The 57671-nt window shown below is 42.9% G+C and carries 44 protein-coding genes (1 of these 44 running past the window's edge); 26 read left to right on the top strand and 18 right to left on the bottom strand.

From position 1 onward, the window contains the following. On the top strand, positions 1-45 hold the 3' portion of the coding sequence (locus FHW89_RS21820) for an efflux RND transporter permease subunit (protein WP_172337177.1). Its footprint begins 3117 nt before the window's first position; only the last 45 of its 3162 coding nucleotides appear in the window; its start codon lies off the left edge, out of view; the stop codon is at positions 43-45. Positions 46-410: 365 nt separating this feature from the next. Here FHW89_RS21820 and FHW89_RS21815 read toward each other — a convergent pair whose 3' ends face one another. The 5 genes from FHW89_RS21815 to FHW89_RS21795 form a co-directional block, all read right to left on the bottom strand. After that, on the bottom strand, positions 411-2456 hold the full coding sequence (locus FHW89_RS21815) for a DNRLRE domain-containing protein (protein ID WP_172337176.1): 2046 nt from the start codon (positions 2454-2456) through the stop codon (positions 411-413). Between the two features lie 363 nt (positions 2457-2819). Beyond that, complete coding sequence (locus FHW89_RS21810; RefSeq protein WP_172337175.1) at positions 2820-3512, bottom strand: DUF2461 domain-containing protein; 693 nt, start codon at positions 3510-3512, stop codon at positions 2820-2822. Positions 3513-3635: 123 nt separating this feature from the next. Then, complete coding sequence (locus FHW89_RS21805) at positions 3636-4580, bottom strand: DUF4397 domain-containing protein (protein WP_172337174.1); 945 nt, start codon at positions 4578-4580, stop codon at positions 3636-3638. A 10-nt stretch (positions 4581-4590) separates the two neighbouring features. Further along, positions 4591-6180 carry a SusD/RagB family nutrient-binding outer membrane lipoprotein gene (locus FHW89_RS21800; RefSeq protein WP_172337173.1) on the bottom strand — a complete coding sequence of 530 codons (1590 nt, stop codon included), beginning with the start codon at positions 6178-6180 and terminating at the stop codon, positions 4591-4593. 12 nt (positions 6181-6192) lie between these two features. Further along, complete coding sequence (locus tag FHW89_RS21795) at positions 6193-9318, bottom strand: SusC/RagA family TonB-linked outer membrane protein (RefSeq protein ID WP_172337172.1); 3126 nt, start codon at positions 9316-9318, stop codon at positions 6193-6195. 259 nt (positions 9319-9577) lie between these two features. On the opposite strand from FHW89_RS21795, the gene FHW89_RS21790 reads away from it, so the two are divergent. Beyond that, on the top strand, positions 9578-10324 hold the full coding sequence (locus FHW89_RS21790; RefSeq protein WP_172337171.1) for a DeoR/GlpR family DNA-binding transcription regulator: 747 nt from the start codon (positions 9578-9580) through the stop codon (positions 10322-10324). Positions 10325-10526: 202 nt separating this feature from the next. Here FHW89_RS21790 and FHW89_RS21785 read toward each other — a convergent pair whose 3' ends face one another. Next, positions 10527-11429 carry an AraC family transcriptional regulator gene (locus FHW89_RS21785; RefSeq protein WP_172337170.1) on the bottom strand — a complete coding sequence of 301 codons (903 nt, stop codon included), beginning with the start codon at positions 11427-11429 and terminating at the stop codon, positions 10527-10529. Between the two features lie 140 nt (positions 11430-11569). After that, complete coding sequence (locus FHW89_RS21780; protein WP_172337169.1) at positions 11570-12382, bottom strand: SDR family oxidoreductase; 813 nt, start codon at positions 12380-12382, stop codon at positions 11570-11572. A gap of 313 nt (positions 12383-12695) precedes the next feature. Between FHW89_RS21780 and FHW89_RS21775 the strand changes: the two genes are divergently transcribed. From FHW89_RS21775 to FHW89_RS21730, 10 genes are all read left to right on the top strand, one after another. Next, positions 12696-12878: a hypothetical protein gene (locus tag FHW89_RS21775; RefSeq protein WP_172337168.1), complete on the top strand. Its 183-nt coding sequence runs from the start codon at positions 12696-12698 to the stop codon at positions 12876-12878. Between the two features lie 211 nt (positions 12879-13089). Next, positions 13090-13635, top strand: a complete 546-nt coding sequence (locus FHW89_RS21770; protein WP_172337167.1) for a GNAT family N-acetyltransferase — start codon at positions 13090-13092, stop codon at positions 13633-13635. Positions 13636-13641: 6 nt separating this feature from the next. Beyond that, on the top strand, positions 13642-14820 hold the full coding sequence (locus tag FHW89_RS21765) for a M20 family metallo-hydrolase (protein WP_371742472.1): 1179 nt from the start codon (positions 13642-13644) through the stop codon (positions 14818-14820). Continuing rightward, complete coding sequence (locus FHW89_RS21760) at positions 14795-16135, top strand: sigma-54 dependent transcriptional regulator (RefSeq protein WP_172337166.1); 1341 nt, start codon at positions 14795-14797, stop codon at positions 16133-16135. The genes FHW89_RS21765 and FHW89_RS21760 overlap by 26 nt, the downstream gene beginning before the upstream one ends. Positions 16136-16363: 228 nt before the next feature. Beyond that, positions 16364-17764: an outer membrane beta-barrel protein gene (locus tag FHW89_RS21755; RefSeq protein ID WP_172337165.1), complete on the top strand. Its 1401-nt coding sequence runs from the start codon at positions 16364-16366 to the stop codon at positions 17762-17764. 173 nt (positions 17765-17937) lie between these two features. Beyond that, positions 17938-18516: a hypothetical protein gene (locus FHW89_RS21750; RefSeq protein ID WP_172337164.1), complete on the top strand. Its 579-nt coding sequence runs from the start codon at positions 17938-17940 to the stop codon at positions 18514-18516. Between the two features lie 268 nt (positions 18517-18784). Continuing rightward, entirely contained in the window at positions 18785-19072 is a 288-nt protein-coding gene (locus FHW89_RS21745) for an RNA-binding protein (protein WP_172337163.1), read from the top strand. A 39-nt stretch (positions 19073-19111) separates the two neighbouring features. Next, positions 19112-19402, top strand: coding sequence for a hypothetical protein (locus FHW89_RS21740; RefSeq protein WP_172337162.1), 291 nt, complete (start codon positions 19112-19114; stop codon positions 19400-19402). Positions 19403-19557: 155 nt separating this feature from the next. After that, entirely contained in the window at positions 19558-19956 is a 399-nt protein-coding gene (locus FHW89_RS21735; RefSeq protein ID WP_172337161.1) for a DoxX family protein, read from the top strand. 3 nt (positions 19957-19959) lie between these two features. After that, entirely contained in the window at positions 19960-20904 is a 945-nt protein-coding gene (locus tag FHW89_RS21730) for a polysaccharide deacetylase family protein (RefSeq protein ID WP_172337160.1), read from the top strand. A gap of 72 nt (positions 20905-20976) precedes the next feature. Here FHW89_RS21730 and FHW89_RS21725 read toward each other — a convergent pair whose 3' ends face one another. Then, the gene (locus tag FHW89_RS21725; RefSeq protein WP_172337159.1) at positions 20977-21741 is read right to left on the bottom strand and encodes a DeoR/GlpR family DNA-binding transcription regulator; all 765 of its coding nucleotides are present in this window, start codon (positions 21739-21741) and stop codon (positions 20977-20979) included. Between the two features lie 262 nt (positions 21742-22003). On the opposite strand from FHW89_RS21725, the gene FHW89_RS21720 reads away from it, so the two are divergent. The 9 genes from FHW89_RS21720 (at position 22004) to FHW89_RS21680 (ending at position 36641) form a co-directional block, all read left to right on the top strand. Beyond that, positions 22004-22582 (top strand): RNA polymerase sigma-70 factor, encoded by a 579-nt coding sequence (locus FHW89_RS21720; protein WP_172337158.1) that lies wholly within the window; start codon positions 22004-22006, stop codon positions 22580-22582. Positions 22583-22670: 88 nt separating this feature from the next. Next, on the top strand, positions 22671-23882 hold the full coding sequence (locus tag FHW89_RS21715) for a FecR family protein (protein WP_172337157.1): 1212 nt from the start codon (positions 22671-22673) through the stop codon (positions 23880-23882). Positions 23883-24100: 218 nt separating this feature from the next. Next, positions 24101-27625, top strand: a complete 3525-nt coding sequence (locus FHW89_RS21710; RefSeq protein WP_253952288.1) for a TonB-dependent receptor — start codon at positions 24101-24103, stop codon at positions 27623-27625. A 15-nt stretch (positions 27626-27640) separates the two neighbouring features. Further along, the gene (locus tag FHW89_RS21705) at positions 27641-29482 is read left to right on the top strand and encodes a RagB/SusD family nutrient uptake outer membrane protein (RefSeq protein WP_253952287.1); all 1842 of its coding nucleotides are present in this window, start codon (positions 27641-27643) and stop codon (positions 29480-29482) included. Between the two features lie 32 nt (positions 29483-29514). After that, positions 29515-32367: a SusC/RagA family TonB-linked outer membrane protein gene (locus FHW89_RS21700; RefSeq protein ID WP_172337155.1), complete on the top strand. Its 2853-nt coding sequence runs from the start codon at positions 29515-29517 to the stop codon at positions 32365-32367. 25 nt (positions 32368-32392) lie between these two features. After that, positions 32393-34081: a RagB/SusD family nutrient uptake outer membrane protein gene (locus FHW89_RS21695; RefSeq protein ID WP_172337154.1), complete on the top strand. Its 1689-nt coding sequence runs from the start codon at positions 32393-32395 to the stop codon at positions 34079-34081. A 71-nt stretch (positions 34082-34152) separates the two neighbouring features. Further along, entirely contained in the window at positions 34153-35190 is a 1038-nt protein-coding gene (locus FHW89_RS21690) for a DUF1735 domain-containing protein (RefSeq protein ID WP_172337153.1), read from the top strand. A 183-nt stretch (positions 35191-35373) separates the two neighbouring features. Further along, positions 35374-36276 carry a DMT family transporter gene (locus tag FHW89_RS21685; RefSeq protein ID WP_172337152.1) on the top strand — a complete coding sequence of 301 codons (903 nt, stop codon included), beginning with the start codon at positions 35374-35376 and terminating at the stop codon, positions 36274-36276. A gap of 14 nt (positions 36277-36290) precedes the next feature. Then, on the top strand, positions 36291-36641 hold the full coding sequence (locus FHW89_RS21680) for a VOC family protein (RefSeq protein ID WP_172337151.1): 351 nt from the start codon (positions 36291-36293) through the stop codon (positions 36639-36641). A 13-nt stretch (positions 36642-36654) separates the two neighbouring features. On the opposite strand, the gene FHW89_RS21675 is transcribed toward FHW89_RS21680, so the two are convergent. Further along, positions 36655-39090: a gliding motility-associated C-terminal domain-containing protein gene (locus FHW89_RS21675; RefSeq protein ID WP_172337150.1), complete on the bottom strand. Its 2436-nt coding sequence runs from the start codon at positions 39088-39090 to the stop codon at positions 36655-36657. Between the two features lie 374 nt (positions 39091-39464). On the opposite strand from FHW89_RS21675, the gene FHW89_RS21670 reads away from it, so the two are divergent. Together FHW89_RS21670 and FHW89_RS21665 are read left to right on the top strand one after the other, a co-directional pair. Next, entirely contained in the window at positions 39465-40238 is a 774-nt protein-coding gene (locus FHW89_RS21670) for a helix-turn-helix domain-containing protein (RefSeq protein ID WP_172337149.1), read from the top strand. Positions 40239-40312: 74 nt separating this feature from the next. Further along, positions 40313-40627, top strand: coding sequence for a hypothetical protein (locus tag FHW89_RS21665; RefSeq protein WP_172337148.1), 315 nt, complete (start codon positions 40313-40315; stop codon positions 40625-40627). Positions 40628-40682: 55 nt separating this feature from the next. Here the strand turns inward: FHW89_RS21665 and FHW89_RS21660 are convergent, their stop codons facing one another. From FHW89_RS21660 to FHW89_RS21640, 6 genes are all read right to left on the bottom strand, one after another. Further along, on the bottom strand, positions 40683-41777 hold the full coding sequence (locus FHW89_RS21660) for an SDR family oxidoreductase (RefSeq protein ID WP_253952286.1): 1095 nt from the start codon (positions 41775-41777) through the stop codon (positions 40683-40685). Between the two features lie 130 nt (positions 41778-41907). Then, a complete protein-coding gene (locus tag FHW89_RS21655) occupies positions 41908-43254 on the bottom strand; it encodes a sigma-54 dependent transcriptional regulator (protein WP_172337147.1) in 1347 nt (448 codons plus the stop codon). A gap of 120 nt (positions 43255-43374) precedes the next feature. Then, positions 43375-43578: a YqaE/Pmp3 family membrane protein gene (locus FHW89_RS21650; RefSeq protein WP_172337146.1), complete on the bottom strand. Its 204-nt coding sequence runs from the start codon at positions 43576-43578 to the stop codon at positions 43375-43377. A gap of 78 nt (positions 43579-43656) precedes the next feature. Further along, complete coding sequence (locus FHW89_RS21645; RefSeq protein WP_172337145.1) at positions 43657-44196, bottom strand: acyl-CoA thioesterase; 540 nt, start codon at positions 44194-44196, stop codon at positions 43657-43659. A 72-nt stretch (positions 44197-44268) separates the two neighbouring features. Continuing rightward, complete coding sequence (locus FHW89_RS29015) at positions 44269-44403, bottom strand: hypothetical protein (RefSeq protein WP_256367811.1); 135 nt, start codon at positions 44401-44403, stop codon at positions 44269-44271. 46 nt (positions 44404-44449) lie between these two features. Beyond that, positions 44450-45706, bottom strand: a complete 1257-nt coding sequence (locus FHW89_RS21640) for a DUF5103 domain-containing protein (RefSeq protein ID WP_172337144.1) — start codon at positions 45704-45706, stop codon at positions 44450-44452. Between the two features lie 1148 nt (positions 45707-46854). Between FHW89_RS21640 and FHW89_RS21635 the strand changes: the two genes are divergently transcribed. The 3 genes from FHW89_RS21635 (at position 46855) to FHW89_RS21625 (ending at position 53219) form a co-directional block, all read left to right on the top strand. Continuing rightward, positions 46855-49998 (top strand): TonB-dependent receptor, encoded by a 3144-nt coding sequence (locus FHW89_RS21635; RefSeq protein ID WP_172337143.1) that lies wholly within the window; start codon positions 46855-46857, stop codon positions 49996-49998. 28 nt (positions 49999-50026) lie between these two features. Next, positions 50027-51529: a RagB/SusD family nutrient uptake outer membrane protein gene (locus FHW89_RS21630; protein ID WP_172337142.1), complete on the top strand. Its 1503-nt coding sequence runs from the start codon at positions 50027-50029 to the stop codon at positions 51527-51529. A 235-nt stretch (positions 51530-51764) separates the two neighbouring features. Beyond that, on the top strand, positions 51765-53219 hold the full coding sequence (locus FHW89_RS21625) for an alpha-L-fucosidase (RefSeq protein WP_172337141.1): 1455 nt from the start codon (positions 51765-51767) through the stop codon (positions 53217-53219). Between the two features lie 203 nt (positions 53220-53422). Here the strand turns inward: FHW89_RS21625 and FHW89_RS21620 are convergent, their stop codons facing one another. The 3 genes from FHW89_RS21620 to FHW89_RS21610 all read right to left on the bottom strand — a co-directional run bounded on the left by FHW89_RS21620 (position 53423) and on the right by FHW89_RS21610 (position 57449). Beyond that, positions 53423-55345 carry an ABC-F family ATP-binding cassette domain-containing protein gene (locus FHW89_RS21620; RefSeq protein ID WP_172337140.1) on the bottom strand — a complete coding sequence of 641 codons (1923 nt, stop codon included), beginning with the start codon at positions 55343-55345 and terminating at the stop codon, positions 53423-53425. Positions 55346-55518: 173 nt separating this feature from the next. After that, complete coding sequence (map, locus tag FHW89_RS21615; RefSeq protein WP_172337139.1) at positions 55519-56283, bottom strand: type I methionyl aminopeptidase; 765 nt, start codon at positions 56281-56283, stop codon at positions 55519-55521. A 380-nt stretch (positions 56284-56663) separates the two neighbouring features. After that, entirely contained in the window at positions 56664-57449 is a 786-nt protein-coding gene (locus FHW89_RS21610; protein WP_172337138.1) for an SGNH/GDSL hydrolase family protein, read from the bottom strand. Between the last annotated feature and the right edge of the window lie 222 nt (positions 57450-57671).

Below are 57671 nucleotides of genomic sequence, written 5' to 3'. Positions count from 1 at the left end.
TGGGCATACCGCAAAGTTGATGCGTCTACCAAGAATGTGAGATAGGAAACGGAATGGATTAAATTCGATTAATGTAAACGCATTACATAATAATCATCTATAGAGCTTCTGAAAAGGCAGGGCTGTCACTCTGAGCATCGTCGCAGAGTCGAGCGCAGAGGCCTGCCCACCATGCTTCGACGGAGCTCAGCATGACAGCCTTTTTATGTAAATGTTTAATCATGGGTTTTTACCATCAAAAGTGGGTTTACACTGTAAACCCACTTTTGATGGTAAAATAAATTTAATTAATTGAAAGTCAAATAATTAAATAAATGTAAACCGTAAAAAGTGTAAACCATGTAAACCCACTTTTTATGAAAAAAATCCCGGGTAAAAGCCCGGGATTTTTTCTTTGAATGCCTCTTGCATTAATAGGTAACAGTCAAAGTCGGCTGGTTACCAGATGCCTCCCGGCTGTTGAGGGTGATATCATTGGTTGAACTATTGGCCCCATTGTTTTTTAATAAGAACGAGACGATGCGGTCCGGGTTTCCCAATTGCGTGTTGATGGCGTTCTTAACATCCAGGGCATAAGTACCAACACCGGTTACTACTATCTGGCCTATATAAGTAGTGTCTGTTGGGGCATTGTTCCAGTTGATGGATGTTTCGCCCCAGTTTTCGGTTTGGGTAGTATATACCGAAATGGTACGCGTAGGGGCCGTATTGACGCCATTAACATATAAGCTCAATGTAGCCGTCTGCACGCTTGATGCCGATATGGAACTAAGATCAAATTTCTCATAAGCCCTCCGGGCGTAGCCTACCGCGTCTGCTTTAACAACTGTATAAGTTAGCGTACCAAAGTTGGTTGTGGCATAGCTTCCATCACGTACATAGGCATCGGCGGTGGCATTCAGGGTGTTTGTTGTGCCTGTGGATGGGTGCTGATAAAAGCCTATATCCGGCGCTCCTGCAGGTAAAGTAGTACCATAATAATCAATACCGCCATTGCTGCCCATAACTACTCCCATGTTTAAACAAGGCGAAGTTGATTGCAGTTTAAAATTGGTGGTAGCGCCCGAAGCGGCACTCACAAATTTGGGATCTGAATAAACACTACCCGTCATGGTTCCTGTTGCCGGGCCGTTAACCGAAGTCATGGATTGCGGATAAAAACAATTGTTGCGGAAAAGGCAGTTAGCGCTTGTTCCGTTTTGTGAAAACTTGGCTACCGTACCGGTACAATAAACAATGTTGTTGCTGAACTCGGTGGTATTGCTGGTGTTGTTAAAATCGTTATAAAATAGCTGCGCCACATTGCCGGTTATAAAAAATGTGTTGTTGTAAATTTTAATATTGGTATGGCTTCCGGGGTCGTAGAAAAATAATCTAACTCCGTCTCCAATGTCATTTACACTGATATTATAACGTACGGTTACATTACTGATGCCGTGCATAAAGAGCATAAAGCCCCTTTTATTATCGTGTGTATAATTGTATTCAAAAATATCCCCGTTCACACCCAGATCCGCGTCAAAAGGCTCACCATCATTGACACCACCGCCTGTGATTCCTGATATTTCGTTGTAGGCTACTAAGGTGCCCACGCTGTTGGATGTCCACATACCCGCGTAGTTGTAGGTATTGGTATTATAGCATAAATTGCGGCCAATGTTCCTGGTAATAGCCGAATTGGTATTGACCCCGTTTAATACAATGCCATCGCCATAAACATTCTCTATCAAATTACTATCAATCAGGATGTGAGAGCAGGTTCCACCCGTATTCCGGATACCCTCTACAGTTACATCTTTTACGTGGCAGCCTTTGATGAGCACCTCGCTGTTATTCCCGCCAACTATTATTCCTCCGGTTCCTTTGTTAAACAGGGTTGTGTTTGATTCGGTGGTATAAGAATTAACGTCATGCACAAAACAATTCAGAATTTGCACATTGGTAAAAGCGGTGGAAGTTGCGGTTTTGATATGAATGCCATATAACCTGGATGTACCACCTGCAGCCTGCTTGTTGGTAACCTCTAAATTTTTTATTTGCCAGTAAGATTGACCGATCAATTTTACCGCCCCGGTTGTATCTGCCCCCGAACCGTTAATCACAGGTTTGCTACCTGTTCCGTACATATCAATAATAATAGGACTCCCGGTACTGCCAGATCCTTTTGGCAAAAGCTGTCCGCTCCAGGTACCTCCGGCTTTAAACAGGATCTGGTCGCCGGGTAAAAAGGTTTGGGCGTTTACTTTACCGATGCTTTGCCAGGCGGTAGTGGTACTTTGGCCGTTGTTGCTGTCACTACCAGCCGGGTCGACATAATAAGTTGTGCCGACGGAGTGGGTGCCCTTTGCCAGGTTTTTTGAAGCACCTGTATTTACTGGCATTCGGTTGATGGATTTGTTGCAGGATGCAAATAGTGCAATTGCCAGTATAGGCAATAGGGTGAATGTTTTTCTCATTTTGATGGTTTTGGTTAAATAATTGGTTACGGGCAGTTAGGCGCACTGACCATAACAAAGCTCGGCGCTTTGAGAAAAAACAAGGGGTAAAATCCTGAAGTAATAGGGGGAGTATTATAAAGGCGATAAATCCTTGTGAATTATGAATTTAGGAGAGAAGATTAAAAAGGAATATCCATAAGTGAAGGAAGGCTACTCCGTAGGAGTAAAAGCTTTGTAGCAAATGATGGAAAAATATTAGCATGCCGTAGGTATGCTACCCGAGTACAGTACCTACGGCACTGAAATTAAGGTTAGCTTTTTTCTACAAAGCTTGAACCCCGATGGGGGTTACTTAGGCCGAAAGATTATATCTGATTTGAATTACCCAAGCAACGATCCATTCACATCGGTAGAAAGTACCTCGCTCATATAATCCAGAAATGGGCGCATCGCTTTAAACGTGCTGTTTGCCTGGTCAACAAAATGTGGGTCTAAAACCTCGGCATCTGTAAAGCGTTTGATCAGCAGGAATTGTTTGTATCGTAACAGGTCAATAGCCTCATGATCTGCATCAAAACCTTTTGGAGTTGTTTTCAACTGCTCACCTTTCAGGGTTTCAAAGGTTGCAATAAAAGCAGGGTCATTCAATATGGCTCTGAGCGGTGCAGGGTCAAAAGCGATATCTTCTCTGATCAGTTTCAGATCCTGCGGATTGGGCCCAAAGAAGCCACCGCCAACAAAATTATTACCCTGCTCTAAATGAAAATAGTATCCTCCCCGGCGAAATTTGGTGGCACGTTTAAAACTACCCGACCAGTGTATTTTGTAAGGAGTTTTATCGGTGGAAAAGCGGGTATCCCTGTAAATGCGGTAAAGGCTCTTTTTGCCGGAAATGGTTTCTATCACATCATGCGTGTTCATTTGCTGCAATAAGGCCTCGGCAAAAATCTGCAGATGGGCTTGCTCTTTTTCAAAGCCGGCTTTATGCAGGTTGAACCACTCCCGGTTGTTGTTCAGTTTCAACGCGTTTAAAAAATCAAAGCTCGATTGCGGTATCTGCGGTAGTTGTTTCATAGGATATTAAGGCGTCTGAAAATTAAGGAACCAAGTGCAAATATACCAGGCTTAAAAAAAGCCGTGTCATCCCAATAACAAAAAAGCCCCGAAATATCCGGGGCTTTTGATAAACCTGTAAGCTTATTTGGTGGTGAAATAACTGATGCCCGGCGGGTTAAAATATATTTCGGGTAACAGGCTGTTAGGATCAGTTGGTTTGGTTGGCCTGGCAGTGGCTTTTAAAGTAATACCGGTTGTGCCAACCACATAATCTGCATACAAGCCATTAGCCATAATGGTATAGTATCTGCCCGGTGCCATGTTAATGGCTTTGGTAATTGCCCCCACTTTGGTAGTTGAGCCGGCAAGGTACAATTGAAAGGTGTAGCCTGTAGTGCCTATGGCATTAGCATCTATCGGTATAAAATTGGTTAGTGTGTTGGCCGCGATACCGGCAAACGGCGTTAATGTAGTCGCTGCGCTTGCCCCTGAGGCTGTATAAACACCCGTAACATCCAGCGGAGGACTGTTGGGTATAAAGTTACCGAACCTTACGTAGATCTTGGTCATATCGGCTGAAGGGAATTTGTCCTCAACGAACAACGCAGTGGGCTTATCTGGGTACCCTATGGTGAAAAGCGAATAAGTACCTCTTTCAGCAAGCGATTGCGTTACGCTGGCAACCGTAGTATTGGGCGCTGCGGTTTGTGGGCTCACCAGTGTCGGCACTGGGGTTGAAGTTGCAATTTTAATAGTTGCATTGCCGGTAGCCACCAATGCGTAATTAACAGATGTACCACCCGGGTAAAGACTACCGAATTGAACTGCCGTGTTAAAAGCCGATGGATAAGTGATACCCGTGATAACCGAGGTAGGTTTCAAATTATCTGTCAAGCCCACGTTTTGCTGTGGGTTTATCTTTTTGTCGTTCACATACTCGTCAACGGCAGGCAAACCGGGGATGGCTTGCACGTATTTGAGTTGTGCACCCGTTGCCGGTTGGGATATCTGGGTGATGGTATTTTTTTTACAACCTGTTATTATGATCAAAAACAGGCATGTAATGATATAAAAGTTCCTTTTCATAATGTTTTAATTAGGGTAAAATAAACCATGGTTTCTTGGTGTGATAATCGGGGTCAAGGGCACCGAACGTCTTGAGCGCCGGTACATTCCAGATATACTCTGAATTATAACGCGGCCTTACCACGTAAACCTGCTTGCCCGCGTTATCGGGGTAAAGCGTGCCCGGTTTGCTAAAGCCCTGGAAAATATTGGTATCATAATTATAACGGCGCTCATCGGCCCAGGCTTCTAATGCACCCCATACATACAACGAGATAAATTTTTGCTGCATGATATCGGCCAGGGTTAAGGTACCCGCGCTTTGTTTAACGCATGGCCCGCTCATGTAGGCAGCGATGTCGTTAGCGGATATGGCTTGCTTGTTCCCGGTGAGTGAAGTTGCCTGCGGCGGATTACTTACAAAGTCCAGACTGGCCTTTACCCCATTAATATAAGCGGAATACGCACCTGAAAGATCGCCCTTTTTAAATAAAGCTTCAGCTTTGAAAAACTGTACCTCACCATAGGTCATCAAAACACCGCGTGAATTATCATTATAAATGTATCGTTGCGAATTTGGTGCGGCGGTAGGGCTAGCTGTTACGCTGGCATTGGCAAAAAGATTAGGTATTCCTGTATTGGCATCGGTTGCATTAGGGTCGCCATTGGTGCCTATAACGCCGCGGTATACTTTATCCTTGCTTTGCGATATCAGTTGTTTAATACGCGGATCTAAAGTAGTATCCTGGGTTGCGGAGCCAGTAAAAATGCGGCCATCCAGCAGGCGTACAATAAAATCAGATTGCCTGAATGATCCTAAATTGCTCCTTGTTGGCCCCCAAAAATTGGAATCACCAGATTGCGAACCTTTGCACTCCACACTGGCATTGTCTGCATTGCTCACGAACGAACTATCAGCGTATTTTTTTACGTTATCGGCATTAAAGGTGGCTTTATTGCTTTGGTGCAGTGCGTTCTGGGCCAGTATGGCATAAATAAATTTGATCCATTTGTTGCGGTCACCATAGTACATATAATCGCCTTTGGCCAGTATAGGCGATATGGCCTGGTTATCGGTTTTAATGGCCAGGTTCATGTAATTTAAAGCCAGCTGGCAATTCTTCACTACTTCGGCGTAAACAACGGATCCATCATCATAATCAAAGGTAAGGCGTGTAGGGTCGAAAGCTTCTTTTACGATCATGTGGTCATACAAGTCGCCGCCGGTTTGCCATCCCCAGGCACGTAGTGCGTAGCCAACTGCCACATAATCCCATTTCTTTTTAGGGATAGCATCCTGCCATAACAGGGTGATGTTTTGGCCCAGGCTAAAATAAACCGTGCGCCACATCTCGCCGTTGGAGTCAGACGCGGGCAGATAGCCTTCTTCGTCCCAAACATTGTTGGCCGTGGCCGAGCCCCATATCTGGGCATATTGGCCTATGTAGCGGCTATCATACCAAACACCGCGTGCCATACCCGCTTGTATGGGCGGCAACAAGGCCGAAGCATCCGCAGAAACCGGCGCGTTGGGGTTGGTATTTACATCAATATATTTTTTACAACTGCTTGCCGAAAACAGCACAAGCATTGTCAATATGGAATATTTAAAACTTTTCATGTTGTCTTCTTTTTATAACTTCACTCTTAAACCTAAAGAAATTACCCTTGGCGTTGGTACAGTACCGTAATCAAAGCCGGCGGCTCCTGTTCCTAAAGTAGAGGAGTTGGTACCGTTTACGTCAGGGTCGGCCCCGGAATAATTGGTGATCATAAATACATCGGTGGCGGTTACAAACACACTGGCCGATTTAAATACGTTTTGGCGTTTTAATAATGATTGGGGTAATTTGTAGCTTAACGTGATGTCCTTTAATCTTACCCAGTTAATATTGTGTTCAATAAAATCGGCATCAATAGCATTGGCATAATAGTTATTCTGGGTGTTGGGGGTAACCTGGATGTTGTTAGTTGTTGGGTTAGCTGAATTCTCGTTGCCATCTTTTAAAACACCAGGGATAACGATCGGGGTCATCCGGTTCAGAGTACGCACGCTTAAGCCATAGCGGGTCATGAAAAGCTCGTTGCCGTTGAACACATCCCCGCCCTTGCGTATATCAAACAGGAAGTTCAGGTCAAAATCTTTAAATGTAAAATGGTTACCCAGGCCTATGCTAAATTTTGGCTGCCTGTCGCCGGCAACCCCAAAAGTAACGTTGCTGATAGGTAATCCGCTGCTAGGGTCGATCAGGATCTTGCCGGCGTTATTGCGGGCATAACCAAAAGCGGCAATATTGGTGGTGCTGCTGCCGGGGAAAATGCTCGAACGAACGTTAGAGTAGATCCAGGTATCGGAGTTATAATATTCCGGCAGGCCACCCAGGCTAACTACTTTGCCCCGCGCTGCGGTAAAGTTTAATAATATATCCCAGTTAAAGTTTTTCGACTTAACAGGTGCTCCGGTTAAAGATACCTCAAAGCCATGGTTTTTTACCTCACCACCATTGAGGTATTCCAGTACGTATCCCGATGCGTAGCTGATGCGGGGGTTAAAGATCTGGTTGGTGGCCTTTACTTCGTAGTAGCTGATATCGGCGCCTAACCTGCCATTAAAAAACTGAAACTCGGCACCCAGGTCAAGCTCTTTATCGCGCTCGGGTCGGAGGTTGGGGTTATTGCCGGTAACATCGTAGGCAAAACCGCCACCTGTGGTGGTTTGTTGTAACAGGGTCGATCGTATTTTATAAGGAGCGGCAGGGTCTTTACCCACTTCGGCGTAAGATGCCCGTATTTTACCGTATGATAATACAGGGTTATCCTTTAAGCCCGGCAGCTCGGTAAATATAAAACCCAGACCTACCGATGGATAAAAATAATGATCCTGCCTGGTGCCCGATAGTTTGGACGAATACTCTTCACGCGCGGTGGCATTCAGGGTAAGTATCTCCTTATATACTAAACCCAGCCTGGCAATACCCGAAAGGTAGCGCACTTTTTTGATATAGTCTGATGAGCGCTGGGTAGTAGGTGTTGTGTTGTTGATATTGTTAAAATCGGGCTGGATGAATTTTTCGCCATAATAACCATTGATCTCGTCGTTATTGGAAATGGCTTCGGCACCAACGGCCAGCGTGGTTTTAAAATCGCCAAATTGCTTTTTGCCGGTAGCGAAGAACGATCCGTTGATCTGCAGGTTACCATCATTATAATTATCAATGATACCACCTGTTGCGATACCATTGGTAGCTGCAAAGCTGTTCAGTGGCGAATTCTGATAAGATGAACTGTACTGGCTCACAAAATTGTTACCTGCGGTTGATGCATAATCAACACCGGCCAGCGCCCTGAAGTTAAGCCAGGAGGTAGCATCAAATGACAGATCGATGTTGCCAATCATGCGATTGGTTTTATCCCGGCTGATATTATTATGGGCATCCCATAGCGGGTTGTCAAAATCAATACTGGCATCAGAGGTTATATTGGCCGCACTTGCCGGTAGTATCAAACGTCGGGTACCATCGGGGTTCAGGTAATTGCGCACATCATCATTAGTGGGCCAGGCCAGTGCATCAATGTAAGTACCGGAGTTGCCTTTGTTCAACTTGCGGTTATCGATATTAAAATAGTTGAACGAAGCACTGCTGGTTAATTTAGAGGAGATCTTTGAAGTACCTGAAAAACGCAGGGAGATCTTATCGTTATACGCTACGGGGAGCACACCGGTTGTATTGCGGATAGAGGCCGAAAGCCGGTAAGTGGTAATCTCGTTACCACCTTCAAAGGCAAGGTTGTTGATGGTGGTATGGCCGGTTTGCATAACATCTTTCAGGTTATTATAGGTTTGTGTTCCCGGGGCATAGGCAGGGCCAAATAAGGTACGTACCGTACCGCTGCTGCTACCGTTTTGACCTACACCAAAAACAGTTTGAATTTTTGGGAAACGATAAGCTGTGGCAAAGCCAAAGTCGTTATCATAAGTAACCGTACCAGGGCCGGCATGGCCTTTTCGGGTGGTGATCACAATGGCCCCACCCGAAGCTGATGAACCATATACAGCTGCCGCATCCGCACCTTTTAGTACGGTAACGGTTTCAATATCATCGGGGTTGATGTCGGCAATACGGTTGGTGAAATCCTCACGGCGGTTATCGCCGTTGGATGCCAGTGAGCTTTGGTCAACCGCATCGTTACTTACCCGGATACCATCGATCACAAACAGGGGGCTGTTTGAACCGCCAATGGAGTTTAATCCACGTAATACAATGGATGACGATGCACCAGGGTTACCGCCGGTGGGTGTAACTGTAGCCCCAGCCACACGGCCTTGCAGGGCATTGATAAAGTTTTCGCGCTGGGTTTGCTGGATGGCTTCGCCTTTAACGGTTTGCACCGGCGAGGTAGAATAGCGCTTATCGGCCTTTACACCAAAACCTATGGTAATAGGTACTTCCTTTAACATGGTGGCATCTGATTGGAGCGCGATGTTGATTACTGTAGCGGTACCAACGGTTTTTTCCTGGGCTTTCATACCTATAAAAGAAAATACCATGATCTGGCCAGGCGAGGCGTTAATAGAGTAAACACCTTTTGAATCGGACTGGGTACCGGTGTTGGTGCCTTTAATTTTTACGGATACCCCGGGCAGGGGGCTTCCATCATCTGCGGTGGTTATTTTCCCGGTAATGGTTTGCACTTGAGCCATAGTTTGTAAGGCACAACAACATAGTACCAGGAAAAAAAAGAGTAAACTTTTTTTCATACTTAAAATGGGTTAATTATATAGTGTTTGTTAGTTGCAAATTCCCGGGCGAAAACCGTTAAGATCATTTTTGCCGGTACCAGGCGGTAAATCCTGCATAAAACCGCATAGTAATAAAGTATGTGCTAAATATATGTATAATTTATTTTTAATTATGCGCTATTTATCTGATTTTATTTTATAAGTTGCAAATAACCGCATGTTTGGAGCGCTATAAATACCGCCATTTTAGGATTGACGCAAAAAACTACATTTGTATATGCTAAAAAAGGAACGCCACGCATTTATTATCAAACAAATAAACCTGCACAACAAAGTATTGTCGGCCGATCTGGCCACGGCCCTTAACGTATCTGAAGATACCATACGTCGCGATCTGATGGAGCTGGATGATTCCCGGCAGATTGTAAAAGTGCATGGCGGCGCCCTGTCCAAATCATTCCATTACCCTTTTCAACATACCGACATTTATGCGGTTGATGCTAAAAAAGCCATTGCCCGTAAAGCCATAGGCCTTATTAAAAGCGGTATGATGGTGCTGACCGGCGGAGGAACCACCGTACTGGAGATGATGCAGGCTCTGCCCCAAAACCTGGCGGTTACCATATTTACCATTAGTCCGCTGGTGGCCCTGCAATTGGCCGATCATCCTTTGGTTACCGTGATATTGATAGGTGGGGAGTTCTCCAAAGACTCACAGGTTTGCGTAGGTTCACAGGTGGTGAACTATCTGCATGAAATCAAATTTGATATTTGCTTTTTAGGCACCAACGGTATTTCGATAGCCGATGGGGTAACGGACTCCGATCTGAATATCGTACACCTGAAAAAGGCGATGATCAACGCCTCCCATCGCCTGGTGGTTATGTGCATTTCTGAAAAATTAAACTCCGTGCAACGGATGAATGTTTGTCCACTATCTAAAGTTGATTACCTGATCACCGATCTTGATCCGGATAGCGCTGTACTGGATGATTACCGGGAGAAAGGGATACAGCTTTATTGAGAAGGGATTTTATAGCCGAGCGACGGCGGGGTCCACAACAGAGAATTTCACATCTTAACATGGGTTTACATGTAAACCGTGTTTTTGGGGTGTATTTTCATTTAATTAATTGATTATGAGTTAAATAATTTCGCGTAAACCCTGAAAAGTGTAAACCCATGTTAACCCACTTTTTTAATAAAATGGCTCGTCTTGTCAACCACTAATTCATCAACCGGTATTCACTGGGCGATTTACCTGTTTTTGTTTTAAAGATCTTGGTGAAGTGCGATGGATGCTCAAAGCCAAGCCCATAGGCAATTTCGCTGATAGACTGATTGGTGCCCCAGAGCATGGTTTTTGCTTTATCTATCAGTTCCAGGTGAATATGTTCCTGTGTGGTTTTGCCGGTGAATTTGCCCAGCAGATCTGACAGGTAGTTGGGCGACAAATTGAGCCGGGAGGCAAAATAACCCACGTTGGGCAAGCCGGTTTCAATGAGGGTGCTTTGTGCAAAATAATCTTTTAATAGTTTCTCGAACTGTTGCACTACGTCTGAATTAACTTTGGCCCGGGTGTAAAACTGCCGGTCATAAAAGCGGTTGCAGTAATTTAGCAACAACTCGATATTGCTTACGATGAGGCCCTGCGAGTGCTTATCGATATTTTGGGCATACTCTTTTTCAATCTTCGTCACACAATCTTTAATGATCAGTTTCTCCTCCTCCGAGATATGCAGCGCCTCGTTTATCTCGTAATTAAAAAACGAGTATTGATGGATCTTTTTGCCCAGATCAGTGCCATGGATCAGATCGGGGTGTATGAACAGCGCCCAGCCTTCTTCTACAAAAACATCCGGCCCTGGAGCAACCACCTGACCGGGGGCAGTGAACATCAGGGAGCCCTCATTAAAGTCATAATAGCCCCTGCCGTATTTTAATACCCCTTCGAACTTTTTGCAGGATATAGTATAAAATCCGAACCGGTAAAATGCATCTACCTTGGGCCGCCGGGCATAAAAGTCGGCATGATCAATTACACTCACCAGCGGGTGCCTGGGAGGCGTGTAATGCACCATCCGGTGCAGATCACTGATGGATTCCAGTTCAATATATTTCTCGGTCATGATCAGATAAAGTTACTATAAAAAAAGAAAGGCTGTTTAGATTAGGAGAGTAAGGATTTTTGGAGCAAGGAATAAAGTCTTTGTTTGCTTTATCTTTGCTCCTTGTTCCAAAAATCCTGGTTCTAAACAATCAATAATATTTAAATGCCAAGCCTGCCCACTATCATATTTTTGAAATCTATATCTTCCATTTGATGCCTTGCATCAATTATTGGCCCGGCATCATGGCCCACAGGGTAGCGTAATTTCTCGGTGCCATCCGTAGCAGCTTCATAAATAACTTCGGCTACTTCATTGAGGTTTTCAGACATCGGCCATTGTTCTATCGAACTAATAAATCTATCAAACGGTGCCTGGTAATCACCTGATTCACCTACGCCGAAAATGGCCATTGAACGCCCGGCAAACTCGGTTTTGTAGCCACCTGGTTCAACAATTTTTAAATGGATGCCCAGGGGGTTTAATTCGTATTGTATAGACTCTGTTAAACCTTCTAAAGCGAACTTAGTGGCATGGTAAAGAGACGAGAACGGGAAAGTAACCTTGCCCCCAATAGAAGAAACGTTGATGATAATGCCCGATCTTTGTTTGCGCATCAGGGGCAACAAGGCTTTGGTTACATCGATCAATCCAAAGAAATTAACATCGAATTGTTTTTTGATCTCTGCTTCACTGGCGGCCTCCAGTGCGCCAAACGCGCCGTAACCCGCATTGTTCACCAGTACATCAATCCGGCCGAATTTTTCGACGCCGGCGTTTACCGCGCTTTGTATGCTGGCTTTGTCGGTTACATCTAATTGGGTTAACAAAACCTCGTCAAGGGTGGATAGTTCTGTTTCTTTTTCTGGAGAACGCATGGTAGCTATCACGTTCCAGTTGTTTTTATGAAATAATTTAACGGCCTCTTTACCAAATCCGGATGAAGCGCCGGTGATCAATACTGTCTTTTTCATTGCTTTTATATTTAATTGCTGAAGCAAAGTTGGGGCGAAAGCCGTTGGCTGGTTTATACTTTTCAACTGATCACTTATACATTTGGGGGGTGATGAATGAATGCCTTGCAAAAATGACCGTGTGGTATGTAATCGACTAAATTTTATATCATTTTGATAATTCTGCCCTCCCAAAATGATAGTTGAAATTCTTTCCTGTTTTTTACAATATGGTTGTTTTATAGCTCTATTCCATTTTAAGCCTGATCTGTAGCGACAGATATTTTATGGCATGTGATTGGTTTCGGGCTTGCCTGTTTATTAATACAATATCATGACATCAATTTATATTATACTTAAAATGGTGGCTTTATTAGCTGCTATCATTATTCCGTTAGGTGGCCCCAAAAGAAAAAAATCTGCAAGCGCAACAAGCCTAAGCACATTTGCAGTGAACGAAGAAGGTTACCTGGAGCATTACACCATTGATCCTGTTCAGGCCCATCCTGTACAATGATTTTCAAAATCGCTTAAATTGAAAAAAAAGCCTTTCATTTTGATAGGCTTTTTTATTTCCTGGCATGTGCTTATAAAATAAAAACTGCATTTAAATGAGCTAAACCTATAAATAAGCATCAACCCGTACAATGGGCATTCTTTTGGCAATAGGGTATGTACAGTTATAAAAACAATCCATGCTTGTAACTGAAATAAACTAAAAAAGAGAAATGGAAGATGAACGAATTATTATAAGGTCAGCTATTCCGTCTGACGTGGTCTTTGCCGACCAGATAATCCATGAAATGGAAAGTTCCGCAATAGCAAGGGGCTCGGGAATATCCAAAAGATCTGCAGCCTCTGTAATAGAAAAAATTGATGAGGGCAAAGCGATAGTGGCTGTAACAGAAAATGGCGAGTGGGTTGGTTTCTCCTATATAGAAACCTGGGACAATGAAAAATTTGTTTCCAACAGTGGTCTTATCGTATCGCCAAAACACCGTAATCAGGGTGTGGCCTCCCAAATTAAAACACAAATATTTGAATTATCCCGAACCAAATATCCGGCTGCAAAAGTATTCAGCATCACATCAGGTTTGGCCATTATGAAAATGAATTCCAAACTGGGTTTCGAGCCGGTGACCTATAGTGAAGTTGCGCAGGAATCAAAGTTTTGGGATGCTTGTAAAAGCTGTATTAATTACAATGTACTGCAAAGTAAAAACAGGTGCAATTGTTTGTGCACCGCTATGTTGTTTGATCCACAGTTAAACTAATTATTTATGGTTATGATAAAAGATTTGAATGAGCGGACAGATGTTTCTCCATTATGGACAGGCCTGCCTATGAACAACCTGCTTTTTAGTGAGTCGGTAAGTTTACTGCAACAATTAATAAAAACCCCTTCATTTAGTGGCAACGAAGGAGCAGTAGCTGATATTGTACAGCGATATCTGGCTGGTTACTCTATCAAAGTAAAAAGAAAAGGGAATAACCTTTGGTGCTATAATAAATACTATGATAGTACTAAACCCACCATTTTGCTCAATTCTCATTTAGATACAGTTAAGCCCAATGACGGTTATACCAATGATCCCTTTTGCCCGGAAATAACTTCAGGAAAATTATATGGTCTGGGTAGTAATGATGCCGGGGGATGCCTGGTGTCGCTCATAGCTACTTTCCTGCATTTTTATTGTTATCAGGGATTGGGGTTTAACTTATGCCTGGCAACAACTGCCGAGGAAGAAAATTCCGGCCAAAATGGAATCAAATCAATTTTGCCTTTGCTGGGTAAACTGGAGCTGGCCATAGTTGGCGAGCCTACCCTGTTGCAAATGGCTGTTGCCGAAAAAGGAAACCTGGTGCTGGATTGTATCAGCAACGGTCGTTCGGGGCATGCGGCGAGGGAAGAGGGAGATAACGCTATTCACAAATGTTTAAAAGACCTAGACTGGTTCAGAAATTATCAGTTTCCGCAGCAGCTTACAGGCTTGCCGCCGGTAAAAATGACCATCACCATTATCAAATCGGGTCTGCAGCATAATATTGTGCCATCTTTATGTGAATTTACGGTCGACATCCGGAATGATGATACCTATACCCAACAGGAGATTCTGGACACTATCAAAAAGAATGTATCATGCCAGATAATGGTACGTCCGGGATCATTAGGGGCATCTTCGGTTCCCATTGATCATCCTATCGTGAAGGCTGGTATAGCTATAGGATGCAAAACCTACAGTTCGCCTACCACTTCTGATCAGGCCTGGTTAACCATTCCATCGGTAAAAATAGGTCCTGGTGATTCTGCCAGGTCCCATTCTTCGGATGAGTTTATTTATCTGGAAGAGATCAAAAAAGGGATCAACACTTATGTGCGGTTATTGGAAACCCTGCCGCTGATGTTGATCAACAATCCAAACAAGTACAGAAATGAAATCAAACATATTAATAATTGACGACGAGGTTAAGCTCAGCGAATTATTGGCCCGTATACTTACCCTGGAAGGGTATCATGTGGTACAGGCCGCAAATGCCAAAGCAGGCATACGCATTGTTGAGCGTGAGGAAATTATGGTTGTGCTGAGCGATGTGAAGCTGCCCGACGCCAATGGGGTAGATTTGGTCAATAAGATCAAACAGATCAAGCCTTATATAGAAGTGATCAATCTTACAGCCTTTGGATCCATCAGCGATGGAGTTTTAGCCATCAAGAACGGAGCTTTTGATTATCTCACCAAGGGCGATGATAATGATAAGATCATCCCTATGGTAAGTAAAGCTATACAAAAGGCTAATTTACAATATCAGGTAAGTGAACAACAGGATCAGGTGGAGGCCCAGCACGGGTTCCCTATTGTTTTAGGTCGATCGCCCGCCATTTTAGAGGCTGTTGACCTGGCCAGAAAAGTAGCGAGAACGGATGCCACTGTTTTATTGCTTGGTGAAACAGGTACAGGTAAAGAAGTGTTTGCCGAAGCCATACATTACGAAAGCTTAAGAAAGGATAAACCTTTTGTAGCGGTTAACTGCAGTGCTTTTAGTAAAGAATTATTGGAAAGCGAGCTGTTTGGTTATAAGGCCGGGGCTTTTACCGGAGCCGTTAAAGATAAAAAAGGCTTATTTGAAGAAGCCAGTGGTGGAACCATTTTTTTAGATGAATTAGGAGAAATGAGTCATGACTTGCAAGCTAAATTACTGCGCGTACTGGAAAATGGTACTTTTATTAAAATTGGCGAAACCAAAACAACCAAAATAAATGTACGGTTGATAGCAGCTACCAACCGCGATCTGCAAAAGGAATCTGAGGAAGGGCATTTCCGGCTCGATCTGTTTTACCGTTTATCCGGGTTTTCTATTATGTTACCTCCTCTGCGTGAGCGGATAGGAGACATAGAAGTGTTGGCCCGGCATTTTATCAAAGTTTATTCGGGTAAGGTTAAAAAGAAAATGCCGGATGTGGATGCTACTTTTTTTAAGCTACTGAATCAACACAAATGGAATGGGAATATCAGGGAGCTTAAAAATGTGATTGAAAGGGTAATCATCCTGATGGATGAGCCCTTGCTTACCCCTAAACTATTGCCTTATGAGTTTCATAGTGGTAGCTACTATGATCTGGTAGCGCTTGACTTGCACAGCGTAGAGGGGCATCATATCAGGCGTATATTAAAATACACCAAGGGTAATAAAACCGAGGCCGCCCGGATACTTGGTATTGGCCTGGCCACACTGTACCGCAAAATTGAGGAATACCAAATATTCATGAACTAATCAAAATGAGAAAACCGTCTTAATAAAGTGAGACGGTTTTCTTCTAAGAGGCAATACTTAAAAAGTATAATTAAAACTAAGTTACTGATAATCAATTAGTATATATCCGGGGTGCCAATCTGGTATACCTATTGGCTACTAAGCCGCAAATAGCACTAACGTGGTTACGGCAGAATAATAAAACAAAGTTTTGCCCTGCCACAAAAATTAATAATATCCATATTCAAAATGAAAAAACTTTTATTGTCACTTCTTTTAGGCATAGTGTTAACTACTGCCTATTCCCAGGATCATGCAACTCCCTTAAACTTAAAAAAAGATAGTACCACGGTTAAGGATACTGTGAAAACCAAGGCTGAGCCTTTTGCCTTTGGTGATTTTACCTGGCTTAACGGTAACGACCGCAGGCACAAGGCCCTGCTTGATACTAAATACTTTACCGGCCGTTTCTTGCTCGATTTTAATTATACCGCATCAAACAATAACCCCATTGACCATACCGTAGTAGGTTCTACCGCACTGGCGCGTGATCATGAATTTGAAATTTCAACTGTGGCTTTTGGTGGCGACTTTCATTATGATAATATCCGGGCAAGCGTATTGACCCAATTTGGTACACGTGCTACGGTTGTGCCACGTAATGATTTTAGCGTAACACGTGGCCAATTTGACCTTTCAACAGCTTACCGCTATTTGAGTGAGGCCAATGCCGGTTATCATTTTAATGTACTAAATGGTATCAATGTGGACGCAGGTATATTTATGTCTTACATTGGTTTGTTCTCTTATTATAATGCCGAAAACTGGGCTTATCAACCTTCATTTACCTCCGATAATACGCCTTGGTTTTTCAATGGTATAAGGGTTCAGATATTCGTTTCCGATAAATTAAAGATTGAACCTTGGCTGATCAACGGCTGGCAATCATATGGTATGTTTAATAGCAGGCCAGGTATCGGTGGACAGATCTTATGGCGCCCTGTAGAGTGGTTCCAGGCATTGACAAATAACTACTACGGTGCCGATACTCAGGATAAACCGGGCCGTAAGCGCTTCCACACTGACAACAGTATTGAAGTACGGTATTACAAAAATAAGAATACGTTTGTAAATAGTGCCGCATTCTCCATAACAGGTGACCTTGGTGATGAAAAGGGCGATGGCGTTAATGGTTTTAGCTCGGACCCTGTTAAAGGACCGGCCCAATATTTTGCCAGCGGGATGATCTATCATAGGATGGTGATGAACCATGGACATCTTGGCTGGACTATCGGTGGAGGTATTATGAATAACCCTGGTCGTTACTTGGTTTTATATCCTACAGGCGATGCAAATCCAATTCCGGCTGTTAATACTGGTGCCATTGGTACACATCCTTTCACCGCTAATCCGGGAGATAAATTTAAGGCTTACGATTATTCAACAACAGTGGATCTGATGCCAAATGATTACCTGACCTTTAGAATGGAAGTTGTTCACCGCCATGCTAACGTGCCTTACTTTGCTGGCCACGGCGGTGTTACCTCACCTGACGGATATAACACAACTCCTCTGGCTGGTACTGACTTTGTCCCCGATCTGGTAAATTCAGAAACAAGGTTTATTGCCGCTTTATTAGTCCGTTTTTAATGGTTAATTAATCAAAATACAACAGGAAAAATAAAGTCAGTCAAAACACCGCTAAGCCTGCAATAATTTACACTCAAGAGTCGGGGTAAATTTAGTAAGGCTGAAGCCGGGGATTACAGCCCGGCTTCTTAAAGAAATACTATTAGTTTATAGTATCATTAAATAATAAAAAAATGAAAACATCAATCAAAGTGCTCGTCGTAGGGGTGATGATCTGTATACAGGGTATACGGTCACAAGCACAAGGTACAAAAAGTACCACCGGTATATATCTTAACGAACAGGATTACAAAGCAGGTAGGTTAAGTTACGCTCTTGATAAAAACGACAAACTCCAACTAAACGAGTTTTTAAATGGAAGATATGTATCGCTGATCTATCAGGGCAAAAAAATGAAGCTATCCAAAAGTGAAATATTTGGTTACCGTCAAAATAGTCAGGATTTTAGGTTTTATCAGAACGGAACTTATAAAATACTGGATACAGCCGGTTTCATGCTTTATAGCCGCCAGCAACTGACTCAACAAGGTAAAGGGTATGCCCCCGTTGAACGCTATTTTTATAGTGTGAGAACTGCAAATCCGGTATTAAATTTAACAATTGAAAATATTGATAAAAGCTTTCCTTCCCGGGTAGAGTTTCGTTATAGTGTTCAAAATTATTTCCGCGGGGATGCTGATCTCATGGCGTTTGATAAAGCTGATAATCAATACGAGATCAAATATCTGTTCTTTGCACATAAGCATTCCTAATAACCAATAAATTGTTCTTTAATTAACTATTGGCACCTATAATGAAAAAGGCCCGGTTTGTACCGGGCTTTTAACTTATAAAGTTACTCCATTACTTGTGATGGCCGATTTATGGTAAATGATCATCATTAGTAAATGAGAAATTCGTTTTAAGTCATCAATAAATCATAATCGGCAGTTTTTTAAAATTTCTTAAACTTTTCATAAATCCGGATCGTTAATCATTAACTGAAGGTTAATAAGTGTTTATCATTAAAAATCAGGAATTATGAAGATTTTTGTAGCTAATATTCCATTTTATGTGGGCGGTGTAGGCATCAGACAATTGTTTGAATTATTTGGTGCCGTGATAGCAGTAAAAATTATTACAGAACCAAAAACTGGTAAAAGCAAAGGCTTTGGTTTTGTTGAAATGCAGGATAATCAACAAGGATTGCAAGCGATCAAAGAACTTGATGGCAGTACTATTGGCGATCGGGATATTGTGGTTAAACTGGCCGATCAGCAGCCAGAAGAAGTACATGTACACAGACGTCCGCGTATCTTATTAAGGTAAACCGGCAAGCTTTTATCATTTAATTTTTTGGGTATTATTATGAACGAAATATTAACAATGGCAGAGCTTGCTGCCAGAACGTTAACTGTAAACGTGATACATTTACTGAAAAGCGAGATCGGGGAGCAGGGGATAGTGGCCGCTTTGGGTAACCAGGTGCTGATCAGTATTAGTAAAACCGACTTTGAGCAAAAACTAGGTAATCTCTTACAAAAGATCTATTACACCATCGATCAACATTTTCCGGTACGCCAGGATCATTTATCCGTCATTATACGTGATACCGATGCCCGGTACGAAAACGTATTTAAAATATGGAAATCTGCTTAAGACTTTTATTATTCAACTGCAATATTTTGTAACATACTATGCAAGGTATGGAAATGGCATGTTTCCATACCTTTAAAATTGCAGATCAATCCTTTATATCTACAAGTTTATTGCGCTAATGCGACGCAACTTTGTATTCATAAATAACAATAGTTATGAATACAAGCAGTTTTTTATTACTCCGGCTGGCCATTGGTACCAGCATGTTAGGTCATGGGTTGGTGCGCCTGCCCAAGCTTCAAACCTTTAGTCATTGGATGGTGGGCAGCTTTGTCAAATCTATATTACCTCAGGCACTGGTAATCCCCTTCAGTTATGTATTGCCTATTGCCGAATTCATCATCGGTCTGCTACTAGTTACCGGTTTATTTACAAAACCGGCCCTCATCGCCGGTAGCCTGGTAATGATCACACTTATTCTGGGAAGTTGTATGATTGAGAATTGGGAGGTCTTGCCATCTCAACTTATCCATGTTGCCTTTTTTACCATACTGTTGCAATTTATCAATAGTAACACCTTAGCGATCGATCAACTATTTTTAAAGCAACACTAAGCCATGGATACCCGTAGAGATTTTATTAAAAAGAGCGGTATTTTGGGTTTGGCCGGTGCTGTTCAACCCGCCACCGCAATTAACCTTTTACAAAACAGACAGCAAGCCCAACCTAAAACACATTGGGCCGATGGATCCCGCCTGGTCGTTTCCATATCCATGCAGTTTGAGGCTGGTGGGCAACCGGATAATGCCGAAAGCCCTTTCCCTCAGAATATGCAAAAAGGTTTCATTGATTTGCCGGGAGCAACCTGGTTTGCTTATGGCTACAAAGAAGGTATCCCCCGGATGCTTGATAATTGGGATAAGCTGGGCATTAAAGTAACCTCGCATATGGTAGGTACAGCGGTTTTAAAAAACCCGCAGTTGGCAAAAGAAATAGTACAGCGGGGGCATGAAGCTGCAGCACATGGCATGAATTGGGCGACAGAATACACCATGAGCTATGAAGAAGAAAAGAGGTTTATTAAAGATGGTGTTAATGCTATAAAAAAAGTGACGGGTTTTGATGCCATCGGATATAACGCCAATTGGTTGAGAAGGGGCGAAAACACGCTGAAAATATTGCAGGAATTAGGCTTCGTTTATCATATTGATGATCTGAGCCGCGATGAACCTTTTATTATTAAGGTAAGTGGTAAAGATTTTGCAGTTATTCCATATACGCTTAGATGCAACGATATCATGCTGATAGAAGGAAAGAATTTTTCGGCAGATCAATTTGTTAACCAGATTAAAATGGAATTTGATCAGCTTTACGCCGAATCAGAATATAAGCGCAGGCAAATGTCAATCAGTTTTCATGATCGTATTGGGGGTAGTCCGCAAATGGTTAAAGCTGCAAGCGATATCATTAAATATATCAAACAGCAGCCCGGTGTTGCCTTTAAACGTAAAGATGAAATTGCCCGTATGGCCTTGGAAGATAAAACCACGATAAGGGAATAATAAGATGTTCTTAAGGTATAAAACCGATCCCACTTAACTAAGTGGGATTTTTTGTTGAAACGTGTTTAAGAATTATGCAATGGTAACAGTTACGCCCGCGCTTTCCAGTGTGTTTACTACATGATCCGATACCTGCTCATCAGTAATGATCTGATCTATTTCATCAATATTACATATTTTACCAAAGCCGCGTTTCCCGAATTTGGTTGAATCGGCCAGTACAATGGTTTTGTTTGAAATGGCCATCATTTGTTTGTTTAAATGCGCTTCCATGGCATTGGTGGTGGTGAGGCCGTATTCAATATCAATACCATCAACTCCCAGAAACAGCATGCTGCAAAAGAAATCTTTCAGGATGTTTTCCGCATAAGCACCCATTACAGATGAGGAACTTTTTCTGATCATTCCACCCAGTTGCAGTACTTCAACTCCCGGAGTATGGATTAATTCAATGGCTACATTTAATGAAGAAGTAATAACAGTAAGGGCTTCTTTGGCTTGTATGCTTTTTGCAAAAGCTTGTATGGTTGTGCCCGAAGCCAGGATGATGGAATCATTAACCCCGATCAAACTAGCAGCCGCTGCCCCGATACGCATTTTTTCGTTCGAATTTATTTTTTCCTTTTCGTTTACCGGCTTATCTGTAGTGTAGGGATTGCTTTGTGTAGCACCGCCATGCGTGCGAAAAAGCAAGTGTTTTTCTTCCAGATATTTCAGATCCTTCCTGATGGTTACGGAAGAAACTTTCAATTCTTTACACAGGTCAACTACCTCAACATAGCCTTCCTTTTGCATTTTATTGATAATATACTGGTGTCGCTCTGTTAAATTGATCATAGATCATCAATCAAATTTGTATGGCCAAATTACAAATTATGAACATCAAATCTCAACAAAGTATACTATTAACTGCTTCAATGAGCTAATGATTCCTAATTGTTGTATGTGATGTATGCTTTAACTTATTATTAGGTTAATGTTTTTAATATTTTTTTCTGGTAGTGTTAATGTAGTGGTACATAAATAAAAAAGTGAATGGTAATATCAAAAATTCCTATCTATATTTAGGTCCCAATTAACTATAAACTTAAATAGTAAAGTGCATAAAATTATTAACGGTAATCAAATTCAGCAATTGATTGCAGGCGAAGAGTCTGCATTTGATGCTATCTATGAAATGTACTGTGAAAAAGTTTACAGACTGGCATTCAGGTTTTTAAAAGACAGAGAACAAAGTGAGGAGATTGTTCAGGAGTGTTTTATAAATCTTTGGATGAGCAGAGAGAAACTGAATCCCGAAGGAAATATGTGGCTATACATTTATGTAATAGCCAAAAGATTATCGCTAAATGCGCTAAGGCAAATTTACCAGTCGAGAGAATTCGCCGATAAATTGATCGGACGTATAGCAACTATGCATAATGATACAGAAGAAGATCTGCTGGTAAACGAACTGGAGCAGTTTACAGAAAAGATCATTAAAAAATTGCCAAAGCAACAGCAGCTGATATTCAGACTGAGCCGCGTAGAACACCTGTCGCACAAAGAAATAGCCGATCAATTACATATATCGCCCAATACTGTAAAAAATCATATGGTGGAGGCGCTCAAAACTTTAAAATCTCATTTGCAATACTCAGACCTCATCTATTTTTTAGTTCTGTTTTTCTGGATATAAATTTTTTTTATTTCTGACTAGTCCTATCCTCTGGTTAGTGTGTTCTCTACATACCAACCCCGTTCTGGGGTAATATAAACCATAGTATATGAACAAGGATAAACTCGAGCGTTTATTACAACAGTATTTTAATAATACAATAACTGATACTGACTGTATTGAGTTGCTTGATTATCTGCGTAATAACGATCCGGACGAAATAGCTAAAGCAATAGACGAACGGTTATTGGCACTGGAAGAAGGGCCGGAATTTAATCGTTTTCAGGCTAAAAAAATTTTGGAGCGCATTAAATCTGATGCCAGGTTTATAAACCAGACTGATGAACAGGATGAGGATAAGCCTGTAAGTAAATGGTACAACAATTGGATAAAAGTTGCGGCCATCCTTATTTTTTTTAGTACTGTTGGCTTTTATTTTTTATTTAACGGATATCATAAAGTAACAAATCAGGATAATCTGGCTGCGGCTAAATCTTCTGAAATTCTACCGGGCAGCACCAAAGCAACATTAACACTGGCCAATGGAAAAGTTATTTTATTGGATAATGTAGCCGACGGAACGCTAACAAAATCAGGTCGTACAGTAATTAATAAAGCACATAACGAAGGCCTTGTTTATAACACGCAGGCAGACAATAATAAAACAGTCCCCAGTACCGATACCGTATATAATACCTTGACTACCCCCCGCGGAGGTGAATATAAAGTAAAGCTTCCTGATGGTACCAATGTGTGGTTAAACTCTTCTTCTTCTTTGAGTTACCCGATTGAGTTTGCGGGCAACGAAAGACATGTGAAGCTTACCGGTGAAGCCTATTTTGAAGTCGCTAAAAATAAGGATAAGCCCTTTTACGTGTGTGCTAATAATGTATGTGTGAAAGTTTTAGGCACACATTTCAATATCGCTGCCTATAATGATGATGCCGAACTAACTACTACTTTGTTGGAGGGCTCTGTTCTGATTACAAAAAATAGTAAACAACGTTTATTGGCACCTGGTCAGCAGGCTGTAATAAGGAACAATGCCGATTTGATTAGTGTCGCTGATGCCAGCATCAATCAGGTTATGGCCTGGAAAAATGGATATTTCGTATTTAATGATGACAACATTAATACCATCATGAAAAAGTTATCACGCTGGTATGATGTGGATATCGAGTATCAGGGCAGCTTTGAGAACCTGCGTTTTGGGGGCACATTTTACCGCTCTAAAAGCATTAAAGAATTGTTGAATAATCTGGAAAAAATAGGAAAGGTACACTTTAAAATTACAGGAAGGAGGATTATAGTTATGCAATAAATCTACATTCCAATTTCTCACATATTATTATCTGGAAGTAAACCAGGAGCGTTTCGGACCGCCCCTGGTGTCAGCCACGATCTGGCTATGACAGATAATGAAATTAATTGCAGCGAATACAACCACTTAATTAATAAACTGACATTCAAATGTATAAAAATTTTACTGCATTTACTTGCGGCAAACAACGTGGGTGCCTATATAAACCTGTGCTTATCATGAAACTAACCCTGATTTTGCTAACGGCCACTTTTTTACAGGTAACAGCAGCAACTTATGCGCAGAAGGTTACATTGAAGGCTGAAAAAAGCAATCTGAAAGAAGTATTTGAGCAAATACAAAATCAAACTGGTTATGATTTTTTATATAACTCAGATGATTTGAAGTTTGCCAAGCCTGTAAGTCTTGATCTAAAAAGCGTCCCTTTAAAACAGGCACTTGATATGTGTTTTGAGAATCAATTACTCACCTATGTAATTGAAAATAAAACCATATTAATCAGTAAAAAAACAGGCCAGAACGATAATATAAAGCCCCCGAAAAAAGTCACGGGAAAAGTTACCGATAATAAGGGTTTTCCCTTGCCCGGGGTAACAATTAAGGAGAAGGGCACAAAAACAGGTGTTGTGACGGACAATAATGGAAATTACAGCATTAATGTGAGCGATGATAATGCCATACTGGTTTTTAGCTTTGTTGGGTTTGTAACACGAGAAATACCGCTTAATGGTAAACCACAACTCAATATAACACTCGAAGATAACCCAACGGATCTGAACGAAGTTGTAGTAGTAGGTTATGGCACGCAAAGGAAAGAATCTGTTACCGGAGCCATTACCTCTATTGGTACCAAAGATCTGGTGCAATCACCAACCGCGAACTTGAGTAACGCGTTAGCCGGTCGCTTATCTGGTTTAACCGCTATTCAAACTTCAGGTAAACCAGGTGATGACAACTCAACCTTGTACGTGCGTGGTGTTGGAACCTATACCGGTGTAACCGCTCCATTGATCATGGTTGATGGTGTTGCCCGCGATACCTATAACGATATCGACCCCAACGAGGTTGAAACAGTAAGCATACTTAAAGATGCTTCTGCCACGGCAGTATATGGTGTTCGTGGTGCCAATGGTGTCATCCTGATCACCACCAAGCGCGGTAAAGAAGGCGCTCCGAAAGTAAGCGGTACGGCTCAAACGGCTATATCACAATTTTCCAGCATGCCCAATTTTGTTAATTCATATCAATACGCATCATTATTAAATGAGCAGAGTTATGAAAATTATTGGATTCAGCACTCCAAAGACGCTGATATAAAAACATGGAGCGATTTTGCTCAGAAAAGAGATGCTAACTGGATAAAAGAGGCTACCATCTATTACTCGCCAGAGGATCTGAAATATTATCAGAATGCGCATACACCAACTGTTAATGGTAAACCAAACCCTTATTATGATCCATATGGGCACCCTGATCAGGATTGGAAAAAACAGATCTTCAATAAGTTTACGCCACAAACACAGTACAATGTTAACATCACCGGAGGTACTCCATCTGTAAAATACTTTGTGTCCTTAGGTTATCTTAAACAAGGGGGCTTATTTAATACAGATTACATGCCTTTTGGTGATGATATGCAGTTCAAGAAAAAACGCTACAATTTGCGTTCAAATCTTGATTTTGATGTCAACAAAAACTTCAGAGTATCGGTTGATATTGCTACGCAGTATGTAACCATAACAGGTATGGATAATGACGAGTATACCTGGGAAAAACGTATTCTATGGTCGTCACCGCTTGGGTCTCCTGGTATCATCAATGGTAAATTTGTAGTGCCTTTTAGCAATCAGAACGAACAGCTCAACCCGTTATATGCCATTGCCAACAGCAACAATTATAATATCAATACCAATAGTACTTTAAACTCTTCTATTAAATTAACACACAAACTCAATTTTATTACCGAAGGTTTGTCTGTCAATGCCAGAGGTGCTTATGATAGTTATTTTCAGGATCGCTCCTATGGAAAATATACTCCATTACTATATGGAGTAAGGCCTAATCCTAATGGCGATAAGTTAAACCCTATTCTGGTACAACTCACTAATGATGTTGCACCTATGCGATCAACTGATTATTATACCCAAAAATGGCGTAAACTATATGGGGAATTCTCAATTAATTACAATCACACTTTTGCCAAAAAGCATGCTGTTTCAGGTTTGATATTGGCGAATGCCGAGAAACGGTATGATCCGACCTATGTACCCGATCTTCCGCATGCTTATGAAGGCGCGGCTGCAAGGGTAACCTATGCTTACGACAACAGATACCTGGCTGAGTATAACATGGGTTATAACGGTTCTGAAAATTTTCCCGAAGGTAAAAGATTTGGTTTCCTGCCGGCTTACTCATTAGGCTGGATAGCCAGTAACGAATCCTTCTTTCCCAAAACCGATTATGTAACCTATCTGAAAATCAGGGGTAGTTTAGGTAAAGTGGGTAACGATGGTATATATATACCTGGTAGCAACCCTCCGCAATTAGCTCGCTACCTATACCTGCCAGATACCTGGAAATATGGCGACAGCTACACCTTTGGGACATTAAACGACCGCAATACAGTTCAGGGAGCCATGGAAAGTGTATTGGGTAATCCAAACGTTACCTGGGAAGTTGCTACTAAATCAAATATAGGTTTAGAGGCACACCTGTTTAACGAGCGAGTTACCGTTACCTTTGATCATTTTAACGAGCATCGTAAAAATATCCTTTCTTACAGAGGAAGCGTTCCGGGCATTGTTCAGGCAACCTTGCCTCCATACAACCTGGGTGAGGTTAAAAACTGGGGTAACGAGATAGAGATTACTTATAATAGTAAGCCCGGCAAATTTACCTGGTGGGTAAAAGGTAATGCCTCAACCAACAAAAACAAAATTATTTTCCAGGATGAGGCTGTTGCACCCGGTCAAGAGTATAATGCGGCTACCGGTCGCCCTATCAATCAGGGATCATATCTGCAGGCTAATGGATTGTATACTTCATGGGCGCAACTCTATGCCATTGATGGTAATGGTAATCCAATACTGTCAAGTCCGGTTAGGGCATTGGATAAAAACGGGAAGCCTTATGTAAACTCTTCGGGGCAACCGGTTTATCAGAAAGATCTGGGTTATGCCGGGGCGCCTTTGCAACCGGGCGAGGTTAGACTGGTGGATGTTAACGGCGACGGTATCATTAACGAAAAAGATTATGTGCGTACTGGTAAAACCGATATCCCAGAATTGAGTTACGGTCTTTCATTTGGTTTCAACTATAAAGGATTCGACTTTTCTGCATTGTTGCAGGGTGTGGGTGGTGTAGCTAAATACGCTATGCAGGAGTTACACTTCAACAAGCAGCAATCGCTTTTTGATGTCGATCTGAACCGCTTTACTCAGGAACGCTATGATAATGGCGACAGGATCGATTTCCCTATTGCTGCCTATAATCAGGCGGCGGCCTATAGCACTTTTTTCCTGAAAAGCACATCGTACCTGCGATTAAAAAATATGGAGATAGGGTACACGCTAAAACCAAGCTTTTTGAAAAAAGTGGGTATTAAATCTGCGCGTTTTTATGTGAATGGGCTGAATTTGTACACATGGTCTCCTAATAAAATATGGGGCGATCCCGAAAATCTAGGCTACATCGGCTATCCGTTAACCCGAACTTATAACGCGGGTTTAAATGTTAATTTTTAATCAATTAATAGCTAAATGATGAAAAGAATAAATATACTCCTATTGCTTTTAATGGCGGTTATAGGTGGTTTGTCGATAACAAGCTGTAAAAAAAGCTTTCTGGAGAAACCCAAAGGAGGATCAGTAACCGTTGATACTATTTTTGATAGCAAAAACCAGGCACAGTATGCGGTGGCAGAAATGTATTATCTATGTGTAAGAGGCTATTTTCCTCAAACTTATGATGGTTGCCGTCCTGAAGCTATTACAGATCAGCTTTATATCATACACCCGGCTTATGACTGGGCTTCAAATACCATTGGTACAGGGACATATATTACCGGTAACATGAGCGCCGATGCTAACTGCGACTATGGTTTTGGCGCAGATAATGGCCCGGGATATGGTTGGCACTATAAAGGTATAAGACAGGCCAACCTGGTACTGAAAAATATCAACAAAGTTGCGGATGCTGATGAAAATTGGAAGACGGATGTAAAAGGCCAGGCTCTTTTTTGCCGTGCCATGCAGCATTTTGAAGCATTCAGATATTATGGAGGTATCCCTATTGTAAATAAAGCTTTAGAAGGAGACTCGAAGATCGCAGTACCGCGCAGTTCAGTACAATCAGTAGTTGACAGTGTTGTTAAATGGTGCGATCAGGCTGCAGGCATGCTGCCCGCTACCCGTCCCTCTGCCGATTTTGGAAAGGTTACCAAGCTGGCTGCCCTTGCATTAAAAGCCAGGATATTGTTGTATGCTGCAAGTCCGCTTTATAACACACCGGCCAATTTAAAAGCGGAAGTAGCAGGTGCTCGTTTTGGCGATAGCCGTGATACCGTATTGGCTTATCCAAATTATGATCAGGAGCGTTGGAATAAAGCGGCCAAGGCCTGTAAAGATGTAATAGACAATGCGGGAGGCGCTGGAGTATCGTTATTCAATACCGGGAAACCTTTAACAACCGGAGAAACCTATGCCACACTTGGCGACTACGAATCGGTATGGAACGTATTTGCTAATCAGGAAATGATATTGGTGAACACAGCCAATCAGGCGGGTAGTGGCTTTGTATGGGGACAGTATTTATCCTCAAAGCTACGTTTGGCTCAGTGGGGGGTTAAAAACAACGTACCTGTTGAGTTCATACAACAATATGAAAAGAAGAATGGTACCAAATGGACTCTGCCCGCTACTGGCGCCGATTTACCGGTTGATATTAAGGCCCTTGATCTCGACCCCCGCTTTTACCAGACTATTGCTTACGATGGAATGTACTATAGCAGCCAGCGTGGTGTTTTAGCTTATTATAAAAAAGGCGATTATCCAACCGATGGTAATTTAGCCAGCAGTGATGCCGGGGTTGATGGTTATGCCACAGAGGTATACAAGTTTGTTGCCCGTGTAGATAACATGACCGACAATCACCTGGCCTGGCCTGTATTTCGCTTAGCTGAATTTTATTTAAGTTATGCCGAAGCCTTGAATGAATACCAGGGTCCGGGCGGCGATGCTACCAATTATCTTAATCTGATCAGGGTAAGGGCCGGAATGCCTGAGAAGCACCCTGCTGATGCCAGTTCATTCAGGGATGCTATCCAAAATGAGCGTACTATTGAATTGGCTTATGAAGGCCACCGGTATAATGACCTTAACCGCTGGCTGAAAGCAAAATCGGTATTAAACGGCACTTTGCATGGTATACAAACCACTGCCAGGAAGGGCGCAGACGGGCAATTAAAACGAACCTGGCAGGTAGTGCCTTTTGTTGCCAGAGTATTTCCTGCAAAATACTATTACGTTCCGTTCCCAAGTAAAGAGATCAGTTTAAGATATCTGGGTACGAAGGCGTGGGATGGACAAAATCCAGGGTGGTAATCAGCTATACACATTAACAAGTAATGAGAAAAATGAAAAAAGAATATATAACCCTTTTTGCATGGATTTTTACGTTCTGTAGTTTTTCTGCCGCTAACGCGCAAACTACGAATGTTACTCAGGCAGATTCCACTAGAAACAGCAATAATGCTACAAAAGCCATAATTGATGGTGGAATAAAAACTGAAAGATCCTGGAGAAATACAGGCGCGGTTTTTACCCTTCCGGGTGAAGATCTGACCCACATGACCGTAGGTAATTTATTAAACACACTTCAGGGGCGGATTCCTGGCTTAACCGTAGTAACCGGATCTGGCGAGCCAGGCTACGATAACCCCACACTTTATGTGCGTGGCCAAAGCAGCTGGAATATAGCCGGGAACCAGGTACTCATCTACCTGGATGGATCACAGGTTGATATGGGAGCTATAAGTGGTTTATCAGCCTATGAAATAGAATCGGTAACCCTGTTAAAAGATGCGTCGGCACTGGCCGTTTATGGTTTACAGGGTGGAGCAGGTGTATTAAGCATCAAAACTAAAAGAGGTGCGGTGATACCTAAAACCCAGATAACCGTTAATGGCCGGTATGGAATACTCAGCGCTATCGATCTGCCTACAGTAATGGATGCTTATGGCTATACAACAGGTTACAATCAGGCACTCAAAAATGATGGCTTGCCTATCAAATATCCTAATCCTGAGTTATATAAGGCGTCTAATGATCCATATCACCCTAATGTGAACTGGTATGATGAACTGCTTAAAAAAACATCAACTATTCAGGATTACAATTTTTCTTTCAGGGGTGGCAATGCCACAGCCAAGTATTACGTGCTGATGAACTATACCAACTTTGAAGGTTTATATAAAAATGCCGATATCATCGACAAAGACTTTGGCACAAATGCAAAGTATACCAAACTGAACCTTCGGGCCAATGTAGAGTTACAACTGAACAAGAATCTCTCGGTAATGGCCAATATCAGCGGCATAACCGAAGATAGAAATACACCATCAGGCTTTGCCGCCGGTGACGTGTTCAATGCGCTGATGTATTTACCCGCTTCGGCCTTCCCGGTAAAAAACCCGAATGGTTCATGGGGCAATAACTCTGTATATAATTTTAACCCGGTTCAGCTTTTACAACAAAACGGGGTATACAGTTCCCATACCCGCACCCTTCAAACCACCTTTAGCTTTACACAGAAACTGGATGCTATAACCAAAGGCCTGGATTTGCGCGGACTGGTTGCATTTAGTAATCAGTATGTTGGTGTGTATCAAAAGCTTTTCTCGGTGCCTTCTTATGAAATTGTAAAAGATGCAAATGATCAGCCGGTAATATCAGGAGGGAAAGTTGTTTATAAAACAATAGGCACCATCAGCCAGTCAAGTAATGATAACGGTGGCCCATTCTGGAACCGGACAACCGTACAGGTTGGCTTTGATTACGATCGGAGTTTTGGCAAACATACTTTTACAGGTATGATCATGGCCCGCAGACAGGGCTATAGTCACAACGGTTTAACTTACCAGGTACGTACGCAAGGCTTATCAGGTGATTTAACCTATGATTATGATCAAAAGTACATTGTTGATTTTTCCGCCGCATACAACGGGTCTGCTGATTTTGCACCCGGTAACCGGTATGGCTTTTTCCCCGCTGTTGGTTTGGGCTGGATAGTATCTAAGGAAGACTTTTTGAAAGATAACAGTGTCATCAATTTTCTGAAATTAAGAGCTTCTTACGGCTCCACAGGTAATATCAACGAGAATTACAGGTTTCTGTATCAACAATTTGCAGTAGGTTCTCCCGGATGGATAACGGGGACTGCTAATACCTATCACGGAGGTTTGGCAGAAGGCCCCTTTACCAATGCCGATGCTGCCTGGGAGAAGAAAACCACGCTTAACATTGGTGTTGATTGGGTGTTATGGAAAAAGTTTTCGGGTACAATTGACGTATTTACAGAAAAACGTACCGGCATCCTTGAGATCCCATCAGCTGGTGTGCCTGATTATACTGGCTTTAACTTGCAATATGCTAATACTGGCGAAGTTCATAATAAAGGAATTGAGGCTTCTCTTAAATTTGATGAAAAGCATCGCAATTTTGAATACTATGTTGGTGGATCGGTAGCCTTTGCCCGGAATAAAATAACCAAGAGATCTGAAGCCCCACAGCCTTATAATTACCTGTACACCCAGGGCTATCCTCTTGACCAAATGCGCGGATTAGTTTTCAAGGGTTTCTACCAGCAGTCTGATTTTGATGCTAACGGTAACTTAAAGCAAGGGGTACCGGCCTCATCTTATACCAATGTTAAACCAGGCGACCTAAAATTCGCCGATCAGGACGGCAATGGTATCATCAATGATTATGACAAAGTTCCTTTAAATTACACCAAACTCCCCGAAATTACTATCGGCTTTAACCTGGGTTTCAAATTTAAAGGATTTGATTTCGATGCCTATCTGCAGGGTGTAATGCACCGTACAGTGAGTTTGCTTGATGATGCGCCTTATTATATTAAACCATTTGTAAACAACAATAACATTACCGCATTTTCTGCAAACAGCTGGACTCCTGAAAATGCTACTACGGCTACATCACCACGCCTCTCCACCTTGAGCAATGCCAATAACACCCAGGCTTCTGATTTCTGGATGCGCAATGGCAATTTTCTAAAACTTCGGAGTGTTGAGCTGGGCTATACCTTACCTCAAAAAGGTTTTTTAAAGAAACTTGATGCTGTACGGGTATTTGTCAATGGAACCAACTTATTTACATGGGATAAAATTGATGATCTGGAGGCCGAACGCCTTTCGATGGGATATCCTTTAATGAAAACTGTAAGTTTTGGAATGAAAGTGAAATTGTAGTATAAACAATTGTAATTACAAGGAAATGAAAAAAAATAGATATATAATAGCATTACTGGCCATGGGTACGCTGCTTTACTCCTGTAAGCGTGATTATCTGGATGTGCAAACTTTACAGGCCGGTGTTACTGTTGATAAACTTTACAGCAACTATACCTATGTACAGCAACAGGTTTGGAATACTTATAGTTACCTGCCCGATGGCTTTGCCAACCTGGATATGGAGGCAGCTACCGATAATGCAGAAGCGACCAACCCTTTAGATACATCGCAAATCTATAACACCGGTACCTGGAATCAGTACAATAACCCTGCTGATGTTTGGGCCCGGAACTTTAAAGGCATAAGACAAGCCAATCTTTACCTGAAAAATAAAAGCGCGGTTGATATTTCCTATATTAAAGATAAGATCACATCGACAGATTCAACCGCTTATTTTAACGCCCGGAATAACATTAAATTTATGGAAGGCGAAACACTTTTTTTAAAAGCGTTTTTCTACTTCGAGTTGGTTAAGCGTTATGGAGGTGTACCTATTTTTGATCAGCCGTTTGATTATGATGATGCCAACACCTGGAAAAATGCACAAAGAAACTCTCTTGACGAGTGTCTAAAATATATTGTTTCCTTATGCGATAAGTCGGCAGCTATTATACCTGCTAACCTGAGCCCTTATTCATGGTATGAGGCAGGCCGTGTTACGCAAGGGGCAATAAAGGCGCTAAAAGCAAAAGCTTTGTTATACGGGGCCAGCCCGCTTTTTAAAGATAATGGTTCAACGGTAACATGGGCCCAGGCTGCTGCTGCTGCACATGATGTAATAGCTTTGGGCACCTATTCGCTCGATGCTAATTATGCCAATTTATATGGAGCAAATAGCACAACCTCCGCCGAGCTTATATTTTATAGGCGTTATGGTGCTATCAATACTGTGGAATATGCTAATTACCCAATTGCATTTCAGAATAGCAGAGGTAAGAGTATTGCACCGACTGAAAACTTTGTAGAGAGTTTTGAAGTGCTTCAAAAGGACGGCTCGGGTAATATAACCGGTGCGGTGCCCTTTAGCTGGAATAATCCGGATCAGGCTGCAAACCCCTATCAGAACCGTGACCCCCGTTTTGCTGCCACCGTGGTATATAATGGATCTACATTTAAATCTACCGCTATCGAAACATTTACCGGTGGTAATAGTGGTTTGCCAAAACAAAATGCCACTAAAACAGGCTACTACCTGTCAAAATGGGTCAATCAATCTATCGATTTAGTTAATAACACTACAGCCAATCATGCCTGGATCTATTTCAGGTACGGCGAGCTCCTGTTGAATTATGCAGAGGCCATGTATAATGCTTATGGCACCGATGCCGATCCGCAAGGATATGGAATGACTGCCTCACAGGCCCTCAACAAGGTAAGGCAACGTGTAAAAATGCCGGTATTAACAGCGCTGAGCCAACAAGCTATTGAACATGAGCGTAATGTGGAATTGAGTTATGAAGATCAGCGTTTCTGGGATGTCCGCAGATGGAAAGAAGGTTCCGTTTATTTCAAAACTCCGGTAAGCCGTATCGAGATCACGAATACCGGAGGTTCAAATAGCTATGCAGTTAAGCAATTGGAAGCACGGGTATTTGACGAAAAAATGAATTGGTTCCCGATTCCGCAAAGCGAGATCGCGAAAACCAATTGGAAGCAAAACCCAGGTTGGTAATAGTATACGGATCATTATGCAGACAAAGTATAATGATCCCTCTTAAATATTAAGAATTAAAAAAATATTTTATGAAAATTCATGTATCATCAATATTAAAATGGGCTGCCTGCATGGTTTTGATCCTCGCTTCCTGCAAACAGGAATACCTGGAAGGCGTAAAATCAAACCCGGCGGTAAAAGTTTATTTACCCCAGGCCGAAAAGCCGAATGGACTTGTAGACGTAATTACTGACAGCAAACTGGTTGTTGACAGCACGGCTGGGACGGCTAATTTTTCTGTGCCTGTTTATCGTGGCGGCGAGTCTAATTTTAATGCTTTAACGGTAGATGTGAGCGTTGATAATGCGGCGATAGCAAGTTTGGTTTCATCAGGTGCTTTGCCTGCCAATACCGTTATACTTGATCCCGCTGATTATACAATATCACCAAAAGATTCTGTTGTGCTTGATAATCATATTATGAAAGGGAGTATCATACCTAAAATAAAGATAGCCTCTATGTCAAAGTATGGAGGAAAAACGGCCGCCTTAGGTATAAAAATAGCCAACTCATCAAAGCAGGAGGTAAACACCGATATGAACAAGGTCATTATTTATTTTAATGTAGACCAGTTGCTGGATGCAGTTACTCCGATAACTAATATGGTTGATAAAACCAAGTGGACGGTTTTAAAGATCGCTTCGAATGACAATGTAACCTTTACGGTTAATAACGACGGAAGCATATTGGCAGCAGGAGGTAACGGCGGGCATCAGGGTGTTTATCAGCCATTCCAGGTTAGGGCCAATAAGAATTATAAAATTGATTTTAATGTAAAGGGACAGGGTGCCACCAATACCTGGTTTGAGGTTTACCTGAGCACCGTAGCGCCAACTCAGGGTACAGATTATAACAGCGGTGGCATACGTATGGCACTAAATACCTGGACAGGTTGTGGAAACACGCCTTTTAACGGTTTGTTATCGGCCGTTAAATGTGCCGGCAGTGGTAATGTGGTTTCATTTCCTAACGCTGGTACCGTTTGGCTGGTTATAAAATCCGGAGGGGATAATCTGGGCACAGGAGGTATAAAATTGACTAACATTGATTTTAGAAGGGTTGATTAACCTATGATATTGATAAACTCTTTTTGAGATATAGTTGATATAATATATTGATACAGCGTCCCGGGGTGAGATACGGGGCGCTTTTTTGTTTTAAAAAATTCTTAATGGTCATATCATCTCAGTCATTATACTCATTTGTTTGATTATTTATCACAAATTATCAAATAGTGGTATCTTGAAAAAATGTTAAATAAGAAATTCATAGGTCTAAGCAGCATATTGTTTGTTATGATTGTTTGGGGAAGCAGTTATCCTGTAACCAAGATCATTATCAATGATGTTGCTCCGTTAACACTTGCTTTTTGCCGTTGTTCTGTGGGGGCTGTTACTTTACTGCTTACTTTTTTTATTACTAAAGATAAGCCGATCAGAGCCTATTTGATAGGTGTACCCTGGCCCTACATCATATTTATGGGTTTATCAGGCGTTACCTGCTTTTATACCCTTTTCAATCTCTCGGCTCAAATGACATCGGCGTCAGTAGGTTCTTTAATACAGGGCTTTATACCGGTTTGTATAGCTTTATTTGCCGCTGTATTCCTTAAAGAAAAACTGTCTGCTGTGCAGGTTATCGGGATAATTGCCTCTTTAATTGGTGTAATGCTGATCGGCTTTTTATCAAGCGACAATAACACTGATACGCGGAATAGTATAACCGGTAATCTGTTAATGATTGTTGCTGTAGTTTCCTGGGCTGCATATACTATTATGTCCAAAAAAGCGGCCCATTTCAACCCTTTATTAATAACCAGCTTGAGTACCCTTGTTGGTTCAGCATGTTTATTACCAGCCGCCATATTTGAGAACCGGTACACAGGTTGGCCTGTTATTCACCTTAATTCGTGGTTAGTTATCCTGTATCTTGGTGCGGTATCCTCCGGTATATGTTATTTTCTTTATAGTAAGTCTCTCCGGTTGTTAACAGCTTCGCAGGTTGGAAATTTTGCTAATCTTGACCCCGTAGTTGGATTGCTCATTTCGCTTATTTTTTTAAATGAGCATATTAATATTTTGCAGATAGCTGGTGCTGTTTTAGTTTTAGGTGGAATTGTGCTAAGCACCAGAAGAAGTCAATTAGCCAATTAAGATATATTATATCGATGAAAGTAAAACGAATTGTTACTAATATCAACACGCCTGATGTTGCGGAAGCCAAACGTTTCTACCAGGAGGTATTAGGGCTTGATCTGATAATGGATCATGGCTGGATAGCAACATACGGCTCTGATGAAGAGATGAACATCCAGATCAGCTTTGCATTTGAGGGGGGATCGGGTACGCCGGTTCCGGATATTTCCATAGAAGTTGATGATATTAACGCTGCGATTGAACGGGTGCGTAAAGCAGGATTCGGCATAGAATATGGACCGGTTGACGAACCATGGGGAGTAAGGCGCTTTTATGTACGTGATCCATTTGGCAAGCTGATCAATATACTTGCGCATCTGTAGTATTGTTAATCTATTATCGGATAATAGCCACCCATCCGGATAAGGGTTTACTGCCATTTTTTAAGTCGATGATATAATAGTAAGTACCCGGTGGTACCTGGCTGCCATGATAAGTGCCATCCCACGGCGTGCCATAGCCGTTGGTATGAAATAAGGCCTGTCCATAGCGATTAAATATGTTAACTGTACAATTTGGATAATTAACCAGGTCGTCAATTTTCCATACATCGTTAAAGCCGTCACCATTGGGTGTAAATGTATTGGGAATATGAATGGGGCTTATTACGGTAACCGTAACCGGTACTATGGTTTGGCAATTGAGCGATGAGGTAGCCGTGAGATAATAAGTAGTAGTAACACCTGGAAATGCCAGCGGATATGGCGTAGTGGTACTATTAAGACCAAATGAAGGCGACCAGCTTAAAGAAACGATATCTCCGGATAGCTGTGGGTTTAGCGTAACACTTTCGCCCAGTTTTATGGTAGGGTTTTGATCAAAAACAATCCCCGGCGCAGGGTTAATATGAACTTGTATGGGCAAACTGGTTTGCGGTACGGTACAACTTGCGTTATTGGTTGTAATGCAGGTAACTACATCATCATTTTGTAAATTGTTACTGCTAAAAGTTGACTGGTTTGTTCCGACGCTAACACCGTTTACCTGCCATTGATAGCTGTTAACAGAAGTGCCATTAGGTATCGTTGCCGTAAAATCAATGGATTTGCCGGCACATACAGTAGCATCGGCCGGCACGGAACTTATGGTGGATGTAATTCCCGCCTGTGGAGAGGTAGAGTTAATAGAACTTAATACCGTTACCGGAACATCGATAGAAACCGTACCGCCCAGCATGGCGGGTGTATTGGTATTGCCGTTATTATTGCCAACTATGCCATTCCCCGCAATGGTGGTAAGCTGCCCAGAAGGGGTTATACGTACAATACGCTCATTATCGGTATCAACTACGATGAGGTTGCCAAACGGATCCAATTTGATGCCGATAGGATTATTTAAAGTAGCTTTATCGTTGGGGTTAGTTGTTGACAGTACAAGTGTAATAACCTTGCCCGATGGATCGATCTTGCGGATAGCGTTATTCTTTGAATCAGTTATATATAAATTCCCCAGATTGTCCCTGGTAATGCCTTTAGGCTGATTAAAGCTTGCCGCGGCACCTATACCATCCGTAAACCCCGAGCCGTCATGACCTGCTATTATGGTTATGGTTCCATCGGGAGCTATTTTTTTAATAGCGCTGGTATAATCGGTTATATATAAGTTTCCGAGCGGATCTGTAGTTACGCCTACAGGGTTGTTTAATTTGGAAACAGAGGAGGGCGCGGTAATAGTAGTAACCATTCCGCCAGGCGTTACCTTGCGGATCAGGTAATCGCCCTGAGTGATATACAAATTACCGGCAGCATCTATAGTGATACCTTTTGGATCCTGGAAGCTCGCGGCTGTGCCCAGTCCATCAAGAGTTTGGTTCTGCCCGTTACCTGCTATAGTGGTAACGGTACCATCAGGTGCTATCTTCCGTACGCGGTCATTCTCGTCAATTACATACAGGTTCCCCGAAGGATCGATAGTAATGCCGTTAAGTACTTTAAATTTTGCCGTAGTGGCGTTACCATCGGCATAGCCACAGCCACTGCCACCCGCAAAAGTTGTTACGGTGCCATCACTCGCTATCTTTCTGATGCTGCAGCTATAACCATCCGCTACATAAATATTGCCGGCCGCGTCGGTTATCGCGTCAGAGGGTACGCTAAAAGTTACAGCCTGTGGATTAGGGCGTAAATTACTACTAGTGAGCGTAATGGTTTGATTGCCAAGATTGGCGCAAGTTAAATTTTGAGGATTTATGGTATTGGTTAGTGTGCTGCCATCGCATACAAATGGAGAGCCCAGATCTGCTACCTGTACTTGGTAGCCTCCACTTTCGCTTAATTTAAGTGTTATAGGTCCGGGGCGAGGGAAAATTACCGGAATAGCATAAGAAGTAACTGTAAAAAAAATAGCCGTAATGCCACCAAACTGGTCGCTGGCAGTAAGCGTTATATTAGTTGGTTGATTTACGTTTAAAGGAGTACCTGGAAGAGGCTCCTGCTTAATGCTAAGTATAGCGTTTGGACAGATATCGTGGGGTACAAACATCGTGGTATAATCAGGCAAAAGCGTATTGCAGCTATTATCTGCCGGGATGGTTATATCATGATAATCTGGGAATACTGGTTTACTGGTAACTATAACCGGTATGGATTGGGTTACCGTTGTACCCGGTGTACCATTGCTGGCTGTTACCGATATACTTTGTGCACCAAGGGATGAACAGTCGAGATTTGGAGTATTAACCACTGTGGTTCCGTTTGTGACAAGTCCCGTGACATCGGCAACATCGGTAAACACAACGGTTTTATGACCGGTTTCGTCAAGTTGCAATCTCACAGCCGTTTTAGGAATAATGTGCGGAGCTTGTGCAAGGGCTTTACCAAAGGCAAAAATTAAAAAGCAAAATACATATAGACCTTTTTTTAATGCTCCGGATGCACCAGTAATTATCCTATTGTTTTTTAGGTGACAGGTAAAAGCTGAAATAAAGGTTGAAAGCATCTTTTTCCTTGCATTACAGGTAATACATTTTATTACCCGTGAGTTAACACAAAGCTGTTAATTAGCAAATTAAACGAAAAAGCGGTTCATTATGTTCAGCGTGCTTGTATCCATATTATTCATTATTTAATGAATCCTCTTATTGTCGATCTGCAAAAGATGACAATACTATAAACTAAAGTGTAAGGTTTAAATTTAAATTAGTGATCATGAAAATGGAGCGGCACCTTCCTGCTGATATTTTAAAACCCTTTGTTGAACACTATCTTTTTATTGAAAGTGAGCAGGGGATGGAAAACCGTGTATTACCGGATACCTCCGTGGTTATGAGTTTTAGGTATAGAGGCACCATAAGTGATGAAGTTGCCGGAATAAAAAATAATTTGCCTGGCACGGTCATTACGGGACTGCGAAAATCGGTTCGTTTGATTAATTATTTAGCGCAGGCCGCAACACTGCTCGTTATTTTTAAGCCGGGAGGAGCAGCCCCGTTCTTTAAAGAACCGCTGCATGAAATATTTGGTGTAAGCTTAGCGTTGGATGACCTGATCGGGAGGCAGAAAGTGGCCGAAATAGAAGAGCAATTGAACGAAGTAAATGATAGCTTTCAACGCATTGCTATTGTGGAACGATTTTTACTTTCGAGATTATATCATGCCAAAGCCGATTCGCTTATACAGCAAACTATCCGGCAGATTCGTATGGGTAAAGGAATGGTGCGGATAAAAGACCTGGTAAGTACATTACCCATTAGCCATGATCCATTCGAAAAAAGGTTCCGGAAAATAACAGGTACTTCTCCCAAGCAATTTTCTTCTATAGTTCGTTTACGAAATCTGATCGAGAACTATAATCCGACGGTCGATCTTACCGAGGCCGCTTTATCTGCCGGTTATTTTGATCAGGCCCATTTTATAAAAGACTTCAGAACATTCACCGGGCAAACCCCGTATGAGTTTTTCAGATCGACCATTTACTGGTAAATTAATGATTTTTTACAATTATTAGGTAATTGGATTGCTGAATTTTGAATCAACAATAATCCAGCAAAAACATCATGAAACAAATATTCATCGACAAATTTATAATCCCCCAAAACGGTAAACAGGAATTTACCGAACGGATGAATTTCAACAGGAACTTTATCAAAAATCTACCGGGCTTTTTAGGGGATGCTGCTTATGAACGACAGGACGACAACGGGAACATTATTTGCATCACTGTTGCCAATTGGGAAAGCGAAGATGCTTTGAATCTGGCAAAGGCTGCAGTGCAAGCAGAATATCAACGCATTGGTTTTAACCCAACAGAATTGCTTACCCGCCTGAATATTATTATGGAGCGGGAGATCTATCAGCCAGTGAACAATTGATCAGAACAGCAGCAGGTATACAAATAAAGTATGCCTGCTGCTGTTCTGTGTAAACTTATGGAATCACTTTTTTACGGCGGAATTCATCAAACAAATTAGCAAACATTTGTTCGGTATCTACATATTCGTGAAAGCCAAAACGACGTGCTTTTGAACCATCGGCAAAAAAATCATAATCCCAGGAGAAAACAAAATCACCGAAACCCCAATAAGAAACACCTTCATAACGGTGTTTTTCGAGTTCATATTTGTCCTGTATCTTTTCCCATACCGGGGCTTTATCAGCCATCACTGTTTGCAGGGGCATTTGCAGTGGTGGCGCGGTTTCCATATCAAAATAGCGGGCAATTTTAGGCCACATTTCGTTCCAGCGGAATAAGTCGCCATTGTTGATATTAAAAGCCTGGTTGGCACAATTTGGGTTTGTTGCCGCCCATACAGTTGCTTTTGCCAAGAGTCCGGCATCGGTCATTTCCATGAGTTTGTCATAAGCACCTGGTTTACCCGGAAAGCGTAACGGGATGCCTAATTCTTTGGAGATGGTAGCATAAACAGCGATAAGCAATGCCAGGTTCATAGGGTTGCCTAAAGCCGTGCCTCCCACTACCGAAGGCCGTATGGCCGACCATGTCCAGCTTTTGCCTTGTTGCCGTTGCTCCAGGAAATTTTGCTGATCAACATTAAACTCGGGCGGCATGTGACCGGCGTCACTCTCTTTGGCCGGTGTTTTAAATGGCCCCAGGTGAGCTCCATAAACCTTATATCCCTGCATCAGGCTAATATGCTGCAGGTTTAAAGCAATGGGTTCAATAACGTTAACTACGTTAACCAGCATAGCTAAATTGGGCTCAACCAGTTCGGCCCAGGTAGGTTTGTCCTGGTAGGCTGCATAAAATATGTGGGTAACTGCAGATAGGGAATTTAATTGTTTGGCCGTATCTCCTTTATCAAGAAGGTTTACCGAAATGTATTTAACGTTTGCTGAAGAAGTGCCCCCACGCCGGGACAGACCAATAATATTCCAGTCGCCAAGCGATAAAAGATGGTTAATAAGATTAGTGCCGATAACGCCATTGGCGCCAACGATGAGAGCTGTTTTTGCCGGGTTTGAGATTGGGTTGTTCATCATCATGTTTGTTGCTGATGCCAAAATTCTGGATTTAAGTGCCCGCCGCCCTGTAAAAAACAAGTATTAATATGTAAGAACGTTGGTAAAATAAGGAGCATATAATGCTATTCGAAAAACTTTTTCAAAACTGTTTAGGCAAGATTGGCTGATCCTATTCCAGTCCGTACTCCTTCAGTTTCCGGTAAAGGGTAGCTACCCCGATATTTAAAAGATGGGCGGCTTCAGAGCGGTTGCCATGGGTATGGTTCAGCACCCGTTGAATGTGCAGCTTCTCTACCGATGACAGATCAAACGCCGATATCGGTATACCTGTTTTTACCTGTTGCTGCTGAATTTCGTAAGGTAACAGGCTTTCATCTAAAATCTGAGTATCAGCCAGGATTACCGCGCGTTCAATAACATTTTTGAGTTCGCGGATGTTGCCGGGCCATGGGTAATCTTCAAGTTTATGAACAAACTCATCGCTGAGTTCATTGATTTGCTTTTTAACCTTCAGGGCAAAGTGCTGCATGAAAAATTCGGCCAGCAGCTTAATATCCTTTTTACGCTCGCGCAGGGCGGGCAGGGTGATCTGGAAAACCGAAAGCCGGTAAAACAAGTCTGACCGGAAATGGCCATCCGTGATTTCGTTTTGCAGATTGCGGTTGGTAGCGGCAAGGATACGCACATTTACCTGGGTAGGCTTAATATCACCAATTTTTAAAAACTGTTGCGATTCCAGCACGCGGAGTAATTTGGCTTGCAGATCGTGATCCAACTCGCCTATCTCATCTAAAAAAATGGTACCTCCGTTGGCCTCCTCAAACAGTCCTTTTTTGTCTTTCAGCGCCCCGGTAAATGAGCCTGCTTTATGGCCAAACAGCTCACTTTCCAACAGCTCTTTAGTAAAAGCGCTGCAGTTTACTGCCACGAACGATTTGGTATTGCGGTTACTGGCCTGGTGAATAGCTTCGGCAAAAATTTCTTTGCCGGTACCGGTCTCTCCCAATAGCAAAACTGTAGTATCCGTTAACGCTACCTTTTGCGCCAGTTTGATCACATCGCTAATGGCGGTTGATTTACCGATGAGCCTGTCGAACCCAAATTTATCATTCAGCTTGCTTTGCAGCTCCATAACGGTTTGCTGCAACAGGGCCTTATCCATAGCCTTACTTACCAGAGGGATGATCTTTTCGTTATCGTCACCTTTGGTGATATAGTCAAACGCCCCGGCCTTAATAGCTTTTACACCATCGTTAATAGTGCCGTAGGCTGTTAGTACAATAATTTCTGTTGAAGGATAATTCTTCTTAATGGTTTCTGATAGGGTAATGCCGTCAGTATCAGGTAACTTTACGTCGCTGAGTACTACATGTATATATTCCTGCTGTAGTTTACGCAGGCCTTCTTTACCGTTGGCGGCAGTGAAAACTTCGTGCCCTTCCAGTTGCAGGATCCGGGCAAGCAGGTTGCGTAGCCGTTCCTCGTCATCAATAATTAAGAGCTTACCTTTTTGCATGATGGCAAATATGGTAAATTTTGACCGTTGATTTTAATGATAATGCTGATTTCGTTGATGGCCTTTATATTGAACTACGATTTAATCGACGAAATCAGTGTAATCATATTTATCAGCGGTTTACCAGGCCCTTGCCCGGCGGGTGGCGCGCATCAGCTGGCGGTGCCTCTTGGCCTCATAATAGTCATTGGTTACCAGTATGGCATGTATTATACCCGGTACCAAGAAGAACAGGGTTAAAAATATATTCAGTATAAATGCTCCGATACGGCCGGTGGTCAGGATGGCCAGCGGAGGCAGTAAAAAACATAAAAAATATCTCATGGCACTAAAATTTAAATGGACTGGTACACCGTATCATACCATTTAGACCGCGAAACTATTTTTTTGTTACGGCTGCTGTTAGTCGCGCAGATTGAGTGGCAGTTGTTCGCCAAAAAACAGGGCTTTTAGCTCCGTAGCGTCATTCGGCTGCATTTTACCACCTAGTATTAACCGCAGTTGGCGACGGCGCAAAGCACCTTCGTAAAGCTTAATATCCTCTTCCGTTTCCGGTATCAGGGCAGGTACGGTTGTTTTTTGCCCTTCGCTATCCAGGGCCACAAAGGTGTAGTAAGCTTCGTTACTTTTTACCCGGGTACCCGAGGGTATATTTTGCGCCCATACATCCATCCTTACTTCAACCGAGGTAGTGAACGCACGGGTTACCTTAGCTTCAATGCTGATCACATCCCCCAACTTAATTGGCGACTGGAACGATACATTATCAACCGAAGCGGTTACTACAATACGATTGCAGTGTTTTTGCGCGGATATGGCCGCTGCAATATCCATCCAGTGCAGCAGGCGCCCACCCATCAGGTTGTTTAAAGTATTGGTATCATTGGGTAATACCAGTTCGTTCATGATGGTATATGATTCTTTAGGGGCTTTTCCGGTCATGTGCTGAATTTTGTGCAAAGATAAGTAATAAGTCCGGTTAGGCTAAATCCTCAGGAATCAATTAATGCTTGTTTATTTTTTTGCCATCAGCTCATGAGTAGCCTTACCATCTTTGATGCCGATTTTTACAATATCTCGACCTACATGATAAGCTAACACAGCGAAAGCGATAATAAGGGTACGGGTGATATTTTTAGGTTTGTTCATAAGCACAATTTATGAAATATTATTATTTTAATGAATAGGTTGTAAATTATTTCTTCACGCTGTTCAATTCCCCAAAGCCAACCAGCTCGTCCCAGCGGGCGGTAGGAGCACGGTAGTAGATGAGCAACTGGTAATCATTTTCGGTTTCAAAGTGGCTGCCTTCCAGTACTATATCATTGGCTTTTTTGGTGGCATTATCATACCATACATATTCATAATCATAAACCCCCTGTTTAAGTAGCAGGTTGATATGGTATTTACCATCCTCGCCCATAGTTAGCTTGCTGCGCTCATCCAGTTTATAATCATTAAATGCGCCAACAATATAGGGGCTACCCTCTGCGGCGGATTTATAAGGGGCCAAACCAAAATAGATGTGCGCGTAATCGGCATCAGTACGCGGGTCGGTACCATCCTGGTTCAATACAAAGAACTTGCCGTCATTATCATAGAGCAGCAGGTAATCAGGACTATCGCGAATCGGGTCAGTTAATAGTACCACGTTGTTGGCTGTGTCTTTTATGATACGGGCAATACGCTGGGAGTTAAGCTTCAGCGTGCGGGTATCAAACAGCCTGAACTCATTGCGGCCTGGGAAATCATTGATCGATACATCGTTATAAACCAGTTGTGTACCGCGCACATAAGTGGGCTGCGTGTTTAAAATGCCGGTTTGGGTACGCGCGTTCTGCATCAGTAAAGCACGGATCTCGAATGAAGGGTTTTGTATAGGCAAGCCGGCATAGTCAACCGTAAAGTTTACTTTTTGGTTAGTTTTACGGGTTTGTACATCGGGCGAAGTACCGATAGTGGCCGCTATGGATATCTTTTTGTTGACCACATATAAACGGCGGGTAAGCACCATTTTTGACTGGTCGCCATCCTCATAAACTTTCAGTATGTAATTGCCTGACAGTTTGGGCGCTATATTGTTATTGGGCAGCTTGAGCTCGTAGTGTGTATATTTTTGAATAGTACCAGTTGAATAGGTATAGGTATACAAACGATCGTCAGTAAAGCTTTGCAGGTACTCGGCGGTGGATAGATTTGACGAGTTCCAGCGGGTGTCGCAATGTTCAATAGTATAATAGTAATTACGACTGCCGCCACGCAGATCATCAAAGGCCAGCGTTACTTTTTCTGTTGATCCTAAGGTGATTACCGGGAACGAGCCCTGTTTTTGCGTGTTGTAAAACTCCACGCTTTTGATAGCCGGGTCATAAACATTATTATCATAGGGCGATTGCGCAAATCCCCGGAGGGTAGTGAATAAGAGAACCAGTAGGTAGTAATGTTTTCTCATTTTATATCAATTTATTTGTTGTTCAGCCCTCGGCAGGATTGGCGTGGCGAAATTTAAGAAATTCCCGAACAGAAATAACGGGTTACTACCCATTTAAAAAATTATCCTTTCGGGAAACCTTTTTAAACCTTGAATTTTAACACTTTTCTGCTCAAAAACAGCGGAAAATCTTTCAAAAAGGATTCGAAAACATCGATTTTAACACTTTTTAACAAATTTCAGGGTGGTTTTAGCGTGCTTTTTAAATTTTAAAAAGTATTAAATAATTGATTTTCAAATAACTATATGTAAAATGGTTGATTTTGGGCCTTTTTTTGCTCTTAACACAACAGCCCGGTTACCTGTTTAAAAGGCAGCCGGGCTGTTATTAATAAATATACGATTTTTTGGAATAAGGAGCAAGGACTTTTGGAATAAAGATTCCCCCGCATGTTATTGCGAGTGCAGTGTGGCAATCTCGTTTCAAGTATACGTACGCTACGGGATTACTTCGTATCCTTACAGCAATGACATATGTAATATTCCGTTCACCTTTACCGCAAGGGGGTAATAACTGTATAAAATACATTTAATTGTATATTTATCTCATTGATTATTTGCATGTTAAGATAACATAATAGATTGCTCATTTCGGTTACTAATAGCCGTGATCTGTATTATAGTTTTATAACATTAAAAAATAAGTGGCAATATCTATACACATTGACTGCTTAAACCAATTAACCTGTAACCAACTAAATTTTCCTGCAATGAAAAAAATTTACAAATTCTCCCCTCGTGGCCATGCTTTGCCAAAAAAAATTAGTCCTATTGAAGAGCCTGTATTGATGACGCTAACCAGCCTGAGTCTGAAAATTTAATCGCACTTATTTTTTACAGTGAACGGGCAGTTACGACTGTCCATTGATCATTCAATCCGGTTAATCTGTAGCTAATTAAATTTCCTGCTATGAAACAAGTTTTACCCCTGCCTTGTAATGGCCGCGCTTTGCCCAAAAAAATTGCCGATGGTGTACGCTGGCTACATTTATGGGCATATGGCTAAACGCTGATGGCCCGCATACCTCCAATTTAAACGCCTTGTGAGTGGTTCTGTCTGCATGTCGGCTGCTCCTGTTCATTAACCTGTAAACCAAAAATTTCCTGCTATGAAATTAATTTTTCCCCTGTCTTCCAGAGGTCCGGCTCTGGGCCTCAAGATCATGTATGTTGTATTGGCTGTATTGATGGCCATCACCACACCGCTAAACGCTAAAAGCTTACGAATCCTGCATTACTCATCCATTCTGCCCATTGATGTAAAGGGCAAAGTTGTGGATGAGAATGGCCTTGGTGTACCCGGAGCTACTATTAAAGTAAAAAATGTTGACAAAGCCGCGATAACCGATACGGAAGGCAACTTCAGCCTGAAAGGGCTTCCCGATGATGCCGTCCTGGTGGTTTCCTACGTGGGCTATATTACGCAGGAAGTAAACAGCGCTTCCGGCAATATGCTGATCAAACTGGTACCGCAATCAAAAAAATTAGATGAGGTTGTGGTGATCGGCTACGGCTCTGTTAAAAAATCGGACTTAACGGGCTCTGTGGGCACGGTAAAAGCCGAAACACTACAGGAGCGCCCGGTATCATCTTTAAACCAGGGCCTGTCTGGCCGTGTATCCGGTGTTAATGTGTCATCCAATTCTGGCCGGCCCGGTGCCCGGTCTAATATCCGCATCCGTGGCTCCAGTTCATTGAGCGTTTCCAATAACCCATTATATGTAATAGACGGGGTGATCCTGAACCCGGTTGATCTGCGTAACGGAAGTACGCCGATAGATTACCTTAACCCCAATGATATCGCCTCTATCGAAGTATTAAAAGATGCTTCGTCTACCGCTATTTACGGCGCGCGCGGCGCCAATGGTGTTATCCTGGTAACCACCAAACGCGGGACTTCGGGCGGTGGTAAAATTACTTATGATCCTGATTTCAGCATCGGTGTGCTGCCTAAAAAACTGGCGGTACTCAACTCCAAAGAATTTTTGGCTGTTGAGGACCTGGCTTACGCTAACGCTCAAAAATATGATCCCGTTGGATGGGCCACCGGTACAAAATATACCAATCCCAAAACCAAACGTACCAATCCTAAACTATTTGATGCCAACGGCAACCCGCTTTATGATACCGACTGGCAGGAAGAAGCATTTCAAAAAGCCTTTACCCAAAACCATCAGCTGGGTATTACCGATGGCGACGAAAAAAGAAACCTCGGCGCTTTTTTAAACTATCGTAACCAGGCGGGTTTGGCACGGGGTTCATGGCAAAAAAGATTTGCCGGCCGTTTTGTGTTTGACAGTCAGGTAAAAAGCTGGATAAAAATTGGCGGTACCTTGAGCTATACCAACCAGGACGATAAACAAGTTGATCAGTTGGATGGCGGCGGTATTACCATGATGCGCCAGGTGATCGAAGAGTTGCCTATTATCCCGGTAAGATATGCCGATGGAAGCTGGGCCAGCAACCGCGATTACCCGGGAATGGAGGGTGGTGATAATCCTTTAAGGATAGCTGCCGACAGGATCTCTCTTTTACATACCCAAACCTTGCTTGGCGACATGTCGGCCAATATTCACCTTGCCCCGGGATTGGATTTTAAATCTACCGTTGGTGTAAATATTATTAACCAGCGGGAGGATTATTCTGCTGTAAAAGGGATGCAATATATTTCGGATAATGGCGATGCTTCTGTAAACAATAACCGCTACAATTCATGGCAGTTTGAAAACTACCTCACTTATAATAAAAAGTTTGCCAAAATACACGCGGTAACTGCTATGGGTGGTGTATCCTGGCAGCATGTGGACAGGTTTGAAGACCAGGCAACCACACAGGGTTTTACCGATCCTTATTTCCAATTCAATAACCTGGGCGCGGGATCAAGTCCGCAGGCGCCTTATTCCAACGCGCAGGCGTATGGGCTAAACTCGTATTTTGGGCGTATCAATTATAGTTTTCGCGATAAATATTTAGTCACCTTTACTGGCCGTTACGATGGCTCCTCCAAATTTGGGGCCGATAACCAGTTCGCTTTCTTTCCTTCGGCGGCTCTGGCCTGGCGGGTAATGGAGGAGGACTTTATGAAGAATATCCCGGCTATTTCTAATTTGAAACTGCGGGCCAGTTACGGCGCTACCGGTAACTCCGAAATTCCGGCATACCGGGCTTTGGCGGGCCTGGGTAACTATAACGTTATTTTTAATGGCGAACGCAATATTGGCGTAGGCACCAACCGGGTAGCCAACTCAACGCTGCAATGGGAAAAAACCAAACAGCTTGATTTTGGGATGGAGCTGGGCCTGTTCAACAACAGGTTGAACCTGGAACTTGATCTGTATCGCCGCAAGGTAGATGGTATGTTGCTGGATGCCCCGCTGCCATTTTCCAGCGGTTACGGTAGTGTTTACTCCAACGTGGGCAGTATGGAAAACAAGGGTATCGAATTTACCCTAAACTCTACCAATATCAAAACCGGGGATTTTACCTGGAGCACCACCTTCAATATCTCGGTTAATAAAAACAAAGTGCTGGCCCTGGCCAATGGCAATGCCGATATATTATCGGGCAATGGTATCATCAGGGTTGGCCAACCTGTGGGTTCGTTCTTTGGCCGGGTTAGTTTAGGAACCTGGGGAACTGCCGAAGCCGCTGAAGCCAAAAAATACGGTATGTTGCCCGGCGATATCAAGTATAAAGACCTGAATAACGACGGCACGATAAACGACCTGGACCGTACCATCATCGGCAAAGGTATACCTGATGGTTTTGGTACTTTCCTCAATACCTTCCAGTATAAGGCCTGGTCGCTCACTGTCGATCTGCAATATACCTATGGTAATGATGTGCTCGACAGGAGTATCCACTCGGCCGAAGACAGGCAGGGTATCGCCAACAGTTATAAAACGGTGCTGAACGCCTGGACAGAGACTAATCAGAATACGCCTATAGCGCAGATCCGTCCTATCAATGCGTATTACACCACCAATAATGATAGTCATAAAGTAACCAACGGCTCGTTTATCCGCGGGCGCAATTTGCTGCTGGCTTATACTTTTCCGTCAAAAACTATTTCGAAATTAAAACTGAGCCGCTTAAGGATATATGGTTCGGTGCAGAATTTCTTTGTGGCCACCAAGTATAAAGGCTACGATCCGGAAGTTTCCAATTCCAGCGCGCCTTTTGACCAGGGCTTAACCCTGTATGATTATCCAAAGCCAAGGGTATTCCTGGTTGGGTTGAACATCGGATTATAATTTATCGCAAATATTTAAGAGAAAAAACATGAAAACTATCATAAGAAAATACGGCTTACTGGCATTAGCAGTCGCTACGTTGGGAGCCACCGGTTGTAAGAAATTTTTAAATGAAACCGACAGGAGTAATTTTACCATCGACAATTATTTTACTAAGCCCGAGCATGCCCGCAGTTCGGTAAATGCTATATATGCCAGCTTGCGCGACCCGATGAGCAGCGGTTTTGGCGGCGGTGCCTGGACAATGACAGAGTTTGCCACAGGACAGGCTGCTACCGATTTGGGACAGGCTGTGGACAGCTACTTTGTAAAAGACCTGCGCAATACCGCCGATAACGCCTATGGCCTGAGTTACTGGCAAAACTATTATAAGGGGATAGGTAATGCTAACTTATCCATAGCCAAAATTCCGGGGATAGCGATGGACGCTGCAGAGTCGAAAAGGCTGTTGGGCGAAGCACGTTTTTTGCGGGCCTGGTATTATTTTACGCTGGTACAGCTGTTTGGTAATATCCCGCTGATCACCGAGCCTGTTGATCTGCAATCGCCGCAATTACGCCCCAAACAGGCATCCGCAGAAGATGTTTATAAAGTGATCGTTGACGATCTGAAAACTGCTGAAGCATCCGGCTTACCATGGACTGATGCCAGCGGCAAGGTAACTTTGGGCGCAGTAAAATCGTTACTGGCCAAAGTATACCTGACTATGGCTGGTTTCCCCCTGCAAAAAGGCGCGGAGTATTATGACCTGGCATCCAAAAAAGCCGAAGAGGTGCTGGATTCCAAACAATTTAAATTGTTTACCACTTATGGTGATTTGCATAACCCGGCGAAGAAAAATGTGGATGAGAATATTTTTATGATCCAGTATAAAACACAGATCATCCCCGGCAACTGGCAGGAGTTGATCATCCCTTATAATAAAAACATCTCGGCCTACTCCAGCGAAACCGGGGGGATTTATGCTACCGGTGCCTTTGTACAATCCTACGATCCAGCTGATTTAAGGGCGAAAGAAGGTCAGTTTTTCTTTACCAAATTCACCAACCAGGACGATAGAACTAAGGTGGTTGACCTGGGCGGATATTTTCTTTATAAGATATTTGACGTGGTGGCACAAACAACAACCGCCAATAGCGATTTGAACTGGTCGCTTATCCGTTATGCCGATGTGTTGCTGATTTATGCTGAAGCCTCCAACGAGGTTGGCGGGCCGACTGCCAAAGCCTACGATGCGGTTAACCAGGTAAGAACGAGAGCTACATTACCCAACCTGAGCGGCTTATCAAAAGAGCAGTTCCGCGAAGCCATTTGGCGCGAACGCTGGTACGAGCTATGTTTTGAAAACATTACCTGGTTTGATATGGCACGCCTTCGCAAAGCATTTAATGTGGATACCAAAGGTTTTGATAATTATGTAGGGCATAAGTTTTCATACGGTCCGGTTTTAACCGAAAGAGAGTTGTTATTCCCGATACCAAGCCGCGAACTGCGGAATAACCCCAACCTGGTACCAACGAAGGGATACTAATTAATTAGTGAATTATTGAGTTAGTGAATTAGTGATTGGGGGAATTGTAAGATGAGCCTTCCGAAGTTTTTAAAACTTCGGAAGGCTTTTAACAGAGGTTGTCATCCTGAACTTGTTTCAGGATCCCACAGGACAAGCGGTTATACTTAGCACGTGGGGTGCCGAAACAAGTTCGGCATGACTAAAATTTATTATTATGGATTACATTAGTTAAACCAAATCAAAAATCAACCAAATGAAAAAAACATGGATGCTGTTGCTTGCGGTTTTGAGCTTCGGTATGGCTTCGGCCCAACGGTATGAGGCCAATTGGGCCTCCTTAAACACGAGAAAAATGCCCGAGTGGTTTCACCAAGATAAGTTTGGCATATTTATTCATTGGGGGGTATATTCCGTACCGGCTTACGCGCCGGTAATTGAAAACAGCGGCATGAGCTATGCCGAATGGTATTGGAACCGCATTGAGCCCAAAACGCCTAATGAGTTTACCGCTTTCCATAACAAAAACTATGGCTCCAATTTTTTGTATCCGCAGTTTGAACCTATGTTTAAAGCTGAAATGTTTGATCCGCAGCAATGGGCGCAGGTATTTAAAAACTCGGGCGCGCGTTATGTTGTGCTTACTTCCAAACATCATGAGGGCTATTGTTTATGGAACAGTCCCGAAGCCGACCGCGACTGGGGCCATCCCTGGAACGCGGTAACCGGCACACCCAAACGCGATCTGCTGGGCGACCTGACGAATGCCGTGAGACAGGAGGGATTGAAAATGGGTTATTATTATTCACTATATGAATGGTACAATCCGCTATGGCTAAAAGATAAAAAACGGTTTGTTACGGAGCACATGTTCCCGCAGTTTAAAGACCTGGTAACGAAATATAAACCTTCCATTATTTTTTCGGATGGTGAATGGGACCTGACCGATTCGGAATGGCATAGCCCGCAGTTGTTAGCCTGGTTGTTTAACGACTCGCCGGTGGCCAAAGAAGTGGTGGTGGACGACCGCTGGGGAAGTAATACCCGCGAAAAAAATACAGGCGCCACCTACACCACATCGGAGTATGGAGCAGGAAAAGATGCCAATGTGATCTGGGAGGAGAACCAGGGGATAGGGCATTCCTACGGCTATAACCGCAACGAGCAACTGGGCGATTATAAAAGCGGGCACGATCTTATTTTAATGCTGGCCGATATTGTATCGCGTGGTGGTAATTTACTACTGGATATTGGTCCCACGGCTGATGGGCGCATCCCCGTAATTATGCAGCAGCGCCTTACCGAAATAGGTAACTGGCTAAAAATAAACGGCGAGGCCATTTATGAAACAAAGGCCTATAAACAACCCTACCAGTGGAGCACGGGTATCAAGCGTGAAAAAAGCGGCAAAAACTACATGGCCGGCTTTAGTATTGCCCAACTGGTAAAACCCCAAAGAGATACTGCCTATGTAGAGGCCTTTTTTACCAAAAAAGATAAAGACCTGTACTGCATACTGCCTGCCTATACACCACAATTTAAGCTGCGTGCCTTTCATGCCGGCGCAAATACAGTGGCTACTGTTTTAGGAAGCAGCAAAGCGCTAAAATTCAAAAATGTGGGTAGCGACTGTATTATTGATCTGTCGGCATTAAAGCCGGGGGAGGTGTCTGCCGAATTATTGGTGATTAAGCTTAAGCAGGGGTTGTAGCGGTGAGCTTGAAATGATGTAAAAAAAGAGCTCCGAAGTTTTTAAACTTCGGAGCTCTTTAGAAAGGAAAGGCTTGTCAGTCTGAGCTTGTCGAAGACTCGCGCGCAGAGCCTGCACACCATGGTTCGACGGAACTCACCATGACACCATTTATTCGTTAATGTGCAAATCAAAAAGTTCCCCCTTCATGGGGCTAGGGGGCTCTATGCCTCCAACTCCATGATCTGTTCGGCCAAGTCTTCCCATTTTTGCTGAACCTGTTTGAGTTCTGCCTGTTTTTGGGTGTAGCTGGCGTTGGTATCTTTTAGCTTGTTGCTGTCGGTATAAATTTTATCGTCGGCAAGCTGGGCTTCCAGTTGCTTTACAACTTTCTCCAGTTCAGAGATCTGCTCTTCCATTTTGGCCAGGTCCTGGTTCAGTTTTTTAAGCTGTTGGAATTTGTTTTCGCCTTGGGGCTGTTTAGTCGGCTCCGGTTTCTTCTCTTCCTTTTTAGGCTGAGGTGCAGGGATATCCGTTTTTGGTTCCAGCTTGCGTTTAGCCGCCCATTCATCATACTCGGCATAAGTACCCGGGTAGATCTTGATCTTCTGATCTTCGATAAACCAGATCTTGTTGGCCACGTTATCCAGGAAATACCTGTCGTGCGATACCACGATAAACGTACCCTCATATTGTTCCAGCGCCTGGATCAGGATGTTTACTGATTGCATGTCCAGGTGGTTGGTAGGCTCATCCAGTACCAGGAAGTTGGCATCGGCAGTAAGCGCCTTGGCCAAAGCCACGCGCGATTTTTCACCACCCGATAGTACCTTGATCTTCTTGAACACGTCATCACCCGTAAACAGGAACGAACCCAGTATGGTACGCAGCTCCGTATCGGTATGTTTTGGCGCGAAAGCCTGCAGCTCCTGCAATATCTGGTTTTCCAGGTGCAGGGACTCTAACTGGTGCTGGGCGAAGAACGTAGTAGTTACATTATGCCCGGTAGTAACCTTGCCCTGGAAATCTTTATCGGCCGAGGCGATGATCCGCAACAATGTCGATTTACCTTTACCGTTGGCACCGATCAGGGCAATTTTATCACCTTTTTCAATTACGGCTTCGCCACCATTTAAAATATCAATAGCCGGGTATTTTTTAACGATATCCTCTAAAGTTATAACATGGCGGCCCGATTGCTTGCTGAAACGGAAGGCGAAGTTAACTGTCGGGTTATCATCGTCCACATCATCGATACGCTCCATCTTGTCGAGCATTTTGATACGCGACTGTGCCATTTTTGCTTTAGATGCCTTGGCCCGGAAACGCTCGATCAAACGCTCTTCCTGTTTTATTTTTGATTGCTGGTTTTTGAACTCACCGCGCTGAATTTCTTCGCGCAGGGCTTTCTCTTCCAGGTAAAAGGTATAGTTGCCCGCATAAACGGTCAGTTTTCCTTTGCGCGATTCCACCGTGCGGTTGATCACTTTATCCAGGAACCATCTATCGTGCGATACGATGATGATAGCGCCGTTAAATGCTTTCAGATAGTCTTCCAGCCATTGGATAGATGGTAAGTCAAGGTGGTTGGTAGGCTCATCCAGCAGCAGGATATCAGGAGCTTGTAATAATATTTTGGCCAGCATTACCCGCATCCGCCATCCACCCGAAAAGGTGTTGAGCTTACGTGCGCAATCACTGTCGCTAAAACCCAAACCGGCTAAAATTTCGCGGGCTTTGTATTCAATGTTATAACCATCAAGCAATTCAAACTCATGTTGTTTGTCGCTCAGCTTGTGTAAAAGATCTTCGGTATAATCGGTTTCCAGCTTTTTAAGCAGGTTCTCGATCTCATCATGCAGTTGGTTCTGACGCTCAAAAGCCTCCATAGCCACATGCACAATAGTTTTATCGGATGAGTATGACAGCAAATCCTGGTTAAGGTAACCCATGGTAAGGTCCTTAGCCATTGATATGGTGCCCGATGTAGGTTTATAGTCGCCTACAATAATTTTTAAAAGGGTAGTTTTCCCCGTTCCATTGGCACCTATTAAACCAATTTTTTCACCGGGTTTTATATGCCAGTTGGCTTCATCGTAAAGGGCCCGCGCACCAATCTCAAACGTAAGGTTATTTATAGCAATCATTTGCGCGCAAAGGTACGAAATTAAGCTTAAGGCTGAAAGCCTAAGGCCAAAAGCTTACTTGTTAATTACCAAAGCTTTAAGCTTTGTGATTAGAGCTTAAAGCCGAAGGCTAAAAGCATAAAGCTTATTAAAACTAAGCAGGGCTTTAAGCTTTCCGCTTTGAGCCTTCTGCTCTAATCCCAAATGCCGTTCTGTGCGGTAAATATTACCGGTTCGCCACCGGTTACCATAATGGTATGTTCATGCTGTGCCACAAAGCCGCCTTTATTGCCGGTTAGCGTCCAACCGTCGGCTTGGGTATCGGCAATGGTTGAACGTGTGGAAATGAATGTCTCTATGGCTACCACCGAATTCTTTTTGAAACGGACCGCGTTATATCTGTCGGCGTAGTTGGCTATTTCATGGGGTTCTTCGTGCAAACTCCTACCTACGCCATGCCCAGTCAGGTTTTTTATTACCGTGTAGCCTGCTTTTTTAGCTTCCGTCTCGATCAATCGGCCTATCTCCGATATCCGGACACCACCTTTAATGTTGCTGATAGCCTTTTTCAATATCTCTTTGGATGCTGCTACCAGTTTGCCATGGCCGTGGATATCCTCGCCCAATACAAACGAGCCACCATTATCGGCCCAATAGCCGTTTAACTCTGCCGATACATCAATGTTTACCAGGTCGCCTTCTTTCAGGATCTTATCGGCTGAAGGTATGCCGTGCGCTGCCTCTTCGTTAACGCTAATACAGGTATAACCAGGGAAATTATAGGTTAAAAAAGGTGCGGAACGCGCACCCATCTGTGCCAGTAATTCGCCGCCGTACTCGTCAAGTTCTTTTGTTGAAATGCCCGGTTGGGCAAAGTCACGCATCTTTCTGAGCGTAATGGCAACAGCATCACTTACCTGCTGCATCCCAATTCTTTCGTCTTCGGTAGTTATCGACATGGTTAACGTATTTATCTGTGACAAAATTAGTAATTAATACACTTATCAACGTTTACCTAACGTCAGTTTATGATTGCTCATCCATCTCCATTTTAAATTAACCCACAAAATAGAAAGCGTACTGAAAAGAGTTCGGTAAGCAAGTTTGTGATTAGGAGACTCCGTTGGAGTCGGGAATTTCCTCAAATTTTTCTATAAACAGGTGGTCTCTCTGAGGTCGAATCTCATGCGAGGTATACTATTATATGATAAACCATTTGCCGGCCCCAAGGGGGCCACGTGTTTATAGTCCCAAAGTGTGAATTAATAGGCTCCGTAGGTGCCTCCTATTGGAATTCAGGTTGATATTTTATGGGGTAACTTAAACTATCACTCACCGCTCAGGCTCCTACTGCTTTAAGCCATGTTTGGGCCATCAGGGCTTCGCCGGGTACAGCGGGGTGTACGCCGTCCATGCTCCAATAAGGTGCGGGGGCTATCTCCAACGCTTTATCAAACGCTGCCTGGTAGGGTACAAAAACAGTCCCGAACTCGGTAGCGATATCGCGTGCGGCCTTGCGGAACAGATCAAACGTAGGATACCACTTATCATCAACAGCGCGTACGCCCTTGGTGGCAAATGGTTCGCAGATCACCAGTTTAACATCGGGTAAGGTTTGTTTAGTAAGGGTAAGCAGTTTTTTATAATCGGTGATGTACGTATCAATAGTGCCGGTATAACCGCCGGTGAGTGTGTGCCAAAAATCATTTACGCCGATGTGGATACTCAGAATATTGGGTTTCAGGTCAAGGCAATCGCTGGTCCAGCGTTCGGCCAGCTGATAAACTTTATTGCCGCTGATGCCTTTGTTGTATATTTTCAGATCCTTGCCGGCATGATCAATCAATAGTTTTGAAGCGGTAATGAGGGTATAACCCGAGCCCAGGGAACTGGTGGTATTGGGTTCAGTTTTTTTATGATCGCGGCCCCAGTCGGTAATGGAATCGCCCTGAAATAAGATCACATCACCGTTATTGAATTTTAATTTAGGCGCGCTTTTTTCGGTAGCCAGCGCTGCCGATACAATTTGAGGGATACCCACCGCGGCCATACTGCCAACGGCTGTGGTTTTCAAAAAATTACGACGTCCCTGTTTAAAGGTGTCTCTTAGTTCTTTTCTGGTCATTGAGGTTGTTTTAGGGATAACTGATTTTTCGAAAATACAGATTTGTGGTGTGTTTTTAAATAAAAGTTGCGGTACCTGCATGGCGTCGAATGACTCACCCGGGCAAGTATACCCCACGCGTCATTGCTGTAAGGGTTTAGTAATTCGAGGACAAGCTAGCGGGTTTATTTTTGGTTGTTTAGGGTGATCATATCAATAGGTTTTTTTCCACCAATACCTTGA

Source organism: Mucilaginibacter sp. SG564 (genome assembly GCF_013149275.1).
In the GTDB taxonomy this organism is placed as follows: Bacteria; Bacteroidota; Bacteroidia; order Sphingobacteriales; family Sphingobacteriaceae; genus Mucilaginibacter.
Note: the sequence above shows the minus strand (reverse complement) of the source record. Positions and strands in the feature narration are given on the sequence as shown.

Bases quoted from the DNA above. Each gene is read 5' to 3' on its own strand.
- FHW89_RS21815 (WP_172337176.1), bottom strand. From the start codon at position 2,456: ATGAGAAAAACATTCACCCTATTGCCTATACTGGCAATTGCACTATTT.
- FHW89_RS21810 (WP_172337175.1), bottom strand. From the start codon at position 3,512: ATGAAACAACTACCGCAGATACCGCAATCGAGCTTTGATTTTTTAAAC.
- FHW89_RS21805 (WP_172337174.1), bottom strand. From the start codon at position 4,580: ATGAAAAGGAACTTTTATATCATTACATGCCTGTTTTTGATCATAATA.
- FHW89_RS21800 (WP_172337173.1), bottom strand. From the start codon at position 6,180: ATGAAAAGTTTTAAATATTCCATATTGACAATGCTTGTGCTGTTTTCG.
- FHW89_RS21795 (WP_172337172.1), bottom strand. From the start codon at position 9,318: ATGAAAAAAAGTTTACTCTTTTTTTTCCTGGTACTATGTTGTTGTGCC.
- FHW89_RS21790 (WP_172337171.1), top strand. From the start codon at position 9,578: ATGCTAAAAAAGGAACGCCACGCATTTATTATCAAACAAATAAACCTG.
- FHW89_RS21785 (WP_172337170.1), bottom strand. From the start codon at position 11,429: ATGACCGAGAAATATATTGAACTGGAATCCATCAGTGATCTGCACCGG.
- FHW89_RS21780 (WP_172337169.1), bottom strand. From the start codon at position 12,382: ATGAAAAAGACAGTATTGATCACCGGCGCTTCATCCGGATTTGGTAAA.
- FHW89_RS21775 (WP_172337168.1), top strand. From the start codon at position 12,696: ATGACATCAATTTATATTATACTTAAAATGGTGGCTTTATTAGCTGCT.
- FHW89_RS21770 (WP_172337167.1), top strand. From the start codon at position 13,090: ATGGAAGATGAACGAATTATTATAAGGTCAGCTATTCCGTCTGACGTG.
- FHW89_RS21765 (WP_371742472.1), top strand. From the start codon at position 13,642: ATGGTTATGATAAAAGATTTGAATGAGCGGACAGATGTTTCTCCATTA.
- FHW89_RS21760 (WP_172337166.1), top strand. From the start codon at position 14,795: ATGAAATCAAACATATTAATAATTGACGACGAGGTTAAGCTCAGCGAA.
- FHW89_RS21755 (WP_172337165.1), top strand. From the start codon at position 16,364: ATGAAAAAACTTTTATTGTCACTTCTTTTAGGCATAGTGTTAACTACT.
- FHW89_RS21750 (WP_172337164.1), top strand. From the start codon at position 17,938: ATGAAAACATCAATCAAAGTGCTCGTCGTAGGGGTGATGATCTGTATA.
- FHW89_RS21745 (WP_172337163.1), top strand. From the start codon at position 18,785: ATGAAGATTTTTGTAGCTAATATTCCATTTTATGTGGGCGGTGTAGGC.
- FHW89_RS21740 (WP_172337162.1), top strand. From the start codon at position 19,112: ATGAACGAAATATTAACAATGGCAGAGCTTGCTGCCAGAACGTTAACT.
- FHW89_RS21735 (WP_172337161.1), top strand. From the start codon at position 19,558: ATGAATACAAGCAGTTTTTTATTACTCCGGCTGGCCATTGGTACCAGC.
- FHW89_RS21730 (WP_172337160.1), top strand. From the start codon at position 19,960: ATGGATACCCGTAGAGATTTTATTAAAAAGAGCGGTATTTTGGGTTTG.
- FHW89_RS21725 (WP_172337159.1), bottom strand. From the start codon at position 21,741: ATGATCAATTTAACAGAGCGACACCAGTATATTATCAATAAAATGCAA.
- FHW89_RS21715 (WP_172337157.1), top strand. From the start codon at position 22,671: ATGAACAAGGATAAACTCGAGCGTTTATTACAACAGTATTTTAATAAT.
- FHW89_RS21710 (WP_253952288.1), top strand. From the start codon at position 24,101: ATGAAACTAACCCTGATTTTGCTAACGGCCACTTTTTTACAGGTAACA.
- FHW89_RS21705 (WP_253952287.1), top strand. From the start codon at position 27,641: ATGATGAAAAGAATAAATATACTCCTATTGCTTTTAATGGCGGTTATA.
- FHW89_RS21700 (WP_172337155.1), top strand. From the start codon at position 29,515: ATGAAAAAAGAATATATAACCCTTTTTGCATGGATTTTTACGTTCTGT.
- FHW89_RS21695 (WP_172337154.1), top strand. From the start codon at position 32,393: ATGAAAAAAAATAGATATATAATAGCATTACTGGCCATGGGTACGCTG.
- FHW89_RS21690 (WP_172337153.1), top strand. From the start codon at position 34,153: ATGAAAATTCATGTATCATCAATATTAAAATGGGCTGCCTGCATGGTT.
- FHW89_RS21685 (WP_172337152.1), top strand. From the start codon at position 35,374: ATGTTAAATAAGAAATTCATAGGTCTAAGCAGCATATTGTTTGTTATG.
- FHW89_RS21680 (WP_172337151.1), top strand. From the start codon at position 36,291: ATGAAAGTAAAACGAATTGTTACTAATATCAACACGCCTGATGTTGCG.
- FHW89_RS21670 (WP_172337149.1), top strand. From the start codon at position 39,465: ATGAAAATGGAGCGGCACCTTCCTGCTGATATTTTAAAACCCTTTGTT.
- FHW89_RS21665 (WP_172337148.1), top strand. From the start codon at position 40,313: ATGAAACAAATATTCATCGACAAATTTATAATCCCCCAAAACGGTAAA.
- FHW89_RS21655 (WP_172337147.1), bottom strand. From the start codon at position 43,254: ATGCAAAAAGGTAAGCTCTTAATTATTGATGACGAGGAACGGCTACGC.
- FHW89_RS21650 (WP_172337146.1), bottom strand. From the start codon at position 43,578: ATGAGATATTTTTTATGTTTTTTACTGCCTCCGCTGGCCATCCTGACC.
- FHW89_RS21645 (WP_172337145.1), bottom strand. From the start codon at position 44,196: ATGACCGGAAAAGCCCCTAAAGAATCATATACCATCATGAACGAACTG.
- FHW89_RS29015 (WP_256367811.1), bottom strand. From the start codon at position 44,403: ATGAACAAACCTAAAAATATCACCCGTACCCTTATTATCGCTTTCGCT.
- FHW89_RS21640 (WP_172337144.1), bottom strand. From the start codon at position 45,706: ATGAGAAAACATTACTACCTACTGGTTCTCTTATTCACTACCCTCCGG.
- FHW89_RS21635 (WP_172337143.1), top strand. From the start codon at position 46,855: ATGAAATTAATTTTTCCCCTGTCTTCCAGAGGTCCGGCTCTGGGCCTC.
- FHW89_RS21630 (WP_172337142.1), top strand. From the start codon at position 50,027: ATGAAAACTATCATAAGAAAATACGGCTTACTGGCATTAGCAGTCGCT.
- FHW89_RS21625 (WP_172337141.1), top strand. From the start codon at position 51,765: ATGAAAAAAACATGGATGCTGTTGCTTGCGGTTTTGAGCTTCGGTATG.
- FHW89_RS21620 (WP_172337140.1), bottom strand. From the start codon at position 55,345: ATGATTGCTATAAATAACCTTACGTTTGAGATTGGTGCGCGGGCCCTT.
- map (WP_172337139.1), bottom strand. From the start codon at position 56,283: ATGTCGATAACTACCGAAGACGAAAGAATTGGGATGCAGCAGGTAAGT.
- FHW89_RS21610 (WP_172337138.1), bottom strand. From the start codon at position 57,449: ATGACCAGAAAAGAACTAAGAGACACCTTTAAACAGGGACGTCGTAAT.